Origin of the sequence: Microbacterium californiense (assembly GCF_047246625.1) — a bacterium.
GTDB lineage: Bacteria > Actinomycetota > Actinomycetes > Actinomycetales > Microbacteriaceae > Microbacterium.
Genome location: NZ_JBFOKQ010000001.1, coordinates 839,250 through 896,386, shown reverse-complemented (window position 1 = coordinate 896,386; position 57,137 = coordinate 839,250). Strand labels below are relative to the sequence as shown.

Sequence of the window (57,137 nt, the reverse complement as noted above, 5' to 3'; positions counted from 1 at the left end):
TCACGGACGGCCCCTACGGCGAGACCAAGGAGCTGTTCAACGGCTTCTGGATCATCGAGGTGTCCAGCCGCGAGGAGGCGGCGGAGTGGGCGAGCCGGGCGCCGCTCGGACCGGGTTCGTTCCTGGAGGTGCGGCGGGTCACCGACATGTCCGACTCCCCCCAGGACAACGAGTGGATCGAGAAGGAGGCGGGCTGGCGCGAGGAGCAGGCCCAGCGCGCTCAGCAGTGACATGAGCGCGACGGATGACGACGGCACGGTGCGCTCGCCCTCCGGTTCCGGGGCCGGATCGGTGGAGCGCACCGTCGCCGCGGTCTGGCGCATCGAATCGGCACGCATCGTCGGCACGCTGACCCGGTTCGTCGGGGACTTCGGCCTCGCGGAGGATCTCGCCCAGGAGGCGCTGGAGGACGCGCTGCGGCAGTGGCCGCTCGACGGCGTGCCGCGCAACGGCGGGGCCTGGCTCACGGCAGTGGCGAAGCGCAAGGCGATCGACACCTGGCGGCGACGGGAGCGTCTGGACGACCGTCTGTCGACGATCGCGCACGATCTCGAGCGGGAGCAGGCCGAGGCGGCGGGTGCGGATCCCTGGGATCCGGATGCCGTCGACGACGATGTGCTGCGCCTGATGTTCATCTCGTGCCACCCCGTGCTCGCCCGCGAGGCGCAGGTCGCGCTCACGCTGCGGGTCGTCGGCGGCCTGTCGTCGGAGGAGATCGCCCGGGCCTTCCTCGTGCCGACGGCGACCGTGCAGCAGCGGATCGTGCGGGCCAAGAAGACGCTCGCGGCGGCGAAGGTGCCGTTCGAGCTGCCGCCGCGGGAGGAGCATCGCGCCCGACTCGGTGCGCTCCTCAACGTTCTCTACCTCGTGTTCAACGAGGCGCACGCTGCGAGCAGCGGGCCGGACTGGATGCGGCCGGATCTGGCCGAGGAGGCGATCCGGCTCGCCCGGGTGCTGGCGGGCCTCATGCCGCAGGAGCCCGAGGTGCACGGGCTCCTGGCCCTCCTGGAGCTCACCGCCGCCCGGTTCCCGGCGCGCGTGGACGCCCACGGAGACCCGGTGCTGCTGGCCGACCAGGACCGGCGCCGCTGGGATCGCGGACGCATCACGCGGGGGAGGGCTGCTCTCGCCCGGGCCGACGGGATCGGGCGGGGGCGCGGCCCCTTCGCCCTGCAGGCGGGTATTGCGGAGTGCCATGCGATCGCCGCGTCGGTCGAGACCACCGAGTGGGATCGCATCGTCCTGCTGTACGAGGCGCTGGGCCGTGTGGCCCCCTCGCCAGTGGTCGAGCTCAACCGCGCGGCCGCGGTGGCGATGGCGACCGGCCCCGCGTCGGCGTTGCGGATCCTGGATCAGCTCTCGGCGTCGGGGGCGCTGCGCGGCTACCATCTGCTCCCCGCCACCCGCGGCGAGCTGCTGCGACGGCTGGGCCGGGAGGAGGAGGCGCGCGGCGAGTTCATCGCCGCCGCGGCCCTCGCCGGCAACGACCGGGAGCGCACCCTCCTGGAGAGGAAGGCCGCGGGGGCGCAGAAATGACCCGCCCCCTTCGGAGAGCCGGAGCTGCCGAAGGGGGCGGGCGTGTCGCACCGCTGTGCGGTGACGTGCGTGGTGCGGGGGTCAGCGCTTGGCGCGCTCGCCGCGTCCGACGATCAGGCCGTAGATCAGCAGCACGATGATCGCACCGCCGATGGCCAGCAGCCACGTGGACAGGTCCCAGAACTCTTCGAGACCGACGCCGAAGATCATGCTTCCGATCCAGCCGCCGAGGATCGCGCCCACCACGCCGAGCAGCAGCGTGACGAGCCATCCGCCGCCCTGCTTGCCGGGAAGGATCAGCTTGGCGATGGCGCCGGCGATGAGACCGAGCAGAAGAAAGCCGAGAAAGCTCATGTTGACCTCCTGTATCCGGACGGATCTCGTCCGATGGAGAAGATTCTGCCCTCACAGCCGGCACTCAGGAACCCCCTTGTGCGGCGGAGCGCGGATATGGCAAGAGGCCCGCCCCCTCGGAAGGGGACGGGCCTCGGGTGCCGGATGCAGCGATCAGTCGCTGCCGCGGACGATCGCGATGATGCGGAGGATCTCGACGTAGAGCCAGACGACCGTGACCATGATGCCGAAGGCGCCGAGCCAGCCGTACTTGCGCGGGGCGCCGTTGCGCACGCCCTGCTGGATCTGGTCGAAGTCGAGCACGAGCGAGTACGCGGCCATGAAGACCACGAGGACGCCGATGATGAGGCCGAGCGGGATGCCGAAGATCTCGGCGCTGTAGAGGCCGAACGCCTGGCTCGCGGGCAGCACGCCCGTCCACATCAGGACGAGGTTGAGCAGCGAGAAGACGAGGTAGCCGAGCATCGCGATCATCACGATCTTGGTCATCTTCTTCGAGGCGCGGACCTTGCCGCTCGCGAAGAGCGCCAGCGTGACTCCGACGACGGCGACGGTCGCCAGGGTGGCCTGCAGGACGATGCCGGGCCACCTGACCTCGAAGAACGCCGAGATGCCACCGATGAAGAGGCCCTCGAACGCGGCGTAGCCGAAGATCAGCGCGGGGCGGACCTTCTTGCGCGAGGTGAAGGTGACGACCATGGCGAGGACGAATCCGCCGAGGGCGCCGACCATCCACGGCACGAGCGAGACATTGGAGAACGAGTCGATGTTGATGCCGCCGAGGGTCCACACCCAGCCGATGGCGGCGGTGACGAGGAGGATGCCGAACAGGCCGGCTGTCTTCCACACCGTGTCCTCGACCGACATGCGGTCGGTCTCGATCGAGCCGGCAGGCGGGGCGGCGTACATGCCCTCGAGCCGCGCGTTGGTGGCGGCATCCATGCTCGCGTGCTGGAACGAGGCGCTCTGCGCCCCCTGAGCAGCCTGCGGGGCGCCGGGGTAGGTCGCGACGTTGCGCGGATCCTGCTGCTGGAACGCCGGATTGTTGAAAGCGAAGTTGCTCATCTGTGGGCCTCACTCCTGAAAGGGGGTCGTAGGTCGCTTTCCTCCACGATACCGGGGAGGCGCGTTCCGTGGGGTGTTCTACGCTGTGAGCGTGCTCAGGAAATCACCGCTCGTCATCGGGCATCGCGGGGCCCCCGGCTACCGTCCGGAGCACAGCCGCTCCTCGTACGAGCTCGCCCTCGCGACGGGGGTCGACGCCGTCGAGCCCGATGTCGTCGCGACGAAGGACGGAGTCCTCGTGGTCCGGCACGAGAACGAGATCTCCGGGACGACCGATGTGGCCCGGCATCCCGAGTTCGCGGATCGCAGGACCACCAAGCGGGTCGACGGCGAGGCGCTCACGGGCTGGTTCACGGAGGACTTCACCTGGGCGGAGCTGTCGACGCTGCGCGTGCGCGAGCGCCTGCCGGAGATCCGTCCCGCGAGCGCCCTCGGCGACGACGCCGAGCCGATCCTCCGGCTCGTCGACGTGCTCGACCTCGTGCGCCGGGCGGCGCGCGAGCAGGAACGGGAGATCGGCGTCGTCCTCGAGGTGAAGCACGCGACGTACTTCGCGAGCGTCGGGCTGGACCTGGCTCCGCTCATCGAGCGCGACCTCCGCCTCGCGGGGTGGCCCGACGAGGGGCTCCCGCTCATCGTCGAGTCCTTCGAGTCCACGGTCCTCGGGCAGTTGCGGGAGCGCGGCATCCCCGCCTCCGTGGTGTACCTCATCGAGGCGTCGGGCCGCCCGTACGACCAGGTCGTGGCCCACGGGCGGCAGGCTTCCAGCTACACGGCGACGGTGACCGCCGCGGGGCTCGACGGGCTGGTCGGCCGGGTCGACGGCATCAGCGTCGACAAGCGGATGCTGCTGGCCCGCGGCACCACCATCGTCGACGACGCTCACGCCCGCGGCCTGACCGTCTTCACCTGGACCTGCCGCCCCGAGAACGCCTTCCTGGCCCCCGAGCACCGCAGCGACGGGGGCAAGGCCGCTTTCGGCGACTATCCCGGCGAATGGGACGTGATCGCCCGGACCGGCGTCGACGGGGTCTTCGTCGACCACCCCGACCTCGGAGTCGAGTTCTTCCGAGCGTGACGCGCCGCGCCGCCTCCCGGCGCGGCGGATGCCAGACTGACGCGCATGAGCGGAATCGTCGTGGAAGGCGTCAGCAGAGCGTTCGGCGCCGTGCAGGCGGTGCGGGCGGCGACGCTGCGGGCCGAGGCGGGGCGGGTGACCGGGCTCGTGGGGCCGAACGGGGCGGGCAAGACCACCCTGCTCCTGATGCTGGCCTCGCTCCTCGCCCCGGATGCGGGCACGATCCGCATCGGCGGCGTCGATCCGGTCGACGACCCCCTCGCCGCGCGACGACTGCTGGGCTGGATGCCGGATGCGCTGGGCGCCTGGCCCTCGCTGACCGCCCGGGAGACGCTCGTCACGACCGCCCGCCTCTACGGCATCCCGCGCGCCGAGGCCGCAGGACGCGCGCTGGGGCTGCTCGAGATGGTGGAGCTCGTCCCGCTCGCCGACGCCCCCGCGAAGGTCCTGTCGCGCGGGCAGAAGCAGAAGCTCGGGCTCGCGCGCGCCCTCGTGCATGACCCGAGCATCCTTCTGCTCGACGAGCCCGCGTCGGGTCTCGACCCCGAGGCGCGCGTGCACCTGCGGGTCCTGCTCCGGCGTCTGGCCGCGCAGGGGCGCACGATCCTGATCTCGAGCCACGTGCTGTCCGAACTGGAAGAGGTCGTCGACGACGCGGTCTTCCTCGTGGGTGGGGCGGTGGTCGACGCCGCCCCCGCGCAGGCGACCGTGCGCGCCTGGCGGATCCGCCTGGTCGAGGCGTCGCCCGAGCGCTGGGCCGCGGATGCCGGGAGGGTCGCCGCGACGCTCGGCGTCCCCGCCGAGTCGTTGGGCGCGGATCGCGGCGCGGTCCTCATCGGGTTCGACGGCGAGGGCTCCGCGTCTAACGCCCTGCATCGCCTAACGGCGGCCGGCCTGGCGATCTCGGAGTTCGCCCCGGCGCAGAGCGCCCTCGAGCACGCGTTCCTGCATCTGAACCAGCCGTCGGCTCCCGGAGCGGTGCCGTCCCCGCCTCCGCCCCCCGCGGCGGCACCCGGAACGGAGGCCGGCGCATGAACACGGCGCACATCGGCACCATCGCCCGCCTCGAGCTGACGCAGCGTCTGCGCAGCGTCGGCTGGTACGTGCTGCTCGGTGTCTTCACCCTCGTGCTCCTGGGCGTCACGGCCCTCGCGTTCGCGGTCTACTCGTTCGGCGACGCGGTCGGCGCGGGGGTCTACTCGATCGTCGTGAACATGGTGCTGCTGCTCGTCGTGCTGGTGTCCCCGACGCTGAGCGGCAACGCCATCAACGGCGATCGGGACGCCGCGACGCTCGCGGCGATCCAGGTGACCGCGGCGTCGACCGGCGACATCATGCTGGGGAAGCTGCTGGCGGCCGTCGCCACCGGCGGCGCGTTTCTGCTCGTGGCCCTGCCGTTCCTGGCCCTCTCGCTCCTGGGCGGCGGCGCCGATCCGTTCGTGCTGCTGATCTCGCTGCTCGTGCTCGCGGTCGAGATCGTCATCGTCGCGGCGATCGGCGTGGCGCTCAGCGGACTGATCGCGCGCCCCCTCTTCTCGGTCGCCACCACCTACCTGGTCGTCGCGGCTCTGGTGATCGGCACGCTCATCGTGTTCCTGCTCGGGGGCATGGCGGTGCGGAGCGAGGCGACGAGCTACACCCGGCCGTACGACCAGGACGGGCAGGCGATCTGCGACGAGTGGACGGGCACCTCGACGTACGAGGTGCCCCGGTTCGACCTGGTGTGGTGGGTGCTCGCCGCCAACCCCTTCGTCGTGCTCGCCGACGCCACCCCGACGGAGTACGGCATGGGCGGCTATCCGGTCGACCTGTTCGGGCAGGTCAAGTACGGCGTGCGCAGCGCTCAGCTCTCGCCGCTCGAGCAGCGGTGGGACGAGTGCGACCCCGACGCCCTGCGCACGCCGCAGGAGGTCATCGACTCGACCGTGCCGAGCTGGTTTGTGGGGCTGGGCGTGCAGCTGGTGGTCGCGGGCTCGCTGTTCGCCGGGGCCTGGGCGCGCACGCGCACCCCCGCCCGACGGCTGCCGCCGGGCACGCGCATCGCCTGAGCGACGGGGCGCGGAGCGGTGTCGGTGGCGCCGCCTAGACTCATAGGGACATGACCGAAGCCCCCCTCATCGTTTCCGGAACCGCCGGCCCCCAGGGCCGCGACGAGCTCCTCGCCGGCCTCAACCCGCAGCAGCTCGAGGCGGTGACCTACCGCGGCCCCGCCCTGCTGATCGTGGCGGGCGCCGGTTCCGGCAAGACCAGCGTGCTCACGCGGCGCATCGCCTCTCTCCTGCGCAATCGCGAGGCCTGGCCCAGCCAGATCCTCGCGATCACCTTCACGAACAAGGCCGCGGGCGAGATGCGCGAGCGCGTCGAGGGCCTGGTCGGCGACGCCGCGCGCGGCATGTGGATCTCGACGTTCCACTCGGCGTGCGTGCGCATCCTCCGCCGCGAGGCCGACCAGTTCGGCTTCACGAAGTCATTCACGATCTACGACTCCGGCGACTCGCGCGCCCTCATCAAGCGGCTCGTCAAGGAGCACGAGGCCGATGCCTACGGCCTCACCCCGGCATCCGTGCAGTCCCGCATCTCGAAGCTCAAGAACGAGCTGGCGGATGCCGAGTCCTACGCCCGTCAGGCGAACATGTCGGATCCGGCCGAGCGCATCTTCGTCGACCTCTTCGCGGACTACCAGCGGCAGCTGCAGCGGGCCAACGCCTTCGACTTCGACGACCTGATCGGTCAGACCGTCTACCTGTTCCGGGCGTTCCCGCAGGTGGCCGACACCTATCGCCGCCGGTTCCGCCACATCCTCGTCGACGAGTACCAGGACACCAACCACGCGCAGTACGCGCTGATCCACGAGCTGACCCGGCCCGTGTCGGGTGCCTCCGCCGACGAGGGCTTCGCCTCGAACGGCATGATGATCTTCGAACCCGAGCCGCAGGCCCGGGCCGACGCCGACGCCGCCGGTGCGTCGCTGACCGTCGTCGGCGACTCCGACCAGTCGATCTACGCCTTCCGCGGGGCGGACATCCGCAACATCAGCGAGTTCGAGCGCGACTTCCCGGGGGCGAAGGTCGTACTCCTCGAGCAGAACTACCGCTCGACGCAGAACATCCTCTCCGCCGCCAACGCCGTGATCGGCAACAACTTCGACCGCAAGGACAAGAAGCTCTGGAGCGACCGCGGCGACGGTGACAAGATCATCGGCTTCACCGGCTACTCGCAGCATGACGAGGCCCAGTTCGTGGCCGACGAAATCGAGGCGCTCCACCGCGCCGGCATGCCCTACTCCGAGATGGCGGTCTTCTACCGCACCAACTCGCAGTCGCGTGCGCTCGAGGAGATCTTCATCCGCTCCGCCGTGCCCTACAAGATCATGGGCGGCACCAAGTTCTACGAGCGCGCCGAGATCAAGGACGCCCTGGCCTACCTCGTGGCCGTGGCGAACCCCGCCGACGAGATGGCGGTGCGACGCATCCTGAACAAGCCGCGACGCGGCATCGGCGACGTCACCGAGACCGCGATCGCGCGCTTCGCCGAGGAGCAGGGAATCACCTTCCGCCAGGCGCTGTCCGTGCCCGGGCAGCTGGGGGTGGGCCCGAAGATCCAGGCGGCGATCGGGCATCTCGACGCGGTGCTGGCCGAGGCGACCGAGATCATGCTCCCCGCCACCGGCGAGATCCCGGCGCCGACGACCGTCGCCGAGGGGCTCAGCCTCCTGCTGTCGAAGAGCGGGTACCTCGACGCGCTGCGCGCCAGCCGCGACCCCCAGGACGAGGCGCGCGTCGAGAACCTCGACGAGTTCGTCGCGGTCGCGCGCGACTTCGCGCGCAACAACCCCGAGGGAACGATCCTCGACTTCCTCACCGAGGTGGCTCTCGTGTCGGACGCCGACGACCTCGACGACGAATCGGGCTCGGTGTCGCTCATGACGATGCACACGGCGAAGGGTCTCGAGTACGACGCCGTCTTCGTGACGGGCGTCGAGGAAGACCTCATCCCGCACCGCATCTCGGCGGGCGAGCCGGGCGGCCCGCAGGAGGAGCGCCGGCTCTTCTACGTCGGCATCACCCGTGCCCGCAAGCGCCTGCACCTCTCGCTGGCCATGACCCGGGCGCAGTTCGGCGAGGTCACGGTCGCCATGCCGAGCCGGTTCCTGCAGGAGATCCCGAACGCGCTGATCGACTGGCGACAGTCGCCGGGCGACGTGAACTCGCGCGGTGGCATGCAGTCGCGCGCCCTCAACGCGCGCCGTGCCGGAGGTTCCGGCTCGGGCGACCGCTTCGGCGTCAAGCCGCTGCCGGGACGCGAGTCGCTCAAGCCGCTGTCGACCGCGATGGACCGCTTCCCCAACCGCGTCACGGCGAAGGTGCGCGACAACGGCGACCTCGAGCTCGCGGCGGGGGACCGCATCCGTCATGTCGACTTCGGCGAGGGGCGGGTCGACGCCGTCACCGGCGAAGGCGCGAAGCGCATCGCGCACGTGCGGTTCGACAGCGCGGGTCAGAAGAAGCTGCTCATCAAGGTGGCGCCGATCGAGAAGATCTGAGGCGCGGCGTCCGAGCGGCGACGAGGGTTAGGCTGGCTGATATGGCCCTGTTCTCCCGCCGCAAGAAGTCCGGTGAAGATACCGTCACGTCCGCCTCCGAGACCGCCGAGGAGTCGACCGTCGGGCGGGATGCGTCGACGGAAGCCTCCGCCGAGGCGTCTCCTGAGGCAGCGCCGGAGGCGCCGGCGGCCGAGGCGCCGAGCGTCGCCATCTCCGTGCAGGCGTTCCGCGGCGTCGGGGCCGAGGCCGGCCCGGCCGTGACCCTCCCCGATGCCCCCGACGAGGCGCAGGTGCAGACCACGGCGCCGACGACCCCCGCGGCCCCCGCGCCCGAGGCGCCCGTCGAACGTCGCCTGCCGCTCGCGCCGGCGCTCCCCCCGGAGCAGACCGAGACCGTGCCGGGCATGAGGGACAACGTGCTCCTGCGCGAAGCGCTCAAGGAGGTCGAGAAGGGTGCGACCAACGAGCAGCTGCTCGGCGTGCTGCGTCAGGCTCTCCAGGGGCATCTGTTCATCCGCGTCAACGGCGACGCGCGCGCCCAGATCAGCGAGGGCAAGCCGCTCGCGGTCGCCGTCGTCCGCGACGAGGAGCGGCAGTTCATGCTCGCCTTCAGCTCGGCCGTGGCCGTGCGCGACTCGGTGCAGCTCGAGCCCGACCCCGCGGCGACCTCCGCGGTGGCCCAGCCGGCGACCTCGGTCATGCAGCAGGTCGTCTCGGGCGACTTCGCCGGCCTCATCATCGACAACGCCTCCGCGCCCCACCGCGTCGTGTTCCCGACCGAGCTCCTGCAGAAGACGCTGGAGCAGGCGGACGCAGAGATGACGGTGAAGTCGCTCGTCGCCGCGCCGCGCGCCCAGGACTCCGCGGCCAAGGTCGGCGAGGCCCTGACGCGGACCCGCATGTGGGTGGCCGTGAACGGCGGCAACGCCGACGGGCAGGTCGGCATCGCCGAGGCCCAGACCACCGACGGCAAGCGCTACCTGCAGCTGTTCTCCCACCCGCTCGAGGTGCTCGCGCTGGGGCGCGGCGACCGGCCGCTGCCGTTCGAGCCCTCGCAGCTCGCGAAGGTGCTCGTGGGCCATGAGGACATGGCGGGGGTCGTCGTCGATCCGGCGGGACCGACGCTGATCGTGGAACGCGACGCGCTCGCGCCGGTGATCGAGCTGGCGGCCGACGCGGCGGAGTGACGGCCGCGGCGCTCTTCCGCCGTCGTCCGAAGCACCCTAGGGTCGGTGCATGGCCTCCGAACGCGTGACCCTGACCGTCGCCGATCCCGACGGAGAGCGCGAGGTCGCGCTCTCCAGCCCGAACCGCGTCGTATGGCCCGACCTCGGCATCACCAAGGCCGAGCTCGCCGAGTACGCGCAGGTGGTGGCCGTGCCGTTCCTCGCGGCCAACGGCAACCGCCCGGTGTCGCTCGAGAGGTTCCGCGACGGCGTAGGATCCGCCGACGGGCCTCGCGCGGAGGGGTTCTTCTCGAAGAACCCGCCCAAGGGCACTCCGGACTTCGTCGATGCCGTGACCGTGACCTACAACAGCGGACGCCGGCATCCGCAGATCGTCCTCAACCGGCCCTCCGCCATCGTGTGGGCCGTGCAGATGAACACGATCGTGTTCCACCCCTGGGCGTCGCTGGCGACCGAGTCCGACAATCCCGTCGAGCTGCGCATCGATCTCGATCCGCAGCCGGGCACCGACTTCGCGGATGCCGTCGTCGCCGCCCACACGCTCCGCGAGGTTCTGCGCGAGGCCGGACTCGAGGCGTTCGCCAAGACGAGCGGCAACCGGGGGCTGCACATCTTCGCGCCGATCGAGGCCACCCACGAGTTCCTCGACGTCCGCCATGCGGTGATCGCCGCCGGCCGGGAGCTGGAGCGGAGGATGCCGGAGCAGGTCACGACGAACTGGTGGAAGGAGGAGCGTGGGGAGCGCATCTTCGTCGACTTCAACCAGGCGAACCGGGACCGTACGATGGCCGGCGCCTACAGCCCCCGAGCGCTGCCGGGGGCGACGGTGTCGACGCCGGTGCTCTGGGAGGAGCTGGACGACCTGGACCCGCGGCGCTTCACGGTGCGCAGCATCCCGCAGCGTCTCGAGGAGGTCGGCGATCCGTGGGTGGCGAAGCAGGACTCCCCGGGGCGGATCGACACCCTGCTCGAATGGTGGGAGCGCGACAAGGCGCAGGGCCTCGGCGAGCTGCCGTTCCCGCCCGAGTTCCCGAAGATGCCGGGGGAGCCGCCGCGCGTGCAGCCCAGCAAGAAGGTGGCGGCGAACTGGGACGCCGACGGGAGCCCCGCGGACGGGAGCTGACTCAGGCGAGCACGTCCGCCAGGTCGTAGCCGGCGACCGTGTCGAGCTGGTCGTAGGTGCAGGAGCGGGCGTCGCGGTCGGGGCGCCAGCGCTCGAACTGGACGGTGTGCCGGAATCGTGCTCCCTCGAGCTGGTCGTAGCGCACCTCCAGCACGCGCTCGGGGCGCAGGCGCACGAACGACACGTCCTTCGAGGCGCTGAACCGCGACCGCTCGCCTTCGCCGGTCACGGCGGCTCCGCTGTCGTCGCGCTCGACCAGCGGTGCGAGCTCGTCGACGAGCTGCCGGCGTCGCGCATCGCTCCAGGCGGCGACGCCGCCAACCTGCCGCAGTGTGCCGTCCGCGTCGTACAGCCCGACGAGCAGCGACCCGACTCCCGTCCCCGACTTGTGGATCCGGTAGCCGAGCGCCACCACGTCGGCCGTCCGGGCGTGCTTGACCTTGATGAGCGTGCGCTTGCCGGGCGCGTACGGCTGGTCGAGGGGTTTGGCGACGACCCCGTCCAGACCGGCGCCCTCGAACTCCGCCAGCCAGCGCACGGCGGCATCGCGATCCCGCGTCGTGCGCGTGAGGTGCAGCGGGTGCCCGGCATCCGCGAGGAGCGTCTCGAGGCGTGCCCGGCGCTCCCCGAAGGGGGTCTGCTGGAGGTCGTCGTCGCCGTCGGCGAGCAGGTCGAACGCGATGAACATCGCCGGGGTCTCCGCGGCGAGGCGCGCGACCCGGGAGGCGGCCGGGTGGATGCGCTGGCTCAGGGCCTCCCAGTCCAGCCGCTGAGCGCCCGCGGGCCCGGTCGCCACGACGATCTCGCCGTCGAGCAGGCACGGGCCGGGCAGCAGCTCGGGCAGCGCGTCGACGAGCTCGGGGAAGTAGCGCGTGAGCGGCTTCGCACCGCGCGACCCGATCTCGACGGTCTCGCCGTCCCAGGCGATCAGCCCGCGGAATCCGTCCCACTTCGGCTCGAACAGGAGGCCGCCGGGCGTCCGGGACGGATCGGGGACCGCCGCGGCCGCCTTCGCGAGCATCGGCGCGGGGATGTCGTAGCGCATGCCTCCATCCTGTCCGTCGCGAGACACCGCGGGAAGAGGCTTGCGTCGAGGCGGGGGTTCAGGGGAACAGGTCGTCGAGCTCGTGCGGAAGCCCGGCATCCGCGAGGGCGGTGCGCGCCCCCAGCCAGCCCGCCATGCCGTTGACCCCCGGCCCCGGCGGCACGGCAGCCGACGCGAGGTACACCCCTCGCAGCGGCGTGCGCCACGGCGTGGGGGAGACGGTCGGGCGCTGCAATGCCTGGCGCACCGTGAAGGCGCCGCCGAGCACATCGCCCTGGATCTCGGCGGGGTTGACGGCCTCGCGAGCGGATGCCGGAACGGCATCGTGCGAGAGGATGCGGTCGCGGAAGCCGGGCGCGAAACGCTCGACCTGCCGGGTGATCAGCTCGGTCGCGTCGAGATCGGAGTCCAGCGGCACGTGAATGTACGTCCAGAGCACGGCCTTGCCCTCGGGCGCGCGGGTGGGGTCGAAGACGGAAGGCTGCACCGTCAGCACGTAGGGCCGATCGCTGACGCGCCCCTCCGCCACCGCGTTCTCGCTCTCCTGGATCTCGGCGCGCGTGCCGCCCACGTGCACGGTCGGCGACTGGGCGACGTCGGCGTCGGCCCACGGGACGGGCCCGTCCAGCTCGAAGTCGACCTTCGCGGCGGCGGGACCGTAACGGAACCGCGAGACGGCCCTGGCGTACCGTGCGGGCAGGTCGGGGTGCGTGCGGAGGAGGCGCGGCGAGGTGTTGAGCAGCAGGACGTCGCCGGCACGGGGGTCGCCCCAGTCGAGCGTCGAGAGATCGGTGACCTCCGCTCCGGTCTCGACCGTGCCGCCGTGGGCCTCGAGGTCGGCGACGAGCGCATCGGCGATGCTCTGCGCCCCGCCGCGGGGGTACATCCAGCCCTGGGCGTGACCGAGCGCGGCGAGCAGGAGCCCGGCCGCCGCTCCGGCGAGAGACGGGATCGGGGCGTTCGCGTGCGCGAGCACGCCCGTCATGAGGGCCGCGGCCTCCTCGGTGCGGAACGCCCGGGAGGAGAGCGGTGTGCCCTGGTCGAGCATCCGGAACGCGTAGCGCAGGGCGGTGAGCGGATCGCGGGGCACACGCAGCAGCTGATGACCGGTGAAGTCGACGACGCCCTCGATGTGCCGGCTGAGCGGACGCAGGCGGGCCAGCCAGGCGTCGCCGTCGACGCCGAGCCCCTGCGCGGTGCGCTCGATGTCGCGCCACGCGATCGCCGCCCGCCCGTCGTCGAGCGGGTGCGCGTAGGAGATCTCCGGATGGATCCACTCGACGCGCTCCGCGAGACCGAACGCGCGGAAGAACGACGACGACAGCGCAGCGGGATGGACGGCGGAGCAAACGTCGTGCCGGAAGCCGGGGAGCGTGCCGGGAACCGTGCGCACCCCGCCCCCGATCGTGTCGGCCGCCTCGAGCACGCGGACCCGGTAGCCCGCGCGGGCGAGGGAGACTGCACTGACCAGCCCGTTCGGGCCGCTTCCGATGATCGTCGCGCGCGCCATGACGCCAGTCTCCCACGCGCAGACCCCGCGGGCGCGGGTGGGAGTCGACGGCATCCGACCCGGGCGGTCCCCGGCGGCGCGGGATCGTGCGATCCTGGAGGGGATGAACGAAGTCCAGGGGCCGACCCCCACCGGAACCTCCCGCCCGTACCGCTCGCTCGCCGAGGCCCTGCGCGCCCATCGCATCGACCCGGTGAACCACGAGTTCATCGGCGCGATCGTCGACGCCGCGGACGTGACGTCGCTGATCGACCGCGGACGCTACATCGAGGCACTGCGCCGCGGCGACCGTGCCGCCCTGCACATCGGACGCACCTACACGAACGGCTTCACCGAGGACGAGGTCATCACCGTCGGCTCGACCCGGCTCCGCCTGCAGCCCAGCGAGGGGCGCGCGCCGTACTTCTACGTCACCCATCCGAGCGAGTACGCCGCGGCCGCCCCGACCCGCACCGGCACGCGGAAGCGCGCGTCGGCTCCGCGGACCCCTGCGGCGCCGCGCGAGCGCGCCCCGCAGCCCGTCGAGGAGCGCGACTACGGCGTCTGCGACGTGTGCTTCATGGTGCGCACCCCGTCGGGAGGGTGCGGCTGCGACTGAGCGCCCGGCTCAGGCGAAGGCGCTCATCCCGGTGATGTCGCGGCCGAGGAGCAGCGCCTGCACGCTCTCCGTCCCCTCGTAGGTGTGGATGGCCTCGATGTCGGCGAGGTGCTGCATGACGCCGTTCTCGAGCAGGATGCCGTTGCCGCCGAGCAGGTCGCGGGCCGTCGAGGCGATGCGCCGGGCCGCCCGTGTGTTGTGGAACTTCGCGAGCGATGCCTGGGTGGGCCGCAGCCCTTCGGCCGTCTCGAGGTCGGCGAGCCGCCGGCAGTACAGCTGCATGGCGGTGAGGTCTTCGAGCATGTGGGTCAGGCGCTCCTGCACCATCTGGAACTTCGCGAGCGGCTTGCCGAACTGCGTCCGCTGCGACGCGTAGGCGAGCGCGGCCTCGTAGCAGGCGGTCGCGTGACCGAGCGCCGACCAGGCGACGCCGGAGCGCGTGGCGTAGAGCACGATCGAGGCGTCCTTGAAGCTCCGGGTGCCGGGCAGCACGGCGTCGAGCGGCACGCGCACGTCGTCGAGGCGGATGTGCGCCTGGTGGATCGCCCGCAGCGACGCCTTGCCGCGGATGACGGTGCCGGCGTACCCGGGGGCGTCCTGCTCGACGAGGAAGCACCGCACCGCGCCGTGCTCCTCGGTGCCCTCGTCGTCGACGCGAGCCCAGACGAAGGTGATGCCGCCAGAGGCGCCGTTGCCGATCCACTTCTTCGCACCGCGGAGGACCCACTCGTCTCCGTCGCGTCGCGCGACGGTCTCGAGCGAGACGGAGTCGGATCCGTGGTCCGGCTCGGTGAGCGCGAACGACCCGAGCACGGAGGCGTCGGCGAGCGCGGTGAGCCACTTCTCCTGCTGCGCCGGAGAGCCGAACAGCGCGAGGGTGCGCAGGGCGAGGCCTCCCTGCACCGCGAGGATCGTCCCGAGCGAGCCGTCCCCGCGGGAGATCTCCATGTTCACCAGTCCGGCGGCGAGGGGCGAGAGCCGCGTGAGCGACGGATGCCGGACGCCGTCGACGACCAGATCCATCTCTCCCATGCGCCGGGCCGCTGTCAGCGGGTACTCGGAGCGGTCCCAGGCATCCGCCATCTGCGGAGCCACCTCGTCGACGTAGGCCTTCGCGCGATCCCACGCGGCTCGGTCCTCGGCGGGGATGTCGGCGAACACGGCGTAGTAGTCGGTGTCCTGTCGGCCGGTGACGTCGTAGGACGAGACGCGCTCGCCGGGCAGGGGAGTGGCTTCGATGCTCATGGTGCTCCTTCGTGGCACTAAGTATCGTACGCCTCGAAACTCAGTTCCACGAGCTGCGCCGGTCGCGCAACGGTCCTTCAGCCGAGTTCGGCGCGCACCCGTCGCGTGATCTCCGCGAGCGGCATCGAGCGCGGGAAGACCGCGACGACGACGTCGTCCTCGGCCGGTTCGGCCGCGGCATCCGGGAGCACTCCGAAGCGGCGCATCGCCGTGTCGAGCGCCTGCCGCAGCGCGGAGGCCGGGATGCGCTTGCCGCGGAGCATCTGCCGCAGCACGTGGTTGTGCACGGCGGTGACCACGGCGGCGAAGCTCACCGCGTCGAGGGGATCGAGGTCGGGAAGCGACGCTCGCAGGTACTCGTCGAACAGTCGCTCGTACCGGAACACGGCCACGATCTCGCGCTCGCGCAGGGCGGGGATCTGCCGCACCAGCTCGTAGCGGCGGCGGGCGACCTCGGGTTCCGCGGCGAAGTGGCGGAAGACCACCATGGCGCCCTCCGTCACGGTCGACCACGGGTCGCCCTGCGAGGCCGCGAAGTGCTCGCGCAGCACATCGAGGAGCAGCTCGTGATCGGCGAAGACGACGTCGTCCTTGCCGCCGAACTGTCGGAAGAACGTCGAGCGCGAGACCCCCGCGGCCTTCGCGATCTGCTCCACCGACGTCTGATCGAAGCCGTGCTCGGCGAACAGATCGAGGGCGGCGGCCACGACGCGCGTGGCGCTGGCGGCGGCCGGGGCGGATTCAGTCATGCTCCGATGCTAGGTCACCCGCTCGGGCCGCCGGGAGGCGGTCTCGCGCGCGGAGGGCGTCCAGGCCGAGGTAGTAGGCTGGGGGACTGGTCGATGTCTCGACATCGAGAGAATTACCAGACAGCAGCCCAGTGAAGGAACCACAGTGGATCTGTACGAGTACCAGGCACGAGACGTTTTCGAGAAGTACGGAGTGCCGGTCCTCGCCGGCATCGTCGCCGACACCCCCGAGGAGGTGAAGGCAGCCGCGGAGAAGATCGGCGGCGTCGTCGTCGTCAAGGCTCAGGTCAAGACCGGTGGTCGTGGCAAGGCGGGCGGCGTGAAGGTCGCGAAGACCCCCGACGAGGCGTACGAGGCCGCGAAGGCCATCCTCGGGCTCGACATCAAGGGCCACGTGGTCAAGCGCGTCATGGTCGCCCAGGGCGCCCGCATCGCCGAGGAGTTCTACTTCTCCGTGCTGCTCGACCGCGCGAACCGCTCCTACCTCTCGCTGTGCTCCGTCGAGGGCGGCATGGAGATCGAGCAGCTCGCCGTCGAGAAGCCCGAGGCACTCGCCCGCGTCGAGGTGAACCCGCTGACGGGCATCGACAAGGAGAAGGCGGTCGAGATCGCTCGCGCCGCGAACTTCCCGGAGGACCTCGTCGAGAAGGTCTCCGACGTGTTCGTCAAGCTCTTCGAGGTCTACAAGGGCGAGGACGCCACCCTCGTCGAGGTGAACCCGCTCGTCCGCACCGAGGACGGCGACATCATCGCCCTCGACGGCAAGGTCACGCTCGACGACAACGCCTCCGAGATCCGCCACCCCGAGCACGAAGAGCTCGAGGACAAGGACGCCGCCGACCCGCTCGAGGCGAAGGCGAAGCAGTCCGGCCTCAACTACGTCAAGCTCGACGGCGAGGTCGGCATCATCGGCAACGGCGCGGGCCTGGTCATGTCGACGCTCGACGTCGTCGCCTACGCCGGCGAGGCCCACGGCGGCGTCAAGCCCGCCAACTTCCTCGACATCGGCGGCGGCGCGTCGGCCGAGGTCATGGCCGCCGGCCTCGACGTCATCCTCGGCGACCCGCAGGTCAAGAGCGTCTTCGTCAACGTCTTCGGCGGCATCACCGCGTGCGACGCGGTCGCCAACGGCATCAAGGGCGCGCTCGAGACGCTCGGCGCCGCGGCATCCAAGCCGCTCGTCGTCCGTCTCGACGGCAACCGCGTCGACGAGGGCCGCGCGATCCTCGCCGAGTACGCGCACCCGCTCGTCACGCTGGCCAGCACCATGGACGAGGGCGCCGACAAGGCCGCCGAGCTCGCCCACGCCTGATCCGACGCCGAGACACCAGACGTCGAAACTTAAGGACTGAGAGAAATGTCGATCTACCTCAACAAGGACTCCAAGGTCATCGTCCAGGGCATCACCGGCGGCGAGGGCACCAAGCACACCGCGCTCATGCTCAAGGCCGGCACCCAGGTCGTCGGCGGCGTGAACGCCCGCAAGGCCGGCACCACGGTCTCGCACACCGACAAGGACGGCCACGCCGTCGAGCTCCCCGTCTTCGGCTCGGTCGCCGAGGCCATGAAGGAGACCGGCGCCGACGTGTCGATCGCCTTCGTGCCCGGCGCCTTCACGAAGGACGCGATGGTCGAGGCCATCGACGCCGAGATCCCGCTGCTCGTCGTCATCACCGAGGGCGTGCCCGTCGGCGACTCGGCCGAGGCCTGGGCCTACGCGCAGAGCAAGGGCAACAAGACCCGCATCATCGGGCCGAACTGCCCCGGCATCATCACGCCCGGTGAGGCGCTCGTCGGCATCACCCCGGCGAACATCACCGGCAAGGGCCCGATCGGCCTCGTGTCGAAGTCGGGCACGCTGACGTACCAGATGATGTTCGAGCTGCGCGACCTCGGCTTCTCGACCGCCATCGGCATCGGTGGCGACCCTGTCATCGGTACCACGCACATCGACGCGCTCGCCGCGTTCGAGGCCGACCCCGAGACCAAGGCCATCGTCATGATCGGCGAGATCGGCGGCGACGCCGAGGAGCGCGCGGCCGAGTACATCAAGGCACACGTCACCAAGCCGGTCGTCGGCTACGTCGCCGGCTTCACCGCCCCCGAGGGCAAGACGATGGGCCACGCCGGCGCCATCGTCTCCGGCTCCGCGGGCACCGCGCAGGCGAAGAAGGAGGCCCTCGAGGCCGCCGGCGTCAAGGTCGGCAAGACGCCGTCCGAGACCGCTGCCCTCATGCGCGAGATCGTCGAGTCGCTCTGAGCCGCTAGACTGAGACGGAAGGCCCCGGGCTCCACCCCGGGGCCTTTCTCATGCCCGGTCCCCGGTGTCCGGCATCCGTCCACTGCGCCGCCACATCTCCGCGACATAGAGCCTTCCGGTCGCGCGAATGGTCGCTCCGAGGCTCGAGAACAGCCGTTCGTGCGACGGGAACGACGGGTCGGGTCTTCGAGCGCACACGAGAAGGGGGCGGATGCCGCAGCATCCGCCCCCTTCCTTCGACGGGTGTCAGATCCCGACGCCGAAGAGCGCCTCGATCGGACCGCGCGCGAAGAACACCAGGAACCCGGCGCCGACGACCCACAGGAGCGGGTGGATGCTCTTCGCCCGTCCGGAGAAGGCGTTGATCACGATCCAGCTGACGAAGCCCGCGCCGATGCCGTTCGCGATCGAGTAGGTCATCGGCATCACGGTCGCGGTGAGGAACACCGGGAGCAGGACGCGGAAGTCGCTGAGGTCGATGTTCTTGATCTGCGACAGCATCATCGCGCCGACGAGCACGAGGGCGGCCGCGGCCACGGCGCCCGGCACCAGCGAGGTGAGCGGCGTGAAGAACATCGCGAGCAGGAACATCGCGCCCGTGATGACGGTCGCGAAGCCGGTGCGCGCGCCCTCGCCGATGCCCGCGCCGGACTCGACGAACACGGTCGCCGACGACGACGAGGTGCCGCCTCCGGCGATCGCCCCGATGCCCTCGACGACCAGGGCGGATTTGATGCGGGGGAAGTCGCCCTTCGCGTCGGCGAGGTCGGCCTCCTTCGCGAGACCCGTCATGGTGCCCATGGCGTCGAAGAAGTTCGAGAACAGCAGCGTGAACACGAACATCACGAGGGCGACGACGCTGACCTTGCCCAGGTCGAAGCCGAAGTCGACCTGGCCCACGAGGCTGAGGTCGGGGAGGCCGACGATCGCGCCGGTGAAGCCGAAGTCGAGCCCGAACGGCCAGACCAGGTTGACCAGCGCGCCGAGCACCGTGCCGCCGACGAGGGCGATCAGGATGGCGCCCTTCACGCGCAGTGCCATGAGCACACCGCCGATCAGGAGCGTGATGACGAAGAGCAGGGTCGGGATCGAGCCGACCGAGCCGCCGATGCCGAGGTCGACCGGAGGGGATGCGTTGCCGGTCGCGGTCACGAAGCCGGCGTTCACGAAGCCGATGAAGGCGATGAACAGGCCGATGCCGACCGTGATGGCCAGCTTGAGCTGCACCGGCACGGCGTCGAAGATCATCTTCCGCAGGCCGGTGGCGGCCAAGAGCACGATGATGACGCCGTTGATCATCACGAGCGCCATGGCCTCGGGCCAGGTCACGGACCCGACCACGGAGAAGGCGATGAAGGCGTTGATGCCCAGTCCCGCGGCGAACGCGAAGGGCAGGCGGGTGACGATGCCGAACAGGATCGTCATGACGCCGGCCGTGAGGGCCGTGGCCGCGGCCACCGCCGAGCCCGTGAGGGTGTTGCCGTCGATGTCGGGAGTCGAGAGGATGATCGGGTTCAGGATCACGATGTAGGCCATCGTGACGAACGTCACCAGGCCCCCTCGGATCTCGGTGCCGACGGTCGATCCGCGCTTGCTGATCTCGAAGAAGCGGTCGAGCGCGTTCTTCGGCTCGGTCGCGGGCGCGGCGGGTGCGGGGGACGGGGCAGTTGTCATTCGGGTGAACCTCCGGATGAGACGATATCGTGTCGCCCGCGCCTCGCGCGCCCGCCCCGAACCGCACGGGTTCTCGTCGTAGTCTCGAAGCGCTATGCAACGCCTCCTCGTCGCGCTCCTCGCCGCGTTCGACGCCGCCATCTCCGCGGCCGTCGGTCTCGTGGCGCTGCTGGCGCCCCTGACCCTGCTGTGGACCCTGGCCTTCGGGGCGACGGCCGACTGGGGGGCGCTCTGGCCCCTCACCGGCACCCTCTGGGCCTTCGGGCACGGGGTCCCGCTCGACGTCACGATCGGCCAGGAGGTGCTGATCGCCGTCGGCGTCCCGACCGAGGCGGCGACGTTCACGCTGTCGGTGGCTCCGCTCGCCTTCCTCGTCTTCACCGTGCTGTTCGCGGCGCGCTCGGGCCGACGGGCGGCGAGGGCGGGAGCGTGGGCGATCGGCGCGCTGTCGGGCGCGGTCGCCTTCGGGGTGATCGCCGCGGGAGTGGCCGTGACGACCCGTCTCGCGGCGCTCGAGACGTCGCTGCTGCTCGCGATCGTCCTGCCCACCGCCGCGTACCTCGTCGGCGCCCTCTGCGGGGCGATCCGAATCGCGTGGGAGGACGGCGACGCCGGACTGGTCGACCGCATCCACGACCGGGTGGATGCCGCCGGCGACTGGGCTCCGGTGCCTGCGGCGATCGCGCGGGGGAGCGCCTTCGCCCTGGTGGCCGTCGTCGGGACGGCGGCTCTCGGGCTCGCGGTCATGACCCTGCTGCGCGGGGGCGAGGTCGTCGCGCTCTTCCAGGCCGCGCGCGTCGACGCCCTCGGCGCCGGAGTCATCACCCTCGGTCAGCTCTTCTACCTGCCCACCCTGCTCGTGTGGGCCGCGTCCTGGCTCGCCGGACCCGGATTCGCGGTCGGCACGGGCACCGCCGTGTCGCCCGCGGGCACCCAGCTCGGTGTCGTGCCCGGCATCCCCGTTCTCGGCCTCCTGCCCGAGAACGGCTCGATCTGGATGCTGATCGTGGTGCTGCTGCCGATCGCGGCGGGGGCGGTCGCGGGCTGGGTGGTGCGGTCGCGGCTGGTCTGGGAGGGCACCCCGCTGGGCAGTGCGCCGCGGGCCGTGATCGCCGGCGGGATCGCCGCCGTGACGGCGGGCGTCGCCGCGATGTCCGCGCTCCTCGCCGGAGGGTCGATGGGGCCCGGACGCCTGGCCGAGGCGGGACCCGCCGTCGGGCCGTTCGCCCTCGCCCTCGGGGGCGAGGTGCTGCTGGGCGCCGCGATCCTGCTGCTGTCGCCGCGCAACCGCGACGAGCTCGCCGAGGAGCGCACCGACCGATGGGTCGCCGAGATGACGGCATCCGGTCCCGGGATCGGGTCCGTCCCCGACGCCGCGTTCGACGGCCAGGCGACCGCGACGGACCGGCTCTCCGACGACACGGCGCCGCTCGACGACGACGTGCGCTTCTCGCCGCCTCCCCGGGATCCGGGCGGGCGGGACGACTGACCGCACGGGTACCGCCGTCTCCCGGCGGAGGGGCCGTCGCGCGCACGGCTAGACTGGGCGCGTGCTCACGGTCGCCGTTCTCATCTCGGGCACCGGCTCGAACCTTCGCGCCCTTCTCGAGGCCGCCCGCCATCCCGATTTCCCGGCGCGGGTCGTCGTGGTCGGCGCGGACCGCGAGGCCGAGGGCCTCGCGCATGCCGCGGCGTTCAACATCCCCAGCTTCACGGTGCCCTGGCACGAGCACGAGAGCCGCGAGGCCTGGGGCGAGGAGCTCGGAAACCAGCTCGCCGTCTGGGAACCCGACCTCGTGGTCCTCAGCGGGCTCATGCGCCTGCTGCCCGCCTCGCTCGTGGCCCGGTACTCGCCCCGCCTCGTGAACACCCATCCCGCCTACCTGCCCGAGTTCCCCGGCGCCCACGGCGTGCGCGACGCCCTCGCCGCGGGAGTGGCCGAGACCGGTGCGAGCGTCATCGTCGTCGACGACGGCGTCGACACCGGGCCCATCCTGGCGCAGGAACGGGTCCCCGTCCTCGACGGCGACACCGAGCACACGCTGCACGAGCGCATCAAGCCGGTCGAGCGACGCCTGCTCATCGACGTCGTTCGCCGCATCGCGACCGGCGAGCTCGTGCTCGACGGCGCCTCCTGACCCTCATCACCCCCTCCCGACGCACGAAGGAGCTCTCCCATGGCCGGCCCCCGCCACGACCCCTCGCTGTACCGCGATCGCGACACGGTGCCGATCCGCCGCGCGCTCGTCTCGGTGAGCGACAAGAGCGGCCTGCTCGACCTCGCCGGAGCGCTCGCCGCGTCGGGGGTCGAGATCGTCTCGACCGGCTCGACCGCCGCCACCATCCGCGAAGCCGGGTTCGACGTGACCGACGTCGCGGCGGTCACGGGTGTCGCCGAGATGCTCGACGGGCGCGTGAAGACCCTGCATCCGAAGATCCACGGCGGCCTCCTCGCCGATCTGCGGCTGGAGGACCACGAGCGCCAGCTCGCCGACCTCGACATCACGCCGTTCGAGCTCGTCGTCGTGAACCTGTACCCCTTCGTCGAGACGGTCGCCTCGGGAGCGCTGGGCGACGACGTCGTCGAGCAGATCGACATCGGCGGCCCCGCCATGGTGCGCGCGGCCGCGAAGAACCACGCGAACGTCGCGATCGTCGTCTCGCCGCAGTCGTATCCCGGCATCGTCTCGGCCCTGGCCGACGGGGGCACGACGCTCGCACAGCGCCGCGAGCTGGCCGCCCGCGCCTTCGCGCACACCGCCGCGTACGACACCGCGGTCGCCTCCTGGTTCGCCGAGGGCACGCTGCAGGACGAGGGCGACCTGCCCACGCACCTGACGATCCAGGCCGAGCGGCTGGCCACCCTGCGCTACGGCGAGAACTCGCACCAGCGGGGAGCGATCTACACCCGCGCCGGCGGGCACGGCATCGCCCAGGCCACCCAGCTGCAGGGCAAGGAGATGTCGTACAACAACTACGTCGACGCGGATGCCGCGCTGCGCGCCGCGTACGACATGGTGCTCCCCGCCGTCGCGATCATCAAGCATGCGAACCCCTGCGGCATCGCGACCACGGCCCCGAACGCCCTCGACCCCATCGCCAGCGCCCACCTGCGCGCGCACGAGTGCGACCCGGTGTCGGCGTACGGCGGCGTCATCGCGGCCAACGGCACCGTGACGCTGAAGATGGCCGAGAACCTCAAGGACATCTTCACCGAGGTGATCGTCGCACCGGCGTTCGAGCCGGCCGCCCTCGAGGTGTTCAAGGCCAAGAAGAACCTGCGTCTGCTGCAGCTGCCCGAGGACTGGCAGCAGGAGCGCATGGACGTGCGCCTGGTCTCCGGCGGCCTGCTGCTGCAGGACGCCGACCGGTTCCCCGACGACATCGTGTCGGTCGCGAAGGACTGGGAGCTCGTCTCGGGGGAGCGTCCGAGCGACGAGGAGATGGAGAACCTCATCTTCGCGTGGAAGGCCTGCCGCGCGGTGAAGTCGAACGCGATCGTGCTCGCCAAGGGCAACGCCACGGTCGGCGTCGGCATGGGGCAGGTCAACCGCGTCGACTCATGCCGTCTCGCGGTCGAGCGGGCGGGGGATCGCGCCGCGGGCTCGGTCGCGGCATCCGACGCCTTCTTCCCCTTCGCGGACGGCGCCCAGGTGCTCATCGACGCGGGGGTCACGGCGATCGTGCAGCCCGGCGGCTCGGTGCGCGACGAGGAGGTCGTGGACGCGGCGCGCAAGGCCGGCGTTACGATGTTCTTCACCGGAGAGCGCCACTTCTTCCACTGAGGCCTCGCGCGGTCGAGCGCGAGGGGTCACGACACGCCTGATGAGAGTCGGCGGATGCGGCGTGTCGTGACCTCTCATAGTGATGTCCGATTTCCGCCAGCCGATGTCCGCCGGTCGTGACAGCATGGGGGCATGAGCCTCCCCGTGACCGACTTCGACGAGCGGTATCGCGCGATCCACGCCCGCGACACCCGCTTCGACGGGCAGTTCGTCACGGCGGTGCGCTCCACCGGCATCTACTGCCGGCCGAGTTGCCCCGCTCGCACCCCGAGACCCGAGAACGTCACCTTCTACCCCACGAGCGCCGCAGCGCACGAAGCCGGGTACCGCGCGTGCAAGCGCTGCCTCCCCGAGGCCGCGCCCGGCTCCCCGGAGTGGGACGTGCGCGGCGATGCGGCCGCCCGGGCCATGCGGCTCATCTCCGCGGGAGTGGTCGAGCGCGAGGGCGTCGCGGGGCTGGCCGCCCGGCTGGGGTACTCCAGCCGGCACCTCACCCGGCTCCTCACCTCCGAGCTGGGAGCCGGTCCGCTGGCGCTCGCCCGCGCGCACCGGGCGCACACCGCCCGTATGCTGCTCGTCGGCACCGACATGCCCGTCTCCGACGTCGCGTTCTCGGCGGGCTTCGCCAGCATCCGCCAGTGCAACGACACGATCCGGGAGGTGTTCGACCTCACCCCGAGCCAGCTGCGCGCCCGGCGACGGATGCCGACGGCCGCGGTCCCCGGGGTCATCGACCTCGTGCTCCCCTACCGTGGGCCGCTGGACGCCGCGGGTCTGTTCGCCTGGATGTCCGCGCGAGCGCTTGCCGATGTCGAGGAGGCGACCGCGACCTCGTTCTCCCGCCACCTCCGGATGCCCGGCGGCCCCGCCTGGTTCGAGCTGCGGCAGGATGCCGCGGACCGCCTGCACCTGCGGGCCCGGGTCACCCGGCTCGGCGACCTCGCGCCGCTCGTCGGCATCGTGCGACGGCTGTTCGATCTCGACGCCGATCCGCTCGCGGTCGACGGAGCGCTCGCCGCGCATCCCGAGCTCGCGTCGCTGGTGGGGCGCACGCCCGGCATCCGCGTGCCCGGGGCGGCCGACCCGCACGAGATGCTGATCCGCGCGATGGTCGGGCAGCAGATCACCGTGGTGGCCGCGCGCACCGCGCTCAGCGGCCTCGCGCAGGCTCTGGGGGAGCGGGTCGAGAACGGCCTGCTGTTTCCGACGATGCAGGCCATCGCCGAGCACGGCGCCGAGGTGCTGCGCGGGCCGGCCGCCCGGATCCGCGCGATCACCGGAGCCGCGGCGGCTCTCGCCGACGGGTCCCTGCCGCTCACGGTGGGCGACGACGGCGCCGCACAGCGGGCGGCCCTGCTCGCGATGCCGGGGATCGGTCCGTGGACGGCGGACTACGTCCGCATGCGGGTGCTCGGAGACCCCGACATCCTGCTGCCCGGTGACGTCGCGATGCGCGCGGGGGCCGCCGCCTCCGGGCTCCCGTCCGCACCGAAGGACATCATCCGGTGGGCCGAGCGCACGGCCCCCTGGCGCAGCTACCTCACCGCGCATCTCTGGCGGGCCGCCCCCGTGCGCCCCGTCGCCGCACGAACCCCGCGGGCATCGACGAAGGAGACCTCATGACCGCCCTCATCCAGACCATCGACACCCCGGACGGACCGTTCACGCTGCTCGTCGACGAGCAGCAGCGCGTGCTCTCCTCGGGGTGGACGGCCGACCGGGAGGCGATCCTGGCCCGTCTCGCCCCCGCCCACCGGCCCGACGATGTCCGCGACGGAGAGACGGATGCCGCGGATGCCGCCCGCGCCTACTACGACGGAGACCTGCGCGCGATCGACGGCGTCGCCGTGGCGCAGCGGGGCACCGGGCTCCAGCTCCAGGGCTGGGCCGCGCTGCGCTCCATCGCACCGGGGGCGCCGCTGACGTACACGTCGTTCGCCGCGGCGCTCGACAACCCGCGGGCGGTGCGTGCCGCGGCCTCGATCTGCGCCCGCAACGCGCCGGCCCTCTTCGTGCCCTGCCACCGGGTGCTGCGCTCGGACGGGAGCCTGGGAGGGTTCGCGTGGGGACTCGGGGTGAAGCAGAGCCTGCTGACGCGGGAGGGCTCGGGCGGCGGACGCTGAACGGGCGGCGGACGGGCGCAGCGGTCGCGAGGGAATTCCTCTTGCGCCCAGCTGGTTCACAGCAATAGGCTGGTGGGCTGTCGCGCCGACCGGACGACGCAGCCGAGACCCGAGGAGGACACCATGGCCACGATCGCCGTCCCGAAGATCGCCCTTCTCGGCTCCGCCACGGTGCGCCCGCTCTCGTAGAGCCGCTCGCGCCCGCTCGCTCCGCTCGGCCGCAGGACCGGCTCTCCGCTCCGCGTCCGCCCTCTCCGCACCACTCCGCTCGACACTCATCTGAGAGACATGTCCTCCTCGCCCTCCCCGCAGACCACCGCCCCGTCCTCCTCGCTCTCGACCGCCGCAGCGCTGTGGCGGCTGAAGCCGTTCGTGCGCCCCGTCATCTGGCGGCTCGCCGGAGGTGCCGCGAGCGCGCTCGCCGCCGCCCTCATCGCCCTGATGATCCCGATCGTGCTCGAGCAGATCATCCGCGGCCCGGTGCAGACCGGTGAGACGAGCGCGATCGTCTGGGGCGCGCTCGCCGTGCTCGGACTCGCCCTCGGCGAAGCCCTCATGGTGTGGCTGCGTCGGCAGTTCGTGCTCAACCCCGCGACCGAGGTCGAGTACCGCATGCGCGCCGACCTCTACTCCCGGCTGCAGACGCTGCCGGTGTCGTTCCACGACCGCTGGCAGTCGGGACAGCTCCTCAGCCGGATGATGCAGGACATCAACCTGATCCGCCGGTGGCTGGCCTTCGGACTCGTGCTGCTCGTGGTCAACGTGCTCACGATCATCATCGGCGCCGCGCTCCTGTTCCGCTGGCATTGGCTGCTGGGCACGATCTTCCTCGTGACGGCGATCCCGCTGTGGATCCGCGGGTACCTCTTCGAGAAGCGCTACGGCGCGCTCACCCGCCGCAGCCAGGATCAGGCCGGCGATCTCGCGACCAGCGTGGAGGAGAGCGTGCACGGCATCCGCGTCCTGAAGGCGTTCGGCCGCGGGAAGCACGCGCTGAGCCGCTTCAGCCGACAGGCCGAGACGCTGCGCGAGACGGAGATGAGCAAGGCCGGCGCCGTCGCGTCGATCTGGTTCTGGCTCGACCTCATGCCGCAGATCGCCTTCGGCCTCAGCCTGATGTCGGGCATCTGGCTGATCTCCCAGGGCGCGATCGAGCTGCCCGAGCTGTTCGCCTTCTTCGCGATGGCGACCGTGCTGCGCTGGCCGATCGAGTCCATCGGCTTCCTCTTCTCGTTCATGCTCGACGCCCGGACGGCGACGGACCGCGTGTTCGAGATCTTCTCGGAGACCAACACGATCACCGACCCCGCGACGCCCGTGCACATCGAGCACCCGCGCGGGGAGCTGGCGTTCGAGAGCGCGCACTTCCGCTACCAGGACGCGGCGCCGGACGAGCGGGACCTGCTGGACGGCATCGACCTGGTGCTGCGCCCGGGCGAGACCATGGCGCTCGTCGGCCTCACCGGCAGCGGCAAGACCACGCTGACGACGCTCCCCACCCGGCTCTACGACGTCACGGGCGGCCGTGTGACCCTCGACGGCGTCGACATCCGCGACCTGCCCCTGGCCGAGCTGCGCCAGCACGTCGCGATGGCGTTCGAGGACGCGACGCTGTTCTCGGCCTCCGTGCGCGAGAACGTGCTGCTCGGACGCGCCGACCTCGACCTGCACGGCCCCGAGGCCGAGCGGATCCTCCGCGAAGCCCTGGACGTCGCTCAGGCCGCGTTCGTCGACACGCTTCCCGAGGGCGTCGAGACGGTCATCGGCGAAGAGGGGCTGAGCCTTTCGGGCGGGCAGCGTCAGCGCCTCGCCCTGGCGCGCGCGGTCGCCGCGGCGCCCAAGGTGCTGGTCCTCGACGATCCCCTCTCGGCGCTCGACGTCGACACGGAGGCGCTCGTGGAGGAGGCGCTGCGCCACGTGCTCGCCGACACCACAGCCATGATCGTCGCCCACCGTCCCTCGACGGTGGCGCTCGCCGACCGCGTGGCCCTGCTCGAGGCCGGGCGCATCACCGCGGTCGGCACGCACGCCGAGCTGCTGCGGAGCAGCCGGCACTACCGGCACGTCATCTCGAGCCTCGAGGCGGAGGAGGCGGCGCGCACCGGCGCCATCCCGATCATCCGTGATCCGGACGACGATGCCGACGCGGCCGACGCGGCCCTCGGGGACGACATCGAGGCGGGGATCCGCGAGGCGGAGTCCGACACACCAGGCTACGAAGCGGTCAGCGAGAAGGAGGTGCGGTCGTGAGCTCCACCCTCACCGGAACCCAGGACGAGGACCGCTCCCGGTACACCCGCGAGGAGAGCAGGGCCATCCGTCGCCGCTCTCTCCGCCTGCTCGGGTCGCTCGTGCGGCCCCTCAAGCCGCAGATCGTGCTGGCCGCGGTCGTGCTCGTGATCTCCACGGCGCTGCAGGTGTCGGGCCCGATCCTGATCAGCATCGGGCTGGACCGGGCGCTGCCCGCCGTCCTGGAGCAGGCGGACTGGCTGCCGACCTTCCTGATCGGCGGCGTCTACCTGCTCGCGGGCGCCGTGGCGGCTGCCCTGATCGCCTGGTACGTCATGATCGCGGCCCGTCTGACGCAGGCGGTGCTGCTCGATCTGCGCAAGCGGATCTTCCTCCACACCCAGCGGCTGAGCCTCGAGTTCCACGAGTCGTACACCTCGGGCCGCATCATCTCCCGTCAGACGAGCGACCTGGACTCGATCAAGGAGCTCCTGGACGGCGGTCTCAACGAGCTCGTCTCGGGCGTGCTCTTCGGCATCTTCACGTTCATCGCGCTGTGCGTGTGGGACTGGCAGTCGGGCGTCATCCTGGCCCTCGCGGGCGTGCCGCTGTTCTTCCTCATGCGCTGGTTCTATTCGCGGTCCCAGCTGGTGTACCGCGAGTCGCGCGTGATCAGCGCGCAGGTGATCGTCCAGTTCGTCGAGACCATGACCGGCATCCGCGCCGTGAAGGCGTTCCGCAAGGAGCCGCGCAACGACGTCGCCTTCCAGAAGGTCGCCGGTGAGTACCGCGACGTGAACCGTCGCTCGATGCTGCTGTTCGGCACCTTCGAGCCGGGACTGATGGGTGTGGCCGCGCTGACGCTGGGGCTCGTCGTGCTGTGGGGCGGCCTGCGCGTCTCGACCGGCGTGCTGAGCGTCGGCGTGCTGCTGTCGGCGGTCCTGTACGTGCGCAACTTCTTCGCGCCCATGCAGGAGATCGCGATGTTCCTGAACTCGTATCAGTCGGCGACGGCCGCGCTCGAGAAGGTGTCGGGCGTGCTCGAGGAGGTGCCGACGGTTCCCGACCCCGAGAAGCCGGTGGACCTGTGGCAGGCGCGCGGGCATGTGCGGTTCGAGGACGTCACCTTCGGATACACCGACAAGACGATCCTTCCGGACTTCTCGCTCGACATCCCCGCCGGACAGACCGTCGCGCTCGTCGGCACCACGGGCGCCGGCAAGTCGACGCTGGCGAAGCTGATCTCGCGCTTCTACGACCCGACGCAGGGGCGCGTGACCCTCGACGGCGTCGATCTGCGGTCGCTGCATCCGAAGGACCTCCGTCGCGCGATCGTCATGGTCACGCAGGAGGCGTACCTGTTCAGCGGGACCGTCGCCGACAACATCGCGCTCGGCAAGCCCGATGCGACGCTCGACGAGATCCGCGCCGCGGCGCGTGCAGTCGGCGCCGACGGGTTCATCTCCTCGCTCCCGGACGGCTACGACACCGACGTCAACAAGCGCGGCGGACGCGTCTCGGCGGGCCAGCGGCAGCTGATCTCGTTCGCGCGCGCCTTCCTCGCCGACCCGGCCGTGCTGATCCTCGACGAGGCGACGGCGTCTCTGGACATCCCGTCCGAGCGGCTGATCCAGGAGGCGCTGCAGACGCTGCTCGCCGAGCGGACCGCGATCATCATCGCGCACCGCCTGTCGACGGTCGCGATCGCCGACCGCGTGCTCGTGATGGAGCACGGTCGGATCATCGAGGACGACACGCCCGCGGCCCTGATCGGCGGCACGGGCAAGTTCGCCCAGCTGCACGCGGCGTGGCAGGAGACCCTCGTCTGACCCGGGCGTCCGCGCACGCGGGACACGGCGGGACGCCCGGTGGGTAGCATCGAGGCATGGACCCGTTGATGCTGCTCGGAGAGTGGTGGTGGACGGCGGCCGTCGCCGCCGGCGGGGTGACGGCGGGCGCGATCGGTCTCCGTCGTCGCACCACCCGGAGCGGTCGACGCCTCGCGTACGATGCCGCACGTCATGATCTGAAGACCGCCCGCGTCGCGGTGCTCGAGAAGCGCACCGCGGTCAAGGTCGCGCGGGCCGACCATGCCCGCGTCGCCGCCGAGCGGTCCGCGCGGCGCGCGACGCCCGAGCAGGTCGCGAGCGCGAAGCGGATGCTCCGCGACGCCGAACTCGACGTCCGAGCCGCCACGGCGAACGTGCGGGCCACCCGCGCCCGCGTGACGGCCGCGCGCGCGTCGATCCCGACGCGGTCGGCGCCGCGGCCCCTGGATCGTCTGCGGGCGCAGCACGACGCCGTCGTGGCGCGCTGGATGAGGTACGAGACCGACACGGCGCACCAGATCGCCTACCCGTCGATGACGGACGTCAAGGAGCCCGCCACCGCGGCCTACCTGCGCGCCGCGAACCGGGCGACGGAGGCGCGGCGTTCCGCGGGGGACACTCCGACCCCGGCGGAGTACTCGGCCTACCGGGACGCGGTCGCCGAACTCGAGCGGGCCCTCGACGTCGCCGAGCATGCCGCGCGCACCCAGGCGGGGGAGGCGCCCGCGGCGCCGGCCTGGCAGAACGCGGCGCACGACGTGCTCACCCGCTCCGTCGACGCCATCGATCGAGCGGCCGGGGCCGCGGCAAACGCGTTCGCCGCGTGGTCCGAACGCCGGCGTCCCCGCGACGATCAGGAACGCTGACCTCGGGCGCTGACGCCCCGGCATCCCCCTCGACGCGCGCGGACGCCGCCGTCAGGCCCCGACGGTACGGGTCCGCACGAGCTCTCGGTACCAGCGCCCGGAGTCCTTCACCGTGCGCTCGAGGGTGTCGAAGTCGACCCGTACGATGCCGAAGCGCTTGGCGTAGCCGTAGCCCCACTCGAAGTTGTCCAGCAACGACCACACGAAGTACCCGCGCATGTCGACGCCCCGCGAGAGCGCGCGGTGCGCGGCGGTGAAGTGGCGTCGGAGGTAGTCGGTGCGCTCGGGGTCGGGCACCGAGCCGTCGTCGGCGACGGCGTCGTCGAAGGCGGCGCCGTTCTCGGTGACCATGAGCGGCTGCTCCGGGAACTCCTCGGACAGCGAGACCAGCAGTTCCTCGAGCCCGTCGGGGGCGATGTTCCACCCCATCGCGGTGTACGGTCCCGGCTGCTCCACGAACTCGACCACCTGGTCGCTCCCGGGCCAGGCGGTGCCGCCCTCGGCTCCCTTGTGCCCGTCGTTCTGCTGCTTCGGCGAGACGCCGTCCCAGAGTCGCACGGTGGCCGTCGAGTAGTAGTTCACCCCGAGCACGTCGATCGGCTGGTGGACCGTGGCGAGGTCGCCGTCGCGCACGAACGCCCAGTCGCTCACGGACGCTGTGTCCTCGATCAGATCGGCCGGGTACTCGCCGCGCAGGAGCGGGCCGGTGAAAGCCCGGTTGGCGAGAGCGTCGATGCGGCGCACGGCTTCGTCGGCGCCGTCGCCCTGACCGCGGAGCACGTGGAAGTTCAGGGTGACCGAATAGTCGGGATCGCCGGTCGAGGTCGCCCGCAGCGCCCGGATCGCGCGTCCGTGGGCGAGGTTCAGGTGGTGCACGGCGGCGAGGGCGGATGCCGGCTCCCGCCGCCCCGGTGCGTGCCCGCCCTGTCCGTAGCCGAGGTACGCGGAGCACCAGGGCTCGTTGAGGGTGGTCCACGTGTGCACGCGGTCGCCGAGCGCCGTCCCCATGATCTCGGCGTACCGCTCGAACGCGTCCGTCGTGGCCCGCGTCGTCCAGCCCCCGGCATCCTCCAGGTACTGCGGCAGGTCCCAGTGGTACAGCGTCGCGACCGGGCGGATGCCGCGGTCGAGGAGGCCGTCGACGAGACGCGAGTAGAAGTCGATCCCGGCCCGGTTCACGGCGCCCGCGGCGGTCGGGACGATCCTCGGCCAGGCGATCGAGAACCGGTACGCCTGCAGACCCAGGTCGGCCAGAAGGTCGAGGTCGTCCTCGACGCGGTGGTAGTGGTCGCAGGCGACGTCGCCCGTGTCGCCGTTCCACACCCGTCCCGGCGTCCGGCTGAACGTGTCCCAGATGGAGGGGGTGCGGCCGTCCTCGGCGGCGCCGCCCTCGATCTGATACGCGGCGGTCGCGGAGCCGAAGGTGAAGTCCTCGGGGAAGAGGAGTCCCGATCCGCGGTAGTCGGACGGCGTGGGGGTGGTCATACGGCGCTCTCCTTCGAGTGCTGTGGCGATGGTTCGGGAGCGCTCCCACGAACCGGCGGAGGGCGACGGGGTCTCGATGGGGGAGGGGGATTCGAGACCCCGCCGCCGGTCTAGGACGTGACGCGGATCTCGGCGATGACCTCGCCGTACTCGGTCTCTCCGACCGGGGTGAATCCCACCCGGAGGAAGAAGGCCTCCGGTCCGTCGTCGCCGGCTTCGTAGATGACGTTGACGTGATCGACGCCGCGGCGCCGCGCCTCGTCGACGAGGCTCTCGACCGCGAAGCGGCCGATGCCGCGCCCCTGGTCGTCCGCGTCGACGTTGATGCGCCACAGCACGGAGCGGAAGTGCTCCTCCGGCGCCTCGGGGTCGAAGTTCGCGCTCACGAAGGCGACCACCTGGTCGTCGTCGAGCACCACTCGCTGCCAGGCGGTGGCCGGGTTGACCACCGTCGCGGCGATCCCGTAGGAGACCGGCGCGAGGAACTGCTCCTGTCCGGGCTTCAGCGACAGGTTGTTCACGGCGACGATCGTCGCAGCGGAGAGTTCGACCATGCGCAATTCGGACATGACCCCAGGCTAACCCCTCGCACGCACCCGCACACTCGTTCGCCGCACATTTCTCCCCCGGCGTCGGGGGAGCCGTCGCGACCGGGGTCGGGGTCGCTCAGGTATCTTGGTATCGAGACAAATCGCCCCGTGAACGGAGATCATCCGGTGACTGACGACGCCATCATCTACACCTACACCGACGAGGCACCCGCTCTCGCCACCGCCTCCTTCCTGCCGATCATCTCGGCCTTCACGGGCCAGGCGGGCATCGAGGTCGAGACGAGGGACATCTCGCTCGCGGGCCGCATCCTCGCGGCCTTCCCCCAGAAGCTGACGCCGGAGCAGCAGGTCGGCGACGCGCTCGCGGAGCTCGGCGGTCTCGCCACGCTGCCCGAGGCGAACATCATCAAGCTGCCCAACATCTCGGCATCCATCCCGCAGCTCAAGGCCGCGATCGCCGAGCTGCAGCAGGCCGGCTACGACATCCCCGACTTCCCGGACGACCCGACCTCGCCGGAGGAGAAGGACGTCCGTGCGCGCTACGACCGCATCAAGGGCTCCGCCGTCAACCCGGTGCTCCGCGAGGGCAACAGCGACCGCCGCGCGCCGCTGGCCGTGAAGAACTACGCCAAGAAGCACCCGCACCGCAACAAGCCGTTCGCCGAGGGGTCGAAGACCCGCGTCGCGACCATGGGCCACGACGACTTCAAGTCGAACGAGAAGTCATGGGTCGCCGCCTCCGACGACGTGCTCAGCATCCGCCACACGGCGAAGGACGGCACGGTGACCGTGCTCAAGGAGGGGCTGAAGGTCCTTCCGCGCGAGATCATCGACGCGACGTTCCTCTCGGCCGCCGCGCTGGACGCCTTCCTCGCCGAGACGCTGGAGCAGGCCCAGTCCGACGACGTGCTCTACTCCGTGCACCTCAAGGCGACGATGATGAAGGTCAGCGACCCCATCATCTTCGGTCACGTCGTGAAGGCGTTCTTCGCCGACGTCTTCGCCGAGTACGGCACGCAGCTCGCCGAGGCGGGCCTGCGCCCGAACGACGGCCTCGGCTCGATCCTCGCGGGTCTGTCGGGCATCGCCGACGGCGAGAAGATCCAGGCGGCTTTCGACAAGGCGATCGCCGAGGGGCCGCGCCTGTCGTACGTGAACTCCGACAAGGGCATCACGAACCTGCACGTGCCCAGCGACGTCATCGTCGACGCGTCGATGCCGGCCCTCGTGCGCAACGGCGGCAAGCTGTGGGGCGCGGACGGCGGCGAGGACGACACGATCGCCGTCATCCCCGACTCGTCCTACGCCGGCGTCTACCAGGCCGTGATCGACGACGTGATCGCCAACGGCCCGCTCGACCCCGCCACGATCGGCACCGTGCCGAACGTCGGTCTCATGGCGCAGGCGGCCGAGGAGTACGGCAGCCACGACAAGACGTTCGAGATCGCGAGCGACGGCGTCGTCCAGATCCTCGACGGCCAGGGCAACGCCCTGATCGAGCACGAGGTCTCCGCGGGTGACATCTGGCGTGCGACTCAGACCAAGCACGTCGCGGTCATGGACTGGGTCAAGCTCGCCGTGGGGCGCGCCCGTGCGACCGGCGCCCCCGCGGTGTTCTGGCTCGACGCGAACCGCTCGCACGACGCGCAGATCATCGCCAAGGTGCACCAGGGTCTCGCGCTGCTCGACACGCACGGCCTCACGCTGACGATCCTCGCGCCCGAGGAGGCCACGCGGTACACCCTCGCGCGCATGCGCCACGGCCTCGACACCATCTCGGTGACCGGCAACGTGCTGCGCGACTACCTGACCGACCTGTTCCCCATCCTCGAGGTGGGCACGAGCGCCAAGATGCTCTCGATCGTTCCGCTGCTCGCGGGTGGCGGGCTCTTCGAGACCGGTGCCGGCGGTTCTGCGCCGAAGCACGTGCAGCAGCTCGTCGAGGAGAACTACCTGCGGTGGGACTCGCTGGGCGAGTTCTTCGCGCTCGCCGCGTCGCTCGAGCACTTCGCCGACCGGACCGGCAACGAGAAGGCCCGGGTGCTGGCGGAGACGCTGGATGCCGCGACCGGCACGTTCCTCGAGGAGGACCGTTCGCCGGGCCGCGCCCTCGGCACGATCGACAACCGCGGCAGCCACTTCTACCTCGGCCTGTACTGGGCGCAGGAGCTGGCGAAGCAGACGAAGGATGCGGAGCTCGCGGCCGCTTTCGGCCCGGTCGCCGCAGCGCTGACCGAGAACGAGGAGAAGATCGTCTCCGAGCTCGTGGCCGTGCAGGGCTCGCCGGTCGAGATCAACGGCTACTACCGTCCGGACTCGGCTCTGGTCGAGGCCGTCATGCGTCCGTCCGCGACGTTCAACGGCATCATCGACGCGCTGAGCTGATCGCCGCGCGAACGGAAGAGGGGCGGATGCTGCGGCATCCGCCCCTCTTCCGTATCCGTGCCTCCGTCGGGGGAGGGACGACACCGCGTGACGCGTGCGTCAGTTGTGGACCGAGACCTCGAGTCCGACGGGCGACCAGTCGTAGACGTACTTCGCCAGGTCGATCGGCAGGTTCACGCAGCCGTGGCTCATGCGTCGGCCGTAGTTGTTGTGCCAGTACGTGCCGTGGAAGCCGATGTTCGTCGTGAACCACGTGATCCACGGGACGTCCTCGGTGCAGTACGGAGCGCCTTCGTAGCACCCCATGTCCTGCATCCGCGTGTGGGCGAAGACCTTGAAGTTGCCGGTGGGCGTCGGCGTGCCCGGCAGGCCCGTCGAGACGGCCCAGCTGTTCACGACCTGGTCGTTCTCGTAGAGCGTGGCGCGCTGGGTGCTGAGGTTGATGTCGATGCGACGGAAGAGGGTGACCGCTTCGAACGGGACCTCGGTGACGCTCAGCGCGAAGACGCCGTTGCCGTCGGCGAGCTGCGCGGCGAAGTCCTCGGCGACCGTGGTGGTGTCGGCGATCGCACGGCCGTTCACCCCCTCGGTCTCGGCGCGCAGCACCTTCCCGTTGGAGTCGACGATGTTCGCGGCGTTGACCGGCGCGCGATCGACGAGGGCGGGAAGGCCGTCGACCGTGGCCTGGATCGCCTGGGGGTCTGCCTCGATGCGCAGCATGTCGCCGTCGTCGACGACGGTGAGCCAGGTCGCCGCCACCTCGGGCGCGACGGGCACCGTGCGCTCCTCGCCGACGTAGAAGCCGATCGTGCCGAGCATGGTGTTGAGCGAGGCGGCGGTGACCGCGGCGTCGTCGTCGGTGATGGCGGGAAGCGCTTCGGTCGGATCGCCCGAGAACTCGACGGTGCTGCCGCCGTCGGCGAGAGCCTCGGTGATCGCGGCGGTGAGCGCCTCGACGTCGATCGCGGTGCCGACCTCGGCGGGGGTGACGACGTAGGCGCCGGTGGCGGCGTCGAACGCGACCCCGGCGTCCGTCGGATCGTCGAAGCTCGCAGGCACGGTCGCGCGCAGGACGGCCTCGGCCGCTTCGGCGTCGAGGGTGATGTCTCCGGGGACCGGGTCGCCCATCCAGGCGCCGAGGTTCCACATGGGCCGGGCGGCGAAGGCCTCGTCCGCCAGCGCGGTGGCGTCGGCGGTGAGTCCGAGGTCGGCTCCCGTGAGGACCGTGCCGTCGCCGGCGCCGGTGAGGGCGATCTCGGTCTCGGCGAGATGCGTGCTGATCGTCTCGGCGGCCATGCCGGGCGTCATCCATCCGACGTTCGTGCCGGCGACGGTCGTTCCCGGGGCGATGAGCACCAGCGACGCGGCGCCCGCGCCGAGCGCGACCACGCCGAGGCCGAGGCCGATCCACAGGCCGACGCGGCGCTTCTTGGGGGACGGCTCGTTCGGCGCCCAGGCCAGCGGCTGCTCGCCGCTGGGCGGCTCGGAGGTGGCGGAGGAGGGCTCGTCTGCGACGGGCGCGGATGCGTCGGGCAACGCCTCGGTCGCAGCATCGCGCGCTGAGATCACATCGGTCACGAACTCCACCCCCCGGCTGTCGACGAGTCGTCTGTCGTCAATGGTACGGGAAAGCGGGTAACGAGGGGGCAACGGTCGAGTCGCCCCCTCGCGGTCACTCGACGATGGCGATGCCGTCGATCTCGACGAGCATCTCCTCGCGCGGCAGCCCGGTGAAGACGGTGGTGCGCGAGGGGAGGACGCCGCTGGTGGTGTGCGCGGTCACGAACGCGCCGTACGCCTCGTTCATGATCGGGAAGTCCTCGCGCTTGGTGAGGTACACCCGCAGCATGACGACGTCGTCGAACGAGGCGCCGGACGCCTCGACGATCGCCTTGACGTTCTCGAGCGTGCGGGTGGTCTGGGCCGCCACGTCGCCGGGGTGGAGGTACTCGTTGGTCACGGGATCCACGGGGCCCTGGCCCGAGACCTGGACGAAGGGTCCCTTGCGCACACCCTGCGAGAAGGTGTGGGCGGGAGCGGGGGCGGCGTCGGTGGAGATGCGGGTCTTCGCGGTCATGCGACCAGCCTAGTAGCCTTGTTAGATGCCTCAACAAATTCGGGACGACCACGACGCGCGTACCGTGGTCCTGAGCGCGCAGCAGGCAGCCGACGGCCGGGTCCGCGTGTATCGCGGCGCCACCGTGGTCGACGGCACCGGAGCGAAGCGCTTCGTCGCCGATGTGGCCGTGGAGGGCGCGCGCATCGTCGCCGTGCTCACCCCCGACGACCCGACGGCGCTGGTGCTGCCCGACGGCGCCGTGGAGCGGGACGCCCGCGGCCTCGTGCTCGCGCCGGGGTTCATCGACATGCACGCGCACAGCGACCTCGCGCTGCTCACCGGCGCCGCGCACGACGCGAAGGTCCGGCAGGGCGTCACGACCGAGGTCATCGGGCAGGACGGACTCGGATACGCCCCGCTCGACGACGCCACGGCCCCGGTCGTCGCCGCGCAGATCGCCGGATGGAACGGACCGACCTCCGCCCCCTGGCGCAGCGTCGACGACCTGCTCGCGGCGATCTCCGAGACGGCGGTGTCCCACGCGGCGGTGCTCGTCCCGCAGGGGAACCTCCGGATGATGGTCGTCGGCCACGAGAACCGCGCCGCGACGCCCGAGGAGATCGAGGCCATGTCGGGGCTGCTCGCGGCGGGCCTCGACGCCGGCGCGTTCGGCATGTCCAGCGGCCTGACCTACACCCCCGGCATGTACGCCGACACCGCCGAGCTCGAAGCGCTGTGCCGGGTGGTCGCGGAACGGGGCGGTTACTGGGCCCCGCACACCCGCAGTTACGGCGCGAGCGCGCTCGACGCGTACAGGGAGGCGCTGGACATCGGGCGCCGCACCGGATGCCCCATCCATCTCACGCACGCCACCATGAACTTCGCGCCCAACCGCGGTCGGGCCGATGAGCTCCTCGCGCTGATCGACGAGGCCGTCGCCGACGGCGTGGACGTGACCATCGACACGTATCCGTACCTGCCGGGCGCGACGACCCTCGCCGCGCTGCTCCCCAGCCGGCTCGCCGAGAGCGGCGACCTGCTGCAGACGATCGCCGCTCTCGACGACGAGGGACGCGAGGCGGTGCGCGTCGAGCTCGAGGAGATCGGGTGCGACGGCTTCCACGGGGAGCGCGCCGACTGGTCGGCCATCCAGATCTCGGGCACCGGCGATCCTGCCCTCGCCGCGCTCGTCGGTCGCACGATCGAGGAGATCGCGCTCGACACCGGACGACGGGCCGTCGACGTGGTGCTCGACACGATCCTGCAGGATGCCGGGGCCACCGGCATCCTCATGCACATCGGCGACGAGGCGAACGTGCAGGCGATCATGCGTCACCCCCGTCACACCGGCGGCAGCGACGGCATCCTCATCGGTGCCCGCCCGCACCCGCGCGGACGCGGGGCGTTCGCCCGCTACCTGGGCCACTACGTCCGCGAACTCGGAGTGCTGACGCTGGAGGAGGCCGTGCGGCACCTCTCGGCCACTCCCGCCCGCCGGCTGGGGCTCGACGTGGGCGATGCGCCCCGCGGCATCCTCCGCACCGGCGCGACCGCCGACCTGGTGCTGTTCGATCCCGCCTCCGTCGCGGCGGGGGCGGACTTCGAGACCCCGTTCGAGCCGCCCGTCGGCATCGTCGAGGTCCTGGTCGCCGGCGTGCCGGTCGTGTGCGACGGCGCCATGACGGGTGAGACCCCGGGCCAGGCGCTCCGCATGCCCCCGCCTCCGCACCGTGCCACGGTGCCCGGGATCGACGGGCGGATCGACCCCTCCGCGCCCGGCTTCGTCTGGACCGCGCACACCCCGGTCGTCGCCGACGTGGGACTCGACGCCTCGGTGCGCCGCCTCGGCGCGGAGCCCGGAGCGGATCCCGGCGACGGCCCCGCCATCCGCCTGGTGCTGGACGCGGATCTCGGTGACGCGGCGACCGCAGCCGGACGCATCGGCGACGAGGCGTTCGTGCTGACCGCGGGAGCCGACGGCATCGAGGTGCGCGGGGCGACTCCGGCGGGAGTCTTCCGCGGGGTCACCGCGCTGCGCCAGTTCCGCGAGCCGGACAGCGACCGCACCGTGGTCCCCGCCGGATCCTGGGGATCCTCGCCCGCCCACGCCTGGCGCGGCGTCATGCTCGACGTCGCCCGTCACTTCCGGCCGGCGGAGGACATCCGCCGGCTCATCGACCTCCTGGCGGACCACCAGCTGAACGTGCTCCACCTCCATCTCACCGACGACCAGGGATGGCGCTTCGAGGTGCCCGGCTACCCGCGGCTGACCGAGGTCGGCGCCCGTCGTGCGGCGACGCAGCGGGGGCACGGCCCGCTCGCGACCGTCGTGGAGGGCGCGCACGAGGGCTTCTACACCCGGGCCGAGCTCGACGACCTCGTCGCCTACGCGGCGGAGCGCTTCGTGACCCTCGTGCCCGAGGTCGAGCTGCCCGGGCACGTCCAGGCGGCGCTCGCCGCCTATCCGGAACTGGGCAACACCGACGTCGGGGAACCGGTCACGGGGCCGTGGGAGCGTTTCGGCGTGAACTCCCGCACCCTCGCACCCACCGAGGCCTCACTGGCGTTCGGCCGTGCGGCGATCGACGCCCTCTGCGAGGTGTTCGACTCGCCGTGGATCGGCATCGGCGGCGACGAGGTGCCGGTCACGGAATGGGCCGAGAGCCCGGCGGCCGCGGCCCGCATGGCGGAGCTCGGCCTCCGCGACCCCCATGACGTGCAGCCGTGGTTCACGGCGCAGTTCGTGGCGCACGTGCGCGAGCGCGGGCGGACGGCCCTGGCGTGGGACGAGGTGCTCGAAGGCGACGTCCCGGAGGGGGTGCGGATCCTGGCCTGGCGCGGGCCGGTCGCGATGCGCGAGGCGATCCGCCGCGGCATCCCCGTCATCGCCTGCCCGGACCTGCAGGTCTATCTCGACTACCCGCAGGCCGACTCCGACGAGGAGCCGATCCGGGTCGGGCCGCCGCTGGAGATCGAGAAGGCGTACACGCTGCGGATCGAGCCCGGCGCGGTCGGGGGACAGGCCAACGTCTGGACCGAGCACCTCCCGACCCGGGACCGGGTCGACTTCGCCCTGTTCCCGCGGCTGGCGGCGGTGGCGGAGCGCCTCTGGGACGGAGGCGAACCGCGGCCCTACGCCGACTTCGCCCGCCGCCTCCCGACGCATCTGCGCCGCCTGGCCCAGGCCGGCGTGCGCTACCGTTCCCCCGACGGTCCCGCTCCCGGGCAGCGACGGCCCGGAGTGCCGGGCAAGCCCATGACGGTCGAGACCCGGGAGGGCATCGTGGCGGGACTCGTCGAGCGCCTGGTCGCGCGGGCGGCGGCGGCGGACGGCACCGCGGCGGGGATGTAACGTTTCGATAAACCCGGCGACTCGCCCGAGACGCCGGGGTTGCATATTCGATGTTCGTAAGGTCTACTAACAAACATGTCCGTGTCGGATGAACAGCGCCCCGCATCGCCGTCGGAGTACGTCGATGCGAACGCGCACGCCTTCGGGCCGGGCCGCCACCTGCGCTCCAAGGCCAAGGTGCTGCCCGAGCATGCGCGCGGGCACAACCGCGCCCTCGTGCTGCAGACGCTGTACCACTCGGGGGCGATGAGCCGCGCCGACCTCTCCCGCGAGACCGGGCTCACCCGGGTGACGATCTCCGATCTCGTCGCGGAGTTCATCGCCGACGGCATCGTGATCGAGATGGGCGTGCGGGAGACCGCGGGACCGGGGAAGCCCCCCATCCTCATCGACATCGACCGCGTCGGCCACCAGATCATCGGCATGGACCTCTCGGGACCCGACGCCTTCGCCGGAGCCGTGCTGAGCCTCGACGGCGACGTGCTCGAGCGGCGCGAGGTCCCGCGACCGCCCGCCCCGGACGGCGACGCCGCCTACGCGGCCACCCTCGAGCTCGCCCGCGAGCTGGTCGCCGCATCGACCCGCCCCCTGCTCGGCGTCGGCATCGGAACGCCGGGTGTCGTGCGTCCGGACGGCCTCGTCCTCAGCTCGCCCAACCTGGGGTGGACGGACTTCCCCCTCGAAGCGAAGCTCGGCGCCGATCTCGATCTGCCGGTGCTGGCGCGCAACGATGCCAACGCCGCGGTCCTGGCCGAGTACACCTTCGGCCCGGCCAAGCCCGACTTCATGCTCATCAAGATCGGTCGAGGAGTCGGCGCCGGCCTCATCACGAGCAGCCAGCCGCTGCTCGGCAGCCGCTTCGCCGCGGGGGAGATCGGACACGTGGTGGTCGGGACCGACGGCGGTCCGCGCTGCGTGTGCGGCAAGATCGGCTGCCTCGAGGCCTGGGTCGGCGTCACCCGGCTCACGGAGGCGCTCGCCGCGGACCCTGGGGCTCGCACCGAGATCCTCCGCGACGCCGGCACCCGCATGGCCATCGCGATCGCCCCGATCGTCGCGGCGCTCGATCTCTCCGAGGTCGTGCTCTCCGGCCCGGCCGAGCTGCTCGACGGGGTGCTGATCGACGCGGCCAGCGAGACCCTGCACGCCCGCACGCTCGAGGGCGTGTTCGAGGACGCCCTCATCCGCCTCACCGCGCAGGACGACATCGTGCTGCGCGGCGCCGCCGTGATGGTGCTCTCGGGGCAGCTGGGAGTCTCGTGACCCGTACGGCCCCGAGTCCGGCGGCGCCCGAGCTCCCTCCGCAGCGGCAGACCGTGCGCGACGACATGTCGACCCGGCCCGTCCGCGTCGGCCTCGACGTCGGCGGCACCAAGATCGACGCGGTGGCCGTCGCGCCCGACGGGGAGATCCTCGGCCGTCTGCGGCGCCCCACCGGGTGGGGAGAGGATGCCGTCGTCGACAGCATCGTGCAGGCGGTGACCGCCCTGGCGCGGGAGACCGGTCTCGCCCTCACCGACATCGGATCGGTGGGCATCGGCATCCCCGGGGTGGTGGACGTCGACGGCGGACGGGTGATCCATGCGGTCAACCTGGGCGTGGAGTCGCTCGACCTGGCCGCCCGCGCGCAGGCGGCGCTCGGCATGCCGTTCCGCGTCGAGAACGACGTGAAGGCCGCCGCGCTCGGCGCCGCGGTCCTGCGCGGAGCCAGCGAATCGATGGCGTACCTCAACCTGGGCACCGGAGTCGCGGCCGGCATCGTGTTCGGCGGCCGCATTCACCGCGGCGCGCGCGGCACGGCCGGCGAGGTGGGTCACATCTCGGTCGACCCGAACGGACGCCTGTGCGGCTGCGGGCAGCGCGGCTGCATCGAGACGTTCTGCGGCGGCGGGGCCCTCGCGAAGGCCTGGGGACGCCCCGGCGCCCTGCCCGTTCAGGACATCCTGGATGCCGCGGACGCCGGCGACCCCGCCGCGATCGCGCTCCGCGACGACCTGCACCACGGCGCGGCGGCGGCCGTGCGGGTGCTCGTGCTCTCCGCCGACGTCGAGACCGTCGTCATCGGCGGGGGCCTCACGGCGCTCGGGAGCCGCCTCGAAGACGGCATCCGTGCCGCCCTGCGGGCGGATGCCGAGCGCTCGGCGTTCATGAGCACGCTGCGCCTCGATGAGAGAATCGAGATACTCGCGGCCGGATCGCCGGCCGCCGCATTCGGCGCCGCTCTGATCGGCGCGTCCGTTTCCGAGAAGGAGATCGTCTTCCATGGCTGAGGTCGTCATCGTCGAGAACGCGGAAGCCGCCGGCTCCCTCGTCGCCACCGAGATCGTCGCGCTGATCGACGCCCGACCGGATGCCGTCCTCGGACTCGCCACCGGTTCGACCCCGCTGCCGGTCTACCAGGCCCTGCGCTCGCAGCTGGCGGGCCGCGACCTGTCGCAGGTGCGCGGGTTCGCGCTCGACGAGTACGTCGGCATCGACCCGGCGCACCCCGAGAGCTACCGCTCCGTCATCACCCGCGAGGTCGTGGAGCCCCTCGGCCTCGACCCGCGCCGCATCCACGTGCCCAATGGTGCGACCGAGACGATCCAGCACGCCGGCGACGACTACGAGGCGGCCATCGCGGAGGCCGGGGGCGTCGACCTGCAGATCCTCGGCATCGGCACCGACGGTCACATCGGCTTCAACGAGCCGGGCTCCTCGTTCGCCTCCCAGACCCGGGTGAAGACCCTCACCGAGCAGACCCGCCTCGACAACGCGCGGTTCTTCGACTCGATCGATGACGTGCCGATGCACTGCATCACCCAGGGGCTCGGGACCATCCTCCGGGCCCGCCACCTCGTGCTGCTCGCGTTCGGCGCGGGCAAGGCGCAGGCGGTCGCCGACGCCGTCGAGGGCCCGCTCACGGCATCGCTGCCGGGCTCGGCGATCCAGCTGCACCCGCACGCGACCGTGGTCGTCGACGAGGCCGCGGCGTCCCGCCTCGCGCACGCCGACTACTACCGGTACACCTTCGCCAACAAGCCGGCCTGGCAGGGCATCTGACCCGAGCCCGGGCCGGCGGTCAGAGCGGCTGACCGGGCCACGCCAGCGGCAGTAGGTGCTCGGTGCTCAACGGCGCCAGCGGGAGGGTCGCGACGTCGGCCGGCGTGATCCACCGCAGCTCGTCGATCTCGGCCTGCACCGCGACCGCGTCGGGATCGATCGTCGTCCAGAACGCGTCGGCGACCACCCGGTGACCCGGTTCGTTCGCGGCGGCCGAGACGAAGCGCCCGAGCGGGCGGAGCTGGTCCTCGTCGAGGCGGAGGCCGAGCTCCTCGTCCAGTTCGCGCACCAGGGTTGCGGCGGGGGTCTCGCCGGGCTCGGGCTTGCCTCCGGGCTGCATGAAGCGCACCGTGCCGCGCTTGCGCACCACGAGCACGCGTCCCCGGTCGTCGGCGATGATCGCCGCACTCACGTGGATGTCAGGCATCGGGGGCGAAGACCTTGCCGGGATTCAGGATGCCGAGCGGGTCGAACACGCGAGCGATCCCGCGCTGCAGCTCCCACTGGTCGTCGCCGATCTCGGCCGCCAGCCAGCGGCGCTTGAGCGTTCCGATGCCGTGCTCGCCCGTCAGGGTGCCGCCGAGCGCGATGGCCGCACGGAAGAGCTCGTCGGCGGCCTCCCAGACGACTGCGGGGGTCTCGGTGCCCTCGAAGATGAAGTTCGGGTGCAGGTTGCCGTCGCCGGCGTGCGCGACCGTCGGGATCGTCATGCCGTAGCGCTGCTCGATGCGGGCGATCTCGTCGAACATCGCCGGCATGGCGCTGCGCGGCACCGAGACGTCTTCGATGAGCGTCGTGCCGAGCGAGGCCATGGCGGCGTGCATGGACCGCCGGATCGCGAGCAGCCGCTCGCCCTCTGCGGGGTCATGGGTGACGGCGGTGGTCCCCCCGTGCGCGCGGAGGACTTCGGCGATCGCGTCGGCTTCGACGGCCGCGGCCGGTCCGTCGGTCTGGATGGTGAGCTGTGCGGCACCGGCCGACGGGGCGGGGAGGCGGAGGAGAGCGTGCACGGCGGCGAGGCTGGCGGCGTCCATCAGCTCCATGATCGCGGGCTGCACGCCGGCCGCCGTGACGCCGGCGGATGCCGCGGCGGCGGAGCGCACGTCGGGGAAGGTGGCCGTGACCGTGCAGGGGCTGCCGGGCACCAGTCGCCGGAGCTTGAGCGTCGCCCCGACGATCACGCCGAGGACCCCTTCGGAGCCGATGACGAGGGAGGTGAGGTCGAGGCCCGTGACGCCCTTGACGCTGCGGTGGCCGAGGTGGAGCAGTCGGCCGTCGGCGAGCACCAGGTCGACGCCGAGCACCGCGTCGCGGACCACGCCGTACTTGGCGCACAGCAGGCCCCCGGCGCCGGTGGCGATGTTGCCGCCGACCGTCGAGATCTCCCGGCTTGCGGGGTCCGGCGCCCACCAGACGCCGTGCGGAGCCAGCGCGCGATTGAGGTCGGCGTTCAGGATGCCGGGCTGCACGACCGCGAGCAGATCGTCGGGGCGCACCTCGATGACGGCGTCCATCAGACGGGTCGAGAGCACGATCTCGCCCTCGCCGGCGTTCGCTGCTCCGGCAAGGCCGGTGCCGGCGCCGCGCACGACGACAGGGGTTCGGGTCGCGGTCGCGATGCGGAGGGTGGCCTGGACGTGCTCGACGGTGCGCGCGTGCACGACGGCGAGGGGCCGCCCTACTGCCGCATGACCGGAGCGGTCGGCACGGGCCTCCTCGAGCGCAGCGTCGCTCGTGTCGACGAGGCCGCCGAGAGCGGCGGTGAGCTGCGCGACGACGCTCATCCCAGTGCGCGTCGCCCGCTGATCACGCCGGCCACGACGGCGACGACCGCGAAGGCGGTTCCGATGAGGGCCTGGCCCATGGACCACCAGGCGATGGTCACACCGACGTAGATGAGGAGCTCGACCGCGGCGCGGAGGAACGGGTGCAGGCGCAGCACCGGTCGGGGCGACAGGAACAGCGCCCACACCAGGATGACGACGATCGGCGCGCCGATGCCGAACACGATGTTCCAGGGCAGCGTCCAGGTCGCGAAGCCCCAGAGGGCGAGCGAGGCGACGGCGGTGACCAGGACGACGGCGCGGATGACGTCGAGAACCGTGATGACGGGTCGATCGACGCCCGGTACGGAAGCGGGTTCCTGGGGCATGGCTCCAGTCTATTCCGCGGGCGCGGGCACCTCGTCCGCCGGTGCGGGGGTCTCGACGGTCGGTGCGATCGACGGCTGCGCGGGAGTCTGCGGAGCCGTGGGCGCGGGGCTCGTGCTCTGCGCGGCGTCGGCGGGAGCCGAGGTGGCGGCGACGTCGGCCGTCTCTTCCGAGCGGGCGGGGGTGGAGGTGTCGACGACGGGCTCGGTCGGCGCATCGCCCTCCGGCGTCTCGATCGGCGTTTCCTCGACGGGGTCGCAGGGTCCGGTGACCTCCGCCGGCAGAGCGCTGAGCCGGACGGGTTCGGAGAACGTGCCCTTCACGGGCTGCCCGCCCACCATGTACGCGAGCGTGACGTTGAGGTCGAGCTCGGACTGCCAGAAGCGCGGGGACAGCTGCACGGAGCCGGCGCCGCTGTCGTCGAGAACAGCGGGGACGGTGAAGTCGAGGAAGCTGCCGATGTACGGCTGCACCGTGGCGCCCGCCACGCCCTCGACCTGCAGGGTGTAGCGCGTCAGGGTGAGGCCGAGGACCTCGCTGGGGTACGTGCAGCCCGACGCCGCGACGACCCGCGGCGCGCCCTGCGGGATGCCGGGGTCGGTGCCCGGGTCCTCGGGGTCGGTGCCCGGGTCTTCAGGGTCGGTGCCCGGGTCCTCGGGATCGGTCCCGGGGTCGGTTCCCGGATCCGTGCCGGGGTCGGTACCGGGGTCCGTGCCGGGTTCGGTCCCGGTTCCGGGCTCCGGCTGGGGAGTCGTCCCGGAACCGGTGCCGGGCGAGTGGGTCGGTGCGCTGGGAGCGGTCGGCTGGGCGGCGACCGGAGTCGTCTCCTCGGCGTCCGGAAGGTCCTCGGCGTCGTCGGTCTCCTCCACCGGGGGCGCCTTCTTCTCGTCCTGCTCCTCGTCTTGCTCCTCGTCGCTCTTCTCGGCGTCGAGCGAGGGGTCTGCGGCCACGTCTGCGGCGATCGAGGAGGAGTCGGAGTCTCCCGCGGTGGGCTGCGAGGTCGACGGCGCGGACGTGAGTCCCGGGAGGATGGTGGCCGCCGCGACGACGCCCGCCACGACGAGTGCCGCGGAACCGGCGCCGATCAGCGCGCCCATCCCTGTGAGGATGCCGCCGGACGCACCGGCTGCGCCGCCCCCGGCTCCACCCGCGGCGCCGCCACCGGCTCCGCCGCCCGTGCTCGCGCCGCCGGCCGCACCAGCGCCACCGGCCGCGGAGCCGCCGGCCGTGCCGAGAGCGCCCGCACCACCGTCGCCCACGACGACCCCGTTCGCGATGCTCGAGGGCATGGCCGCCATCGCGACCAGCGGCGCACCGCCGCCCTGCAGAGCGGCCAGGTAGCCCGCCGAGCCCGCGACACCCAGCACCAGCGGGAGCAGCACGAGGGCAAGCCGCTTCGAGACGTCTTTCGCCTCGGCCGCGACGATCATGCAGCGGGCGCATTCGTCGAGATGGGCCTCGATGCGACGGTGGTCCCGCGTGCTGAGGTTGCCGCGCGAGTAGGCGCCCAGGTGCTCGATGGTCCACTGGCACTCGGAGCCCGGAGCGGAGCTGCGCAGGTGGGCCTGGATCCATGCCTCGCGGAGTCCTTCCCGTGCACGGAACGCGAGCTGCGACACGGCGCCGGCCTTCATGCCGAGGAGCGGGGCGACCTCCTGCGGCCGCATCTGCTCGATCTCGGTGTACCAGAGGACCTCCTGCCACCGGGTGGGGAGGCTGCGGAACGCCTGGGCCGTCAGGCTCCGGTCGAGGGCCTCGTTCGACGCCTGATCGGTCGTGTCGGGGTCGGCGACGGTGTCGAGCTCGTCCATCGCGTCTTCGCGGCGGGACCGCCCCCAGGCGGCGGCCGTGTTGCGGATGCTCGTGAACAGGTAGGCGCGGAAGGATCCGTTGGGTCCGCCGCCCTTGACGATCGCCTGGTAGATGCGGGTGTACGACTCCTGCACCAGGTCGTCGGGGTCGATCGAGGACGTCACGGAGCGCGCGACCGCGATGCCCGACGGGTAGTGGCGCCGCCAGAGTTCGCCGAAGGCCTCCGCGTCGCCCGAGCGGGTGCGCAGGATCAGGTCGGCGTCGGCGAGTACGTCGCCGTCGGCAGGAGTGTTCTCTTCGTGCACGTCGGTCCCTCGATCGTGGGGCACGAGATGCGCCTCCACAGGAAGAGACGCATGAGATACCGATTCCTCACGCGCCCGGACCATTCTCACCCGAATCTCTCAGGAAGGCCAGACCCGTGATCACCTGCGCCGCCCGACCGCGGTGAGGAGAAAGCCCAGTCGAGAGGCGGAATCCGCGAGACCATGCCAGGATTCGCGAAGAATTCTCCCAGACTCGCGTAATGAATCGGCCCCCTCGACGTCTCATGAGGAGAGACAGCCATATGGACTCCACCGGGGGGCGGGGTCCGGCGCCGATGCGAGGGGTATATGCATCGGTCGGGCGGGTCGGGAGCCTCGGGGGAGGAGTTCTCGGCTCGCTCGCTCTGAGCGGGGGCTCAGGCCGCCGATCCCCGGGGGGATCGGCGGCCTTCTCGTTCGTGCGGCGTGCGACCCGGGCTCCGGGGGTGAGGCGTGTCGGCCGTCAGCCGATCCACACCCCGGCGACGTTCAGCTCCGCGTCCAGCAGCACGGCGTCGCCGAGAAGGCCGATCCGCAGACTGCCGAGACGATCCGCGCATCCGACCGCCCGGGCGGGCGTCTCGGTGAGGGCGCGCACCGCGTCCGGGAGGGCGACCCCCGCGTCCACGGCGCGACGCAGGGCCACATCCTGCGTGAGGGTGGAGCCGGCGATGGCTCCCGTGTCGTCGGCGCGGGCGATCCCGTCCTCGACCGTCACCCGCACCGCGCCGAGGTCGTAGTGCCCGTCCGCACTGCCGGCCGCGGCCATGGCGTCGGTGATGAGCGCCACGCGGCCCGGAGCAGCGTCGAACACGAGCTTGATCACGTGCGGATCGAGGTGCACGTTGTCGGCGATCGCCTCGAGGGTCACCCGATGGTCGGCGGCCGCGGCGAGCACCGGACCGGGGGCGCGGTGGTGGATGCCGGGCATGGCGTTGAAGGCGTGCGTGAGGATCGAGGCGCCCGCTTCGAACGCGGCGACCGCCGTCGCGGCATCCGCATCGGTGTGGCCGACCGCCGCGGCCGCCCCCGACGAGACGATCTGCCGGATCGCGTCCAGGGCGCCGGGGAGCTCCGGGGCGATCGTGACCTGCCGGACCGAGCCTCGTCCCGCGTCGAGGAGGCGGGCCACGTCGTCGCGGCGCGGTTCGCGCAGCAGAGAGGGCTCGTGGGCTCCGTGATGGCCGGGATCGAGGAACGGGCCCTCGAGGTGCGACCCGAGGATGTCGGCGTCGGACTCGACCAGGTCGGCGATCAGCGCGGCGCTGCGGGCCAGATCGTCGAGGGACGCGGTCACGAGCGAGACCACGGCGCGGGTCGTGCCGTGCGCGCGGTGCAGCGCCCGGGCGGTCCGGATCGCCTCCGCGCCGTCGTCGAACGACGACCCGGCGCCGCCGTGGCCGTGGATGTCGATGAACCCGGGGGTCAGCACGGCCCCGGGACCCGCCGCCTCCGAGGCGTCGACGACGGTGTCCGCGGCGCTCCAGCCGCGGCCCGTGCCGCGGTCGGCGACGCGTCCCTGCTCGATGCGCACCCACGCGTCGTCGGTGATCGAGCCCTCGTCGACCAGGCGGGCGGAATGGATGACCAGCGAGCCGGTCGCGGAGGAGTGCACGGTCATCTGTCGCTCCAGGGGATCTCGGCGGCGGGGTGGAAACGGATCCCCTCAGCCTTCCACAGCGGCGCCTGGGCGCCGAGACGCCCGCGGAACGACTCCCACTCCCGACCCGGCGCCTCCCGCGGCGACCATGCGACCTCGGCCTCCGCGGCGACGCGCGGGAACACGAGCCGCTCGACGTCCTCCAGCGTGCGGGCGGTCTCGGACCACAGCGGCGCCTCCACGCCGAGGATGGCGTCGTCCGCGACGTCCAGCACGGCGGTGGGCTCCCACTCGTAGGCCCTGCGCACGTCGATGATCGCCGCCCAGGTGAGGCCCAGCGGGAAGTCCTCGGAGTACTTCATGTCGAGGTAGGTCGCATCGGCCGGCGACATGATCAGCGAGCCCCGGCGCTCCACGAAGTGGGCGGCCTCCGCGGCGTGCGTGCCCCGCGGCACCGTGAGGCCCCAGTACTGGCCGACCGTGCCCTCGGCGATGTCCTCGGCCGCTCCGACCTCGTGCCAGGCGACGGGGATCTTGCCGGCATCCGTCACGATCCGCGTCGCGCGCTCGACGAAGTGGTCGAAGTCCTCCTGCGTCGTGCCGAGCGACTCGTCCCCGCCGATGTGGATGTACGGGCCGGGCGTCATCTCGGCGACTTCCCGGACGACGTCGCGCACGAAGTCGTAGGTGCGCTCCTCGCGGATGCGCACGCTGGAATGGCCGACGCCCCAGCCGGTGTAGACCTCGCCCGCGACCGGGAGCGGCTGGCCCATGCTCTCGGCCTGCTGGACGAGTCCGTCGTTGAGCACCGGAGCCTCGACCAGGTCGGGATAGGCCACGCCGATCGCGTGGGTGTGCCCCGGGAGGTCGATCTCCGGGATCACGACCATGTGACGGGATGCCGCGTACGCGACGATCTCGCGGTAGTCGTCCTTGGTGTAGAAGCCGCCGGGGTCGCCGTCGGCCGCGCTGGACGACGACAGCTCGGTCAACCGCGGCCAGGAGTCGATCTGCAACCGCCAGCCCTGGTCGTCGGTGAGGTGCAGGTGCAGGCGGTTCAGCTTGAGGGCGCTGGTCGCGTCGATGAACGTCTTCACCTCGGCCACGCTGAAGAAGTGGCGGACCACGTCGAGCATGACACCGCGGTGCGGGAAGCGCGGCGCATCGTCGACGTCGACGTGCGGGACGCTCCATCCCTCGTCGTCGCGCAGCAGCTGGAGCAGGGTCTGGACGCCGTAGAAGAGTCCGGCCTCGTCGGCGCCGGAGATCTGCGCGTGCTCGCCGACGCGCAGGGAGTAGGCCTCGGATGCCGGGATCGCGTCCTCGAGCCGGAGCACGACGTCACCCGGCTGCGGGGTCTCCGACGCCTCGGCGCGGACGGGCCGGAAGCCCGCGCGGCGAGCGACGGCGTCGATCAGGATGCCGGCGGCGGGGGAGTCGCCGTGCACACGGGTCGCCGCGGTGATCGGCATGCGTCCCTCGCGCACGACGGCGGCGGCGGGCAGCGGAACGAGGGGGAGCGAATGGGGAAGGACCATGAACAAACCCTAGTCGCGCGGCGGTGAGCCGACCAGGGGGAATCCGCTATGCTCGTTCTGTCGCGACTGGCGTCTGGGTGGACTACCACCGGGGAGCGACCGACCACGGAATTCGACCGCGCGCCTGGGCCGATGAGAACACCCCTTCGAATCCGTCGTCAGAGGAGCCCGTCATCATGACCGACCGTTACTTCAACGCCCCGCTCGCCGAGGTCGACCCCGAGATCGCCGAGGTCCTCGACCGGGAGCTGAAGCGTCAGCAGACCTTCCTCGAGATGATCGCCTCGGAGAACTTCGTTCCCGTGTCGGTGCTGCAGTCGCAGGGCTCCGTGCTCACGAACAAGTACGCCGAGGGCTATCCGGGGCGCCGCTACTACGGCGGCTGCGAAGAGGTCGACGTCGCCGAGGAGCTCGCGATCTCGCGGGCCAAGAGCCTGTTCGGCGCCGAGTTCGCCAACGTCCAGCCCCACTCCGGCGCCTCCGCGAACGCGGCCGTGCTGCACGCCATCGCCCGCCCCGGCGACACGCTGCTCGGACTCTCGCTCGACCAGGGCGGACACCTGACCCACGGCATGAAGATCAACTTCTCGGGCCGCCTCTACGACATCGTCGCCTACGGCGTGAACCCCGAGACGTCGACCATCGACATGGACGAGGTGCGCCGTCTGGCCCTCGAGCACAAGCCGAAGGTCATCATCGCGGGCTGGTCGGCGTACCCCCGCACGCTCGACTTCGCCGCGTTCCGTGCGATCGCCGATGAGGTGGGCGCGCTGCTCTGGGTCGACATGGCGCACTTCGCGGGTCTCGTCGCCGCCGGACTGCACCCGAACCCGGTGCCCCACGCGCACGTCGTGTCGTCGACCGTGCACAAGACCATCGGCGGACCCCGCTCGGGCTTCATCCTGACCAACGACGCCGACATCGCCAAGAAGATCAACTCGGCGGTGTTCCCGGGTCAGCAGGGTGGCCCGCTCATGCATGTGATCGCCGCCAAGGCGACCGCCTTCAAGCTCGCCGCGACCCCGGAGTTCGCCGAGCGCCAGGAGCGCGTCCTCCGCGGCGCCGCCCTCATCGCCGAGCGCCTCTCGCAGCAGGATGTGAAGGAGGCCGGCATCTCGGTGCGCTCCGGCGGCACCGATGTGCACCTCGTGCTCGTCGACCTGCGCGACGCCGAGATCGACGGCAAGCAGGCCGAGGACCTGCTCCACGACATCCACATCACCGTCAACCGCAACGCCGTGCCCAACGACCCGCGTCCGCCGATGGTGACCTCGGGTCTGCGCATCGGCACCCCGGCGCTCGCGACCCGCGGCTTCGGAGACACCGAGTTCACCGAGGTCGCCGACATCATCGCTCTCGCGCTCCTCCCCGGTGCCGACGTCGAAGCCCTCCGCGCCCGGGTCGACGCGCTCGCCGCAGCCTTCCCGCTGTACCCGGACCTGCAGCAGTGACCGCGAAGATCCTCGACGGCAAGGCGGCGTCGGCGGCGATCAAGGCCGAGCTGACGGAGCGCGTCGCGGCGCTGCGCGAGCGGGGCATCACGCCGGGCATCGCGACCGTGCTCGTCGGCGCCGACCCCGCCTCGCAGCTGTACGTCGGCATGAAGCACCGGCAGTCCGAGGCGATCGGCATGAACTCGATCCAGCGCGAGCTGCCGGCGGACGCCACCCAGGCCGACGTCGAGGCGCTGATCGACGAGCTCAACGCCGACCCCGACTGCCACGGCTACATCGTCCAGCTGCCGCTGCCGAAGCACATCGACACGGACGCGATCCTCGAGCGGATCGACCCCGCGAAAGACGCGGACGGCCTGCACCCGACGAACCTCGGGCGGCTCGTGCTCAACGTCAACAGCCCCATCCACACCCCGCTGCCCTGCACGCCTCGCGGCGTCATCGAGCTGCTCGTGCGCAACGGCTACGACCTCCACGGCAAGCATGTCGTGGTCGTCGGGCGCGGCGTGACCATCGGGCGCTCGATCGGCCTGCTGCTCACGCGTCGCGACCTCAACGCCACGGTCACCCTGACGCACACGGGCACGGTCGACATGCCGCGGTACCTGCGCGAGGCGGACGTCATCGTCGCTGCGGCGGGCGTCAAGCACCTCATCCGCGCCGAGGACGTCAAGCCCGGAGCCGCGGTGCTCGATGTCGGCGTGACGCGCCAGACCGCCCCCGAGACGGGCAAGAACCTCGTCTTCGGCGACGTCCACCCCGACGTGGCCGAGGTCGCCGGCTACGTCTCGCCGAACCCCGGCGGAGTGGGGCCGATGACGGTGGCCCTCCTCATGACGAACGTGGTCGAGGCCGCGGAACGGCTCGCCTGACGGCATCCGCCCGGTGCCACCCACCCGATGGCATCTCGCAGAACTGCAGAACCTCGCAGAGGATCCTCGGATTCGGTGCGAGGTTCTGCGTTTCTGCGACCGGATGCCGTCAGCGTCGGCGGACCCGAGCGTGGACGGTGTCGTAGACCTCGCCGGCCTTGGCCTGCAGTGTGTCGTCGACCCGGTCGTAGATCACCCAGCCCACGAGCAGCAGGAACGGCGGGAGGACGTAGCCCCAGAATCCGCGGGCGTCGACGCCGCTCAACCACACCGTGAGCGCCCAGACGATCAGTTCGACGAGGTACACGAGCACGTACTGGACGACCTTCTCGCCGGCCCTCGTGCGTTCGGCGGCGGACTTCGCGGCCGACCGGCGGAACGCGGCCCCGAGCGTCGGCTTCACGAACAGCGCGGCGAGGGTGAGGACGATCGCCGCCCACAGCGCGTGCCACCCCACGGAAACACCCCGCAGCAGCAATCCGATCAGCAACAGGACCGCCACGGTGAACACGTAGAGCGACCCGAACCGGACGACGGCCTTCTTCATGCGATCAGGATCCCACAGTCCGTGCGGGAGGGCACCCCGGGGATGCCCCGCACAGTCAGTGCTGGCCGACCAGGGAGCTCTGGATGTTGGAGATGCGGGCGTGCTCGTCGAAGCGGAAGGTCGCCGAACCCGTGGGATCGACGACCGTGGCGCCCGAGAACGCCTCGTCGGTCCAGGTGAGAGTCCAGCCGGCGAGGCGGGCGAGATCCCACACGGCGGTGCGCGCATCGGCCAACGAGATGCTCGCGAGCATCCGCGGCATGACGATCATGGCGTCGGCGACGGTCAGCGGCGGAAGCGGTGCGTCGAGCAGGAAGACCGCGCGGGTGCCGCCGCCGACGGGGGCCGAATAGTAGGGGGAGCGCCCGGTGAGCTCGACGGCGACGCCGCCGATCGTGTGGCCGGCGGCCGCGATCCAGTCCTCGTCGCCCGGCGCATCCGTGGGGAACGGCACCTCGGCCGTGGTGAGCTCGGCGAGACCGTGCTCCTCGCCGTACGCGCGGAGCTGCGCGGCCACGCCCTGCGGGTCGCCCTGCGGGTGCGCCCAGGCCCACAGCATCGACCGCGGCCCCGGAGCGATCGTGGCGATGAGGTGCGCCCGGGTCGCGAGCTGACGCGAGGGGTCGTCCTTCGCCGTGAAGGTGAGCGTGCCCGCCGTCATGTCGGCGTCCCAGCGATGCTCGCCGAGCGCATCGGCCGCAGCCGAGAGCTGATCCTGGCGGATCATGGAGTACAGGGCGGCACGGTCGGCGAGGGGCTGGAGCGCAGCGAAGGTCATGCGAACAGTCTCGCCCGCGACCCTATGAATCCGCCAGTCCCGCGGGCGGCCGGATCAGTAGCTCGCGCGCTCCTGCTCCGGCCCGCCGCCGACGCGGGGAGCGATGAAGCGCGCGGCCAACGCCTCCGAGGCGCGTGCGAGCAGCGCGACGTCGGCCCCGACCGCGACGAAGGCGGCGCCGGCCGCGAGGTAAGCCTCGGCCGCCGCGGGGTCGAAGGCGTTGACGCCCACCGGCGTGCCCGTCGACGCCACGGCGGCGAACACGCGCTCCACGGCCGCCACGACGTCGGGGTGCGTCTGCAGACCCAGCAGCCCCATCGAGGCGGAGAGGTCGGACGGCCCGACGAACACGGCATCCACCCCGTCGACCGCGGCGATCTCGGCGGCCGCCTCGACGCCCGCGGCCGTCTCGATCTGCACGGTCAGTGACGTGTGCCGGGCGCTGTCCTGGAGATAGCCCTCCACGCGGTTCCAGCGCGCGCTGCGCGCGAGAGCGCTGCCCACGCCGCGCACGCCCTCGGGCGGGTAACGGGTCGCGGCGACCGCCGCCCGCGCCTCCTCGGCGGACGACACCATGGGGACGATGAGATTCTGGGCACCCAGGTCGAGGACCTGCTTGATCGCGACCGTATCGTTGGCCGGCACGCGCACGAGCGGTGTGACCGGGTACGCGGCGACCGCCTGCAGCTGACCGAGCACGGACTCGAGGGTGTTCGCGGAGTGCTCCATGTCGATGAGCAGCCAGTCGAGGCCGGAACCGGCGGCCACCTCGGCGAGGAGCGGGCTCCCCGAGCACGCCCATATGCCGATCAGCGGGCGGTCGGAAGCCGCGAGGGCCTCGCGGAAGGAGGGGGTCAGACGAAGCGGCATGCGATCGTTCCCATCGGTCCGTAGTCGCACAGCACCTCGTCGCCGCGCCACACCCACATCGGGCGCGTGAACGATCCTGCCAGGATGATCTCCCCGGGCTCGAGGCGCGCGCCGTGCTGATGGAACTTGTTCGCCAGCCACGCCACCCCCGTCGCGGGGTGGCCGAGCACGCCGGCGGCGACACCGGTCTCCTCGATCTCGCCGTTGCGGGAGAGCACACCGGGAACCCAGCGCAGGTCGATCTCGTCCGGCCGCTTGCGCACCGTGCCCAGGACCATCGCCCCGTAGGCGGCGTTGTCGCTGATCGTGTCGACGATCGTGCGTCCCTCCAGCTCGATGTGCGAGTTGAGCACCTCGAGCGCGGGGACGGCGTAGTCGATCGCCGCGAGCGCGTCGTCGAGCGTGCAGTCCGGGCCCTCCAACGGATCCTTCAGCACGAACGCGAGCTCCACCTCGATGCGGACGTTCGAGAAGTGATCCACGGGGATCTCGGCGCCGGACTCGTAGACCGTGTCGTCGAACATCACGCCGTAGTCCGGCTCGGTGATGCCGGTGGCCTGCTGCATCGCCTTCGAGGTGAGCCCGATCTTGCGCCCCACGAGGCGTCTACCCGCCGCGATCTGCGCATCGCGCCAGACGCCCTGGATGGCGTACGAGTCCTCGACGGTGGCCTCGGGCCAGCGTGCCGTGATCCGCGGGATCACCCCGTGCGTGCGGTCGGCCTCGGCCAGCTCCGCGGCGATCTGCGCGACCGCGTCGTGCGACAGCATCCGCGCTCCCTACAGCTGGTGGCCGAGCTTGTACTCGCCCTGCTTGTATTCCGGCATGGACGCCTCGCCCTCGTCGGGACGCGTGTAGGAGAACCCGTCGGCGCCGATGGTCACGGCCATCTCGCTGGAGTCGGTGCGGGCGACGACGGGCTGCGGGTTGCCGTCGAGGTCGAGCACGAGCGACGCCTCGGTGTACCAGGAGGGCACGACGGGGTTGCCCCACCAGTCGCGGCGCTGGTTGTCGTGCACGTCCCACGTGATGACGGGGTTGTCGGGGTCGCCGGTGTAGTAGTCCTGCGTGTAGATCTCGACGCGGTGGCCGTCGGGATCGCGCAGGTACAGGTAGAACGCGTTGGAGACGCCGTGGCGGCCGGGGCCGCGCTCGATCGCGTCGGAGCGGCGCAGGGCGCCGAGCTTGTCGCAGATCGCGAGGATGTTGTGCTTCTCGTGCGTCGCGAAGGCGACGTGGTGCATGCGCGGCCCGTCGCCGCCGGTCGCAGCCGTGTCGTGCACGGTGGGCTTGCGGCGCATCCAGGCGGCATAGACCGTGCCCTCGTCGTCCTGGATGTCCTCCGTGACGCGGAAGCCCAGATCCTGGTAGTGCCGCACGGCGCGGGGCACGTCGGGGGTGACCTGGTTGAAGTGGTCGAGGCGCACGAGCTCGCCCGGGGTGTGCAGGTCGTAGCGCCACGACAGCCGCTCGACGTGCGTCGTCTCGAAGAAGAACTCGTACGGGAAGCCCAGCGGGTCGACCACGCGCACGGAGTC

The 57,137-nt window shown here is 71.6% G+C and carries 48 protein-coding genes and 1 riboswitch (2 of these 49 cut by a window edge); of the genes, 26 read left to right on the top strand and 22 right to left on the bottom strand.

What is annotated here, in order from left to right; genetic code table 11:
* Window positions 1-230 carry the 3' portion of a YciI family protein gene (locus AB3M82_RS04290; protein WP_412955778.1) on the top strand. Its footprint begins 196 nt before the window's first position, so only the last 230 of its 426 coding nucleotides appear in the window; its start codon lies off the left edge, out of view; it ends in the stop codon at window positions 228-230.
* A gap of 1 nt (window position 231) precedes the next feature.
* On the top strand, window positions 232-1,536 hold the full coding sequence (locus AB3M82_RS04285) for an RNA polymerase sigma factor (RefSeq protein WP_412955777.1): 1,305 nt from the start codon (window positions 232-234) through the stop codon (window positions 1,534-1,536).
* An 81-nt stretch (window positions 1,537-1,617) separates the two neighbouring features.
* On the opposite strand, the gene AB3M82_RS04280 is transcribed toward AB3M82_RS04285, so the two are convergent.
* Complete coding sequence (locus tag AB3M82_RS04280) at window positions 1,618-1,890, bottom strand: GlsB/YeaQ/YmgE family stress response membrane protein (protein ID WP_412955775.1); 273 nt, start codon at window positions 1,888-1,890, stop codon at window positions 1,618-1,620.
* A gap of 153 nt (window positions 1,891-2,043) precedes the next feature.
* Window positions 2,044-2,955, bottom strand: coding sequence for a Bax inhibitor-1/YccA family protein (locus AB3M82_RS04275; protein ID WP_412955774.1), 912 nt, complete (start codon window positions 2,953-2,955; stop codon window positions 2,044-2,046).
* A gap of 91 nt (window positions 2,956-3,046) precedes the next feature.
* Between AB3M82_RS04275 and AB3M82_RS04270 the strand changes: the two genes are divergently transcribed.
* From AB3M82_RS04270 to ligD, 6 genes are read left to right on the top strand one after another with little or no spacing between them, the layout of a single operon-like run.
* The gene (locus tag AB3M82_RS04270) at window positions 3,047-4,033 is read left to right on the top strand and encodes a glycerophosphodiester phosphodiesterase family protein (protein WP_412955772.1); all 987 of its coding nucleotides are present in this window, start codon (window positions 3,047-3,049) and stop codon (window positions 4,031-4,033) included.
* A 45-nt stretch (window positions 4,034-4,078) separates the two neighbouring features.
* Window positions 4,079-5,068: an ABC transporter ATP-binding protein gene (locus AB3M82_RS04265; protein ID WP_412955770.1), complete on the top strand. Its 990-nt coding sequence runs from the start codon at window positions 4,079-4,081 to the stop codon at window positions 5,066-5,068.
* The gene (locus AB3M82_RS04260; RefSeq protein ID WP_412955769.1) at window positions 5,065-6,081 is read left to right on the top strand and encodes an ABC transporter permease; all 1,017 of its coding nucleotides are present in this window, start codon (window positions 5,065-5,067) and stop codon (window positions 6,079-6,081) included. The genes AB3M82_RS04265 and AB3M82_RS04260 overlap by 4 nt, the downstream gene beginning before the upstream one ends.
* A 50-nt stretch (window positions 6,082-6,131) precedes the next feature.
* Complete coding sequence (locus AB3M82_RS04255; RefSeq protein WP_412955767.1) at window positions 6,132-8,576, top strand: ATP-dependent helicase; 2,445 nt, start codon at window positions 6,132-6,134, stop codon at window positions 8,574-8,576.
* A 41-nt stretch (window positions 8,577-8,617) separates the two neighbouring features.
* Complete coding sequence (locus tag AB3M82_RS04250; protein WP_412955766.1) at window positions 8,618-9,763, top strand: SseB family protein; 1,146 nt, start codon at window positions 8,618-8,620, stop codon at window positions 9,761-9,763.
* A 49-nt stretch (window positions 9,764-9,812) separates the two neighbouring features.
* The gene (ligD, locus tag AB3M82_RS04245; RefSeq protein WP_412955765.1) at window positions 9,813-10,886 is read left to right on the top strand and encodes a non-homologous end-joining DNA ligase; all 1,074 of its coding nucleotides are present in this window, start codon (window positions 9,813-9,815) and stop codon (window positions 10,884-10,886) included.
* Between the two features lies 1 nt (window position 10,887).
* On the opposite strand, the gene AB3M82_RS04240 is transcribed toward ligD, so the two are convergent.
* Together AB3M82_RS04240 and AB3M82_RS04235 are read right to left on the bottom strand one after the other, a co-directional pair.
* Window positions 10,888-11,931 (bottom strand): ATP-dependent DNA ligase, encoded by a 1,044-nt coding sequence (locus AB3M82_RS04240; protein WP_412955764.1) that lies wholly within the window; start codon window positions 11,929-11,931, stop codon window positions 10,888-10,890.
* 58 nt (window positions 11,932-11,989) lie between these two features.
* On the bottom strand, window positions 11,990-13,441 hold the full coding sequence (locus AB3M82_RS04235) for a phytoene desaturase family protein (protein ID WP_412955763.1): 1,452 nt from the start codon (window positions 13,439-13,441) through the stop codon (window positions 11,990-11,992).
* Window positions 13,442-13,544: 103 nt separating this feature from the next.
* On the opposite strand from AB3M82_RS04235, the gene AB3M82_RS04230 reads away from it, so the two are divergent.
* Window positions 13,545-14,039: a hypothetical protein gene (locus tag AB3M82_RS04230; protein WP_412955762.1), complete on the top strand. Its 495-nt coding sequence runs from the start codon at window positions 13,545-13,547 to the stop codon at window positions 14,037-14,039.
* Between the two features lie 9 nt (window positions 14,040-14,048).
* Here the strand turns inward: AB3M82_RS04230 and AB3M82_RS04225 are convergent, their stop codons facing one another.
* Window positions 14,049-15,284 carry an acyl-CoA dehydrogenase family protein gene (locus AB3M82_RS04225; protein WP_412955760.1) on the bottom strand — a complete coding sequence of 412 codons (1,236 nt, stop codon included), beginning with the start codon at window positions 15,282-15,284 and terminating at the stop codon, window positions 14,049-14,051.
* Between the two features lie 77 nt (window positions 15,285-15,361).
* On the bottom strand, window positions 15,362-16,033 hold the full coding sequence (locus AB3M82_RS04220) for a TetR family transcriptional regulator (protein WP_412955758.1): 672 nt from the start codon (window positions 16,031-16,033) through the stop codon (window positions 15,362-15,364).
* Between the two features lie 145 nt (window positions 16,034-16,178).
* On the opposite strand from AB3M82_RS04220, the gene sucC reads away from it, so the two are divergent.
* A complete protein-coding gene (gene sucC / locus AB3M82_RS04215; RefSeq protein ID WP_412955757.1) occupies window positions 16,179-17,345 on the top strand; it encodes an ADP-forming succinate--CoA ligase subunit beta in 1,167 nt (388 codons plus the stop codon).
* A gap of 45 nt (window positions 17,346-17,390) precedes the next feature.
* Entirely contained in the window at window positions 17,391-18,293 is a 903-nt protein-coding gene (gene sucD / locus AB3M82_RS04210) for a succinate--CoA ligase subunit alpha (protein WP_412955755.1), read from the top strand.
* 246 nt (window positions 18,294-18,539) lie between these two features.
* Here the strand turns inward: sucD and AB3M82_RS04205 are convergent, their stop codons facing one another.
* Window positions 18,540-19,967 (bottom strand): NCS2 family permease, encoded by a 1,428-nt coding sequence (locus tag AB3M82_RS04205; RefSeq protein ID WP_412955754.1) that lies wholly within the window; start codon window positions 19,965-19,967, stop codon window positions 18,540-18,542.
* 94 nt (window positions 19,968-20,061) lie between these two features.
* On the opposite strand from AB3M82_RS04205, the gene AB3M82_RS04200 reads away from it, so the two are divergent.
* From AB3M82_RS04200 to AB3M82_RS04165, 8 genes are all read left to right on the top strand, one after another.
* The gene (locus tag AB3M82_RS04200; RefSeq protein WP_412955752.1) at window positions 20,062-21,456 is read left to right on the top strand and encodes a cell division protein PerM; all 1,395 of its coding nucleotides are present in this window, start codon (window positions 20,062-20,064) and stop codon (window positions 21,454-21,456) included.
* Window positions 21,457-21,517: 61 nt separating this feature from the next.
* Window positions 21,518-22,105, top strand: coding sequence for a phosphoribosylglycinamide formyltransferase (gene purN, locus AB3M82_RS04195; protein WP_412955751.1), 588 nt, complete (start codon window positions 21,518-21,520; stop codon window positions 22,103-22,105).
* A 39-nt stretch (window positions 22,106-22,144) separates the two neighbouring features.
* A complete protein-coding gene (purH, locus tag AB3M82_RS04190; RefSeq protein WP_412955749.1) occupies window positions 22,145-23,752 on the top strand; it encodes a bifunctional phosphoribosylaminoimidazolecarboxamide formyltransferase/IMP cyclohydrolase in 1,608 nt (535 codons plus the stop codon).
* Window positions 23,753-23,884: 132 nt separating this feature from the next.
* Entirely contained in the window at window positions 23,885-25,375 is a 1,491-nt protein-coding gene (locus AB3M82_RS04185) for a DNA-3-methyladenine glycosylase 2 family protein (RefSeq protein ID WP_412955747.1), read from the top strand.
* A complete protein-coding gene (locus tag AB3M82_RS04180) occupies window positions 25,372-25,875 on the top strand; it encodes a methylated-DNA--[protein]-cysteine S-methyltransferase (protein WP_412955745.1) in 504 nt (167 codons plus the stop codon). The genes AB3M82_RS04185 and AB3M82_RS04180 overlap by 4 nt, the downstream gene beginning before the upstream one ends.
* Window positions 25,876-26,163: 288 nt before the next feature.
* Complete coding sequence (locus AB3M82_RS04175) at window positions 26,164-28,125, top strand: ABC transporter ATP-binding protein (RefSeq protein ID WP_412955744.1); 1,962 nt, start codon at window positions 26,164-26,166, stop codon at window positions 28,123-28,125.
* Complete coding sequence (locus AB3M82_RS04170) at window positions 28,122-29,933, top strand: ABC transporter ATP-binding protein (RefSeq protein WP_412955742.1); 1,812 nt, start codon at window positions 28,122-28,124, stop codon at window positions 29,931-29,933. Before AB3M82_RS04175 ends, AB3M82_RS04170 begins: the two co-directional genes overlap by 4 nt.
* Before the next feature lie 56 nt (window positions 29,934-29,989).
* Window positions 29,990-30,799, top strand: a complete 810-nt coding sequence (locus AB3M82_RS04165; protein WP_412955741.1) for a hypothetical protein — start codon at window positions 29,990-29,992, stop codon at window positions 30,797-30,799.
* A 51-nt stretch (window positions 30,800-30,850) separates the two neighbouring features.
* On the opposite strand, the gene AB3M82_RS04160 is transcribed toward AB3M82_RS04165, so the two are convergent.
* Both AB3M82_RS04160 and AB3M82_RS04155 read right to left on the bottom strand, forming a co-directional pair.
* Window positions 30,851-32,284, bottom strand: a complete 1,434-nt coding sequence (locus AB3M82_RS04160; protein WP_412955739.1) for a GH1 family beta-glucosidase — start codon at window positions 32,282-32,284, stop codon at window positions 30,851-30,853.
* A 110-nt stretch (window positions 32,285-32,394) separates the two neighbouring features.
* Window positions 32,395-32,853, bottom strand: a complete 459-nt coding sequence (locus tag AB3M82_RS04155) for a GNAT family N-acetyltransferase (protein WP_412955737.1) — start codon at window positions 32,851-32,853, stop codon at window positions 32,395-32,397.
* Between the two features lie 147 nt (window positions 32,854-33,000).
* On the opposite strand from AB3M82_RS04155, the gene AB3M82_RS04150 reads away from it, so the two are divergent.
* Window positions 33,001-35,220 (top strand): NADP-dependent isocitrate dehydrogenase, encoded by a 2,220-nt coding sequence (locus tag AB3M82_RS04150; protein ID WP_412955735.1) that lies wholly within the window; start codon window positions 33,001-33,003, stop codon window positions 35,218-35,220.
* 99 nt (window positions 35,221-35,319) lie between these two features.
* Here AB3M82_RS04150 and AB3M82_RS04145 read toward each other — a convergent pair whose 3' ends face one another.
* Window positions 35,320-36,798: a L,D-transpeptidase family protein gene (locus tag AB3M82_RS04145; RefSeq protein ID WP_412955733.1), complete on the bottom strand. Its 1,479-nt coding sequence runs from the start codon at window positions 36,796-36,798 to the stop codon at window positions 35,320-35,322.
* A gap of 94 nt (window positions 36,799-36,892) precedes the next feature.
* On the bottom strand, window positions 36,893-37,297 hold the full coding sequence (locus AB3M82_RS04140) for a RidA family protein (RefSeq protein WP_412955732.1): 405 nt from the start codon (window positions 37,295-37,297) through the stop codon (window positions 36,893-36,895).
* Between the two features lie 25 nt (window positions 37,298-37,322).
* Here AB3M82_RS04140 and AB3M82_RS04135 point away from each other — a divergent pair, with 25 nt between their 5' ends.
* From AB3M82_RS04135 to nagB, 4 genes are all read left to right on the top strand, one after another.
* Window positions 37,323-40,631, top strand: coding sequence for a family 20 glycosylhydrolase (locus AB3M82_RS04135; protein WP_412955730.1), 3,309 nt, complete (start codon window positions 37,323-37,325; stop codon window positions 40,629-40,631).
* 75 nt (window positions 40,632-40,706) lie between these two features.
* Complete coding sequence (locus AB3M82_RS04130; RefSeq protein WP_412955728.1) at window positions 40,707-41,894, top strand: ROK family transcriptional regulator; 1,188 nt, start codon at window positions 40,707-40,709, stop codon at window positions 41,892-41,894.
* A 65-nt stretch (window positions 41,895-41,959) separates the two neighbouring features.
* Window positions 41,960-42,901 carry an ROK family protein gene (locus tag AB3M82_RS04125; RefSeq protein ID WP_412958003.1) on the top strand — a complete coding sequence of 314 codons (942 nt, stop codon included), beginning with the start codon at window positions 41,960-41,962 and terminating at the stop codon, window positions 42,899-42,901.
* Window positions 42,894-43,673 (top strand): glucosamine-6-phosphate deaminase, encoded by a 780-nt coding sequence (nagB, locus tag AB3M82_RS04120; RefSeq protein WP_412955727.1) that lies wholly within the window; start codon window positions 42,894-42,896, stop codon window positions 43,671-43,673. The genes AB3M82_RS04125 and nagB overlap by 8 nt, the downstream gene beginning before the upstream one ends.
* Before the next feature lie 19 nt (window positions 43,674-43,692).
* On the opposite strand, the gene AB3M82_RS04115 is transcribed toward nagB, so the two are convergent.
* The 6 genes from AB3M82_RS04115 to AB3M82_RS04090 all read right to left on the bottom strand — a co-directional run bounded on the left by AB3M82_RS04115 (window position 43,693) and on the right by AB3M82_RS04090 (window position 51,078).
* On the bottom strand, window positions 43,693-44,100 hold the full coding sequence (locus AB3M82_RS04115) for an NUDIX hydrolase (RefSeq protein ID WP_412955726.1): 408 nt from the start codon (window positions 44,098-44,100) through the stop codon (window positions 43,693-43,695).
* A complete protein-coding gene (locus tag AB3M82_RS04110) occupies window positions 44,093-45,457 on the bottom strand; it encodes an FAD-binding oxidoreductase (protein WP_412955724.1) in 1,365 nt (454 codons plus the stop codon). The genes AB3M82_RS04115 and AB3M82_RS04110 overlap by 8 nt, the downstream gene beginning before the upstream one ends.
* The gene (locus AB3M82_RS04105) at window positions 45,454-45,825 is read right to left on the bottom strand and encodes a YrdB family protein (protein WP_412955723.1); all 372 of its coding nucleotides are present in this window, start codon (window positions 45,823-45,825) and stop codon (window positions 45,454-45,456) included. Before AB3M82_RS04105 ends, AB3M82_RS04110 begins: the two co-directional genes overlap by 4 nt.
* Window positions 45,826-45,834: 9 nt before the next feature.
* Window positions 45,835-47,940 (bottom strand): sigma-70 family RNA polymerase sigma factor, encoded by a 2,106-nt coding sequence (locus AB3M82_RS04100; protein WP_412955722.1) that lies wholly within the window; start codon window positions 47,938-47,940, stop codon window positions 45,835-45,837.
* A gap of 463 nt (window positions 47,941-48,403) precedes the next feature.
* Window positions 48,404-49,561, bottom strand: a complete 1,158-nt coding sequence (gene nagA, locus AB3M82_RS04095; RefSeq protein ID WP_412955721.1) for an N-acetylglucosamine-6-phosphate deacetylase — start codon at window positions 49,559-49,561, stop codon at window positions 48,404-48,406.
* On the bottom strand, window positions 49,558-51,078 hold the full coding sequence (locus tag AB3M82_RS04090) for a beta-N-acetylhexosaminidase (protein WP_412955719.1): 1,521 nt from the start codon (window positions 51,076-51,078) through the stop codon (window positions 49,558-49,560). Before AB3M82_RS04090 ends, nagA begins: the two co-directional genes overlap by 4 nt.
* A 52-nt stretch (window positions 51,079-51,130) precedes the next feature.
* Window positions 51,131-51,215, top strand: a riboswitch (ZMP/ZTP riboswitch).
* Between the two features lie 39 nt (window positions 51,216-51,254).
* Here AB3M82_RS04090 and glyA point away from each other — a divergent pair.
* Window positions 51,255-52,529, top strand: coding sequence for a serine hydroxymethyltransferase (gene glyA / locus AB3M82_RS04085; RefSeq protein ID WP_412955717.1), 1,275 nt, complete (start codon window positions 51,255-51,257; stop codon window positions 52,527-52,529).
* The gene (locus tag AB3M82_RS04080) at window positions 52,526-53,404 is read left to right on the top strand and encodes a bifunctional methylenetetrahydrofolate dehydrogenase/methenyltetrahydrofolate cyclohydrolase (protein ID WP_412955715.1); all 879 of its coding nucleotides are present in this window, start codon (window positions 52,526-52,528) and stop codon (window positions 53,402-53,404) included. Before glyA ends, AB3M82_RS04080 begins: the two co-directional genes overlap by 4 nt.
* A 109-nt stretch (window positions 53,405-53,513) precedes the next feature.
* Here the strand turns inward: AB3M82_RS04080 and AB3M82_RS04075 are convergent, their stop codons facing one another.
* The 5 genes in view from AB3M82_RS04075 to hpaD are tightly spaced (at most 55 nt apart) and all read right to left on the bottom strand, a layout consistent with a single transcriptional unit that may run on beyond the window.
* Window positions 53,514-53,951 carry a hypothetical protein gene (locus tag AB3M82_RS04075; protein WP_412955714.1) on the bottom strand — a complete coding sequence of 146 codons (438 nt, stop codon included), beginning with the start codon at window positions 53,949-53,951 and terminating at the stop codon, window positions 53,514-53,516.
* 55 nt (window positions 53,952-54,006) lie between these two features.
* Entirely contained in the window at window positions 54,007-54,729 is a 723-nt protein-coding gene (locus tag AB3M82_RS04070) for a DUF6882 domain-containing protein (RefSeq protein ID WP_412955713.1), read from the bottom strand.
* A 54-nt stretch (window positions 54,730-54,783) separates the two neighbouring features.
* On the bottom strand, window positions 54,784-55,599 hold the full coding sequence (locus tag AB3M82_RS04065) for an HpcH/HpaI aldolase family protein (protein ID WP_412955711.1): 816 nt from the start codon (window positions 55,597-55,599) through the stop codon (window positions 54,784-54,786).
* Window positions 55,584-56,369, bottom strand: coding sequence for a fumarylacetoacetate hydrolase family protein (locus AB3M82_RS04060; protein WP_412955709.1), 786 nt, complete (start codon window positions 56,367-56,369; stop codon window positions 55,584-55,586). Before AB3M82_RS04060 ends, AB3M82_RS04065 begins: the two co-directional genes overlap by 16 nt.
* 9 nt (window positions 56,370-56,378) lie before the next feature.
* Window positions 56,379-57,137, bottom strand: the 3' portion of a protein-coding gene (gene hpaD / locus AB3M82_RS04055; RefSeq protein WP_412955707.1) for a 3,4-dihydroxyphenylacetate 2,3-dioxygenase. The gene runs 408 nt beyond the window's last position; the window shows 759 of its 1,167 coding nt (coding positions 409-1,167); its start codon lies off the right edge, out of view; its stop codon occupies window positions 56,379-56,381.

Coding starts and splice junctions, on each gene's coding strand:
- AB3M82_RS04135 (WP_412955730.1), top strand. CDS start 37,323: ATGCCTCAACAAATTCGGGACGACCACGACGCGCGTACCGTGGTCCTG.
- AB3M82_RS04090 (WP_412955719.1), bottom strand. CDS start 51,078: ATGGTCCTTCCCCATTCGCTCCCCCTCGTTCCGCTGCCCGCCGCCGCC.
- AB3M82_RS04175 (WP_412955744.1), top strand. CDS start 26,164: ATGTCCTCCTCGCCCTCCCCGCAGACCACCGCCCCGTCCTCCTCGCTC.
- AB3M82_RS04105 (WP_412955723.1), bottom strand. CDS start 45,825: ATGCCCCAGGAACCCGCTTCCGTACCGGGCGTCGATCGACCCGTCATC.
- sucD (WP_412955755.1), top strand. CDS start 17,391: ATGTCGATCTACCTCAACAAGGACTCCAAGGTCATCGTCCAGGGCATC.
- AB3M82_RS04285 (WP_412955777.1), top strand. CDS start 232: ATGAGCGCGACGGATGACGACGGCACGGTGCGCTCGCCCTCCGGTTCC.
- AB3M82_RS04265 (WP_412955770.1), top strand. CDS start 4,079: ATGAGCGGAATCGTCGTGGAAGGCGTCAGCAGAGCGTTCGGCGCCGTG.
- AB3M82_RS04155 (WP_412955737.1), bottom strand. CDS start 32,853: ATGTCCGAATTGCGCATGGTCGAACTCTCCGCTGCGACGATCGTCGCC.
- purH (WP_412955749.1), top strand. CDS start 22,145: ATGGCCGGCCCCCGCCACGACCCCTCGCTGTACCGCGATCGCGACACG.
- AB3M82_RS04130 (WP_412955728.1), top strand. CDS start 40,707: ATGTCCGTGTCGGATGAACAGCGCCCCGCATCGCCGTCGGAGTACGTC.
- nagB (WP_412955727.1), top strand. CDS start 42,894: ATGGCTGAGGTCGTCATCGTCGAGAACGCGGAAGCCGCCGGCTCCCTC.
- AB3M82_RS04075 (WP_412955714.1), bottom strand. CDS start 53,951: ATGAAGAAGGCCGTCGTCCGGTTCGGGTCGCTCTACGTGTTCACCGTG.
- AB3M82_RS04070 (WP_412955713.1), bottom strand. CDS start 54,729: ATGACCTTCGCTGCGCTCCAGCCCCTCGCCGACCGTGCCGCCCTGTAC.
- AB3M82_RS04235 (WP_412955763.1), bottom strand. CDS start 13,441: ATGGCGCGCGCGACGATCATCGGAAGCGGCCCGAACGGGCTGGTCAGT.
- AB3M82_RS04160 (WP_412955739.1), bottom strand. CDS start 32,284: ATGACCACCCCCACGCCGTCCGACTACCGCGGATCGGGACTCCTCTTC.
- AB3M82_RS04165 (WP_412955741.1), top strand. CDS start 29,990: ATGGACCCGTTGATGCTGCTCGGAGAGTGGTGGTGGACGGCGGCCGTC.
- AB3M82_RS04110 (WP_412955724.1), bottom strand. CDS start 45,457: ATGAGCGTCGTCGCGCAGCTCACCGCCGCTCTCGGCGGCCTCGTCGAC.
- AB3M82_RS04260 (WP_412955769.1), top strand. CDS start 5,065: ATGAACACGGCGCACATCGGCACCATCGCCCGCCTCGAGCTGACGCAG.
- AB3M82_RS04225 (WP_412955760.1), bottom strand. CDS start 15,284: ATGAGCATCGAAGCCACTCCCCTGCCCGGCGAGCGCGTCTCGTCCTAC.
- AB3M82_RS04065 (WP_412955711.1), bottom strand. CDS start 55,599: ATGCCGCTTCGTCTGACCCCCTCCTTCCGCGAGGCCCTCGCGGCTTCC.
- AB3M82_RS04125 (WP_412958003.1), top strand. CDS start 41,960: ATGTCGACCCGGCCCGTCCGCGTCGGCCTCGACGTCGGCGGCACCAAG.
- AB3M82_RS04220 (WP_412955758.1), bottom strand. CDS start 16,033: ATGACTGAATCCGCCCCGGCCGCCGCCAGCGCCACGCGCGTCGTGGCC.
- AB3M82_RS04230 (WP_412955762.1), top strand. CDS start 13,545: ATGAACGAAGTCCAGGGGCCGACCCCCACCGGAACCTCCCGCCCGTAC.
- ligD (WP_412955765.1), top strand. CDS start 9,813: ATGGCCTCCGAACGCGTGACCCTGACCGTCGCCGATCCCGACGGAGAG.
- glyA (WP_412955717.1), top strand. CDS start 51,255: ATGACCGACCGTTACTTCAACGCCCCGCTCGCCGAGGTCGACCCCGAG.
- AB3M82_RS04180 (WP_412955745.1), top strand. CDS start 25,372: ATGACCGCCCTCATCCAGACCATCGACACCCCGGACGGACCGTTCACG.
- AB3M82_RS04280 (WP_412955775.1), bottom strand. CDS start 1,890: ATGAGCTTTCTCGGCTTTCTTCTGCTCGGTCTCATCGCCGGCGCCATC.
- AB3M82_RS04255 (WP_412955767.1), top strand. CDS start 6,132: ATGACCGAAGCCCCCCTCATCGTTTCCGGAACCGCCGGCCCCCAGGGC.
- AB3M82_RS04250 (WP_412955766.1), top strand. CDS start 8,618: ATGGCCCTGTTCTCCCGCCGCAAGAAGTCCGGTGAAGATACCGTCACG.
- AB3M82_RS04140 (WP_412955732.1), bottom strand. CDS start 37,297: ATGACCGCGAAGACCCGCATCTCCACCGACGCCGCCCCCGCTCCCGCC.
- AB3M82_RS04115 (WP_412955726.1), bottom strand. CDS start 44,100: ATGCCTGACATCCACGTGAGTGCGGCGATCATCGCCGACGACCGGGGA.
- AB3M82_RS04205 (WP_412955754.1), bottom strand. CDS start 19,967: ATGACAACTGCCCCGTCCCCCGCACCCGCCGCGCCCGCGACCGAGCCG.
- AB3M82_RS04200 (WP_412955752.1), top strand. CDS start 20,062: ATGCAACGCCTCCTCGTCGCGCTCCTCGCCGCGTTCGACGCCGCCATC.
- nagA (WP_412955721.1), bottom strand. CDS start 49,561: ATGACCGTGCACTCCTCCGCGACCGGCTCGCTGGTCATCCATTCCGCC.
- AB3M82_RS04060 (WP_412955709.1), bottom strand. CDS start 56,369: ATGCTGTCGCACGACGCGGTCGCGCAGATCGCCGCGGAGCTGGCCGAG.
- AB3M82_RS04240 (WP_412955764.1), bottom strand. CDS start 11,931: ATGCGCTACGACATCCCCGCGCCGATGCTCGCGAAGGCGGCCGCGGCG.
- AB3M82_RS04185 (WP_412955747.1), top strand. CDS start 23,885: ATGAGCCTCCCCGTGACCGACTTCGACGAGCGGTATCGCGCGATCCAC.
- AB3M82_RS04275 (WP_412955774.1), bottom strand. CDS start 2,955: ATGAGCAACTTCGCTTTCAACAATCCGGCGTTCCAGCAGCAGGATCCG.